We start from the raw sequence: 53,555 nt of genomic DNA, 5'->3' as shown, positions 1-53,555 counted from the left end.
CGGTGGCACAGGGTCAGCCGGCAGGTTCCGAGGCAACCGCGGAAGACGCTGCTTCGGCCCCGGGAACTCAGGCTGCGGTGGATAACGCAGCGTCGGCTACGCCGATGCCCGCGCCGCTGGCGACCGGTGCGGCGCCATCTTCCGCTCCGGCGGTCACGGCAGCAGTCGCGCCGAAGGCCGGTTCGCAGGTCCAGGCGGCGGCGCAAAGCGCGAGCGCGCCAGTGGTCGCCGCGATAGGCGCATCGGCCGCAGCAGATACGGCGGCGCCGGCCGCGGGTGAGGCGATCATCGCGTTGCGGGTGACGCAGGACAGCTGGTTCAGCGTGCGTGGCAAGGACGGCAAGGAAGTGTTCTCCGGCCTCGTGCACGCAGGCGATACGAAGGAAGTAACGGGCGCGGCCCCTTTCAAGGTCACGGTCGGCAACAAGGCGGGTCTCGAGTCGCTTACGCTCGATGGTCAGCCAGTCGATCCGTCCAAATATTCGGCAGCCAAGGGTAACGTGGCGCGCTTCGCGTTGCCTTGATAGATACGGTATGCGTCGCGGCCAACCGGTTCGCGGCGCTTTTTCAATTCAGGCGCTACGTCTTTTTTGTGGCGCATGCGGCGTAAATGGGTTTTTCGATGCAATCCGAAGCTCAATCCCAATCCAGTAGCAAGATCGTTTCAAACGAGCCGGTGTTCGGCGGCCACGCTGCGCGGCGCAAGTCGCACGCAGTCGATGTCCGTTGGGGCGGCCAGCTCGTCACCATCGGCGGCGATGCGCCCGTGCGCGTCCAGTCGATGACCAACACCGACACCGCGGACGCGATCGGCACGGCGATCCAGATCAAGGAACTGGCGCAAGCCGGTTCGGAGCTGGTGCGTATCACGGTCAACACGCCGGAAGCGGCGGCGGCCGTGCCGGCTGTCCGCGAGCAGCTTGACCGCATGGGCGTGTCGGTGCCGCTGGTCGGCGATTTTCATTACAACGGCCATTTGCTGCTGCGCGATTACCCCGCGTGCGCGGAGTCGTTGTCGAAGTACCGGATCAATCCGGGCAATGTCGGCCACGGCGCGAAGCGCGACACGCAGTTCGCGCAGATGATCGAAGCGGCGGTGAAGTACGACAAGCCGGTGCGGATCGGCGTCAACTGGGGCAGCCTCGACCAGGACCTGCTCGCGAAGATGATGGACGAAAACGCCGCGCGTTCCACGCCGTGGGAAGCGCAGAGCGTGATGTACGAAGCGTTGATCCAGTCGGCGATCGGCTCGGCGGAGCGCGCGGTCGAAATCGGCTTGCCGCGCAACAAGATCATTCTGTCCTGCAAGGTCAGCGGCGTGCAGGATCTGATCGCGGTGTACCGTGAACTCGCGCGCCGGTGCGACTTCGCGCTGCATCTGGGTCTGACCGAAGCGGGCATGGGGTCGAAGGGCATTGTGGCGTCGACCGCTGCGTTGTCGGTGTTGCTGCAGCAAGGCATCGGCGACACGATCCGTATCTCGCTCACGCCCGAACCGGGTGGCCCGCGCACGGGTGAAGTGATCGTCGGCCAGGAAATTCTGCAGACCATGGGCCTGCGTTCGTTCACGCCGATGGTGATCGCGTGCCCGGGTTGCGGCCGTACCACCAGCACGCTGTTCCAGGAGCTGGCGTCGCAAATCCAGACCTATCTGCGCACGCAGATGCCGGTGTGGCGCGATCAATATCCTGGCGTCGAAAAGATGCACGTCGCGGTGATGGGCTGCATCGTCAACGGTCCGGGCGAATCGAAACAGGCGAATATCGGCATCAGCTTGCCGGGTTCGGGCGAAAATCCGGCCGCGCCGGTGTTCATCGACGGCGAGAAGGTCAAGACGCTGCGCGGCGAGAACATCGCGCAAGAATTCCAGCAAATCGTGAGTGACTACGTCGAGCGCCGCTATGGCCGCGCCGAAGCACTCAACTAAATACCGCCAATCGAAGACAGATGACTGAACAGAAGAAAAAGCTCGAAAAGTTGTCCGGTGTGAAGGGCATGAATGACATCCTTCCGCAGGACGCCGGGCTGTGGGAATTTTTTGAAGCGACCGTCAAGTCGATGCTGCGCTCGTACGGATACCAGAATATTCGTACGCCGATCATCGAGCATACGCAGTTGTTCAAGCGCGGTATCGGTGAGGTGACCGACATCGTCGAGAAAGAGATGTACAGCTTTACCGACGCATTGAACGGCGAAAATCTGACGATGCGCCCGGAAAACACGGCGGCTGTGGTGCGCGCGACGATCGAGCACAACATGCTGTACGACGGTCCGAAGCGCCTGTGGTACATCGGCCCGATGTTCCGTCACGAGCGTCCGCAGCGCGGCCGCTATCGCCAGTTCCATCAGGTCGGCGTGGAAGCGCTGGGCTTTGCCGGTCCGGACGCCGACGCTGAAATCATCATGATGTGTCAGCGTCTGTGGGACGACCTCGGCTTGATGGGCATCAAGCTCGAGCTCAATTCGCTGGGTCTCGTGGAAGAGCGCGCGGCGCATCGCGTCGAGTTGATCGCGTACCTCGAAAAGCACATGGACGTGCTCGACGAAGAGGCGAAGCGCCGTTTGTACACGAACCCGCTGCGCGTGCTCGACACGAAAAATCCTGCCATGCAGGAAGTCGCGCAGAACGCACCCAAGCTGATCGATTTTCTCGGCGAAGAATCGCGCGCGCACTTCGAAGGCCTGCAGCGCATTCTGAAGGCGAACAACATTCCGTTCACGATCAATCCGCGCCTCGTGCGCGGTCTCGATTATTACAATCTGACCGTGTTCGAATGGGTGACCGACAAGCTCGGCGCGCAAGGCACCGTCGCGGCCGGCGGCCGTTACGATCCGCTGATCGAACAGCTTGGCGGTAAGCCGACGGGCGCATGCGGCTGGGCCATGGGCGTCGAGCGTATCCTCGAGCTGCTGAAAGAAGATCAGCTCGTACCGGAAGACGAAGGCTGCGACGTATACGTAGTCCATCAGGGCGACGCGGCGCGCGAACAGGCCTTTATCATCGCCGAGCGTTTGCGCGACACGGGTCTCGACGTGATCCTGCATTGCAGCGCGGACGGTCAGACGGCGAGCTTCAAGTCGCAAATGAAGCGTGCCGACGCGAGCGGCGCGGCATTCGCGGTGGTCCTCGGCGAAGACGAGATTGCGAACGGCACGGTCGGCGTCAAACCGCTCCGTGATACAAGTTCTAACGGCGGTAAAAACGAGCAACATAACGTGCCCGCCGAAGACTTGACCGAATTTCTAATCAATGCGATGGTTGCAACCGCCGAAGACGGCGACGACTGATCGCGATGTCGTCGAGCCCCTTGGCTCGACACGCACACGTATCAAGAAAGAGGAAATCGCCGGGCGATGAGTTACCACGACGAACAAGAATCGATTGAAAGTCTGAAGGCATGGTGGACGCAGTGGGGCAATGCAACCACGTGGATCGTGCTGGTGGCCTTGGTTGCCGCCGCTAGCTGGAACGGCTGGAATTTCTGGCAACGGCGCCAGGCCGCGGAAGCCGCGGTGCTGTATGACCAGGTGCAACAAGCCGTTGCATCGGGTGACAAGGCGAAGATCACGCGCGTTGCCACCGATATGGAAGACAAGTTCAGCCGCACCGCGTATGCGCAGATGACCGCGCTGGGCGCCGCCAAGGCGCTGTACGCCGCGGGTGACGAAGCTGCCGCGAAGGCCCAGTTGCAATGGACCATCGATCACGCAAAAGACGACGAGTTCAAGCAGATCGCCAAGCTCCGTCTGGCTTCGCTGCTGCTCGACGACAAGGCTTACGACCAGGGCCTCGCACTGCTCGCCGAACCGCAGTCCGATGCGTTCAAGGGCATTGTGGCGGACGGCCGCGGTGATCTGCTCGCCGCCCAAGGCAAGCGTGACGATGCGCGCGCGGCCTACAAGCTTGCCCTCGACTCGCTGTCGAAAAACGATAGCTCGGCTCGCCAGTTGATTCAGTTCAAGCTGGACGCGCTGGGCGGCTAATCGCCGCATGCAGCGCGCCGCATGATACGACCAACCGGTCTCCTTTAACTCATTTCCTGAATGCTTCGTCCACCGATGAATCTGCTGAAACGTTACGCTGTGCCCGTTGCCTGTGCGATGACCGTGCTCACCATGGCGGCTTGCTCATCCACGAAAGACGAGCGCCGCGAGCCCACGCCGCTCACCGAGTTCAAACCCGTGCTCGACGTGCAGCAGGCGTGGAAGACGAGCGTCGGCAAGGCGGGTCGTTACCTGTTCTCGCCGGTCGCGGTCGGCAACGCGGTGTATGCGGCGGGCGCGAACGGCTCGGTTGCGAAGATCGACGCGCAAACCGGCAAGGACATCTGGCGCGTCAAGCTGCATGACGATCTGTCGGCAGGTGTTGGCAGCGACGGCACGCTCACGGCGGTTGGCGGCCTGAAGGGCGATGTCTACGTGCTCGGCGCGGACGGCAAACAATTGTGGACCGCCAAGGCGCCTGGCGAAATCATCTCGCCGCCGCTGGTCGGCAACGGCCTCGTGGTGGTGCGCACGGTCGACGGTCAGATCGTCGCGTTCAATGCGCAAACTGGCGAGCAGAAGTGGAATTATCGCAACCGCGCGGTGCCGCTCAACCTGCGCGTTTCCTCTGGTATGACGTTCGCGGGCGACGCGGCGGTGCTGGCCGGCTTCCCGGGCGGCGCATTCGCTGCGATCAACCTGCAGACCGGCGACAACTACTGGCAGACCCCGGTGTCGTATCCGAAGGGCGTGACGGAAGTGGAGCGCATCAACGACGTGACGGGCCCGCCCACGCTGCTTGGCTCGGAAACCTGCGCGGTGACGTTCCAGGGTCAGATTGGCTGCTTCGACGCGAACTCCGGCCGCGCGGTGTGGGAAAAGGCGTTTTCGAGCACGAGCGGTCTCGCGCAGGATGACCGCGCTGTGGTGGCGGCCGACGACTGGTCGGTGGTGTCGGCGTTCGACGTCAGCAATGGCGCGACGCTGTGGAAGAACGACAAGCTGAAGAATCGCGAACTCAGCGTCCCGTTCATTCTGGGTCATGCCGCCGTGCTGGGTGACTACCAGGGTTTCGTGCACTTCCTGTCGCGCGACGACGGCACGCTCGTGGCCCGTGTGAAGACCGACGGCAGCCCGATTACCGCGGCGCCGGTGCTGGCCGGCGAAACGCTGGTCGTGCTGACGCACGACGGCGACCTGTACGGCTACCGCCCGCGCTAATCGCGCAGGCTATTGCCAGTCAAGCGTCGTCAAGCGTGCAGGCCGGCTTCGCCGGCCGCACGCGTTTTTGTTGTATAGCTGGGCAACTAGAAATACTCCGCCGGACTGGCTGGTCCGGCAAGTCGGATCAGAAACGGCCCATGTGGCCATTGGTGGCTGCTTGCGGCGCCACCTTCGACGGCATCCTGGTCGATACCGCAGAGAATCGTATCGAACCGGCGTGTGAGCCGTTGAGCAAGAAAGACTGAAGCTGGCGGCCCACTGGCGCCGCCCCATACAGCCAAACCCCCGTCCGCCCGGGTGCGCATATTGACAGCACATCCGGGGCTGGCCGAATTCGTGATAATTTTCGTCAAAGGCTGCCGTGTAGCGGCCGCATGGCGTCGCTACGCGGGCCGTCGATTTCGATCCCGCGTTTCACCGTGAACAACATCTGATGAAACCCGTTATTGCCCTGGTTGGGCGCCCCAATGTGGGGAAATCCACGCTATTCAACCGTCTCACGCGCACGCGTGATGCGCTGGTTGCCGACCTGCCCGGTCTCACCCGCGATCGCCATTACGGCGAGGGGCGCGCCGGCGACCGGCCGTATCTGGTCGTCGATACCGGCGGCTTCGAGCCGGTCGCGAAAGACGGCATCCTGCACGAGATGGCGCGTCAAACCCGCCAGGCGGTCGAGGAATCGGACGTCGTCGTGTTCATCGTCGATGGCCGCAACGGTCTCGCGCCGCAGGACAAGACGATTGCCGACTACCTACGCAAGACCGGCCGGCCGATCTTCCTCGTCGTCAACAAGGCGGAGGGGATGAAGTACAGCACGGTGGCCGCCGACTTCTACGAACTCGGTCTCGGCGACCCGCGCGCGATTTCGTCGGCACACGGTGACGGCGTCACCGAAATGATCAATGACGCGCTGGGTGTCGCGTACGCCGGACAGCCGGAAGAGAGCGACGAGGAAAAACAGGCGCACGGCGTGAAGATCGCGATCGTCGGCCGGCCGAACGTCGGCAAGTCGACCTTGATCAACGCGCTGGTGGGCGAAGAGCGCGTGATTGCGTTCGACATGCCGGGCACGACGCGCGATTCGATCTACGTCGACTTCGAGCGTCAGGGCAAGCCCTACACGCTGATCGACACGGCTGGTTTGCGCCGCCGCGGCAAGGTGTTCGAAGCGATCGAGAAGTTCTCGGTGGTGAAAACGCTGCAGTCGATTTCGGACGCGAACGTCGTGATCCTGCTGCTTGACGCACAGCAGGATATTTCCGAACAGGACGCGCACATTGCCGGTTTCGTGGTGGAGCAGGGCCGCGCGCTGGTGGTGGGCGTGAACAAATGGGACGGGCTCGATTCGCATGTGCGCGAGCGCACTAAGGCCGACATCGAGCGCAAACTAAAATTTCTCGACTTCGCCAAATTCCACTTCATTTCCGCCGCGGAAAAAACCGGAATCGGCCCGCTGATGCGCTCGGTCGACGACGCCTACGCCGCCGCCATGGCCAAGCTGCCGACGCCGAAGTTGACGCGCGCGCTGATCGAGGCAGTGGAATTCCAGCAGCCGCGCCGACGCGGTCCGGTGCGCCCGAAACTGCGTTACGCGCACCAGGGCGGACAGAATCCGCCGATCATCGTGATTCACGGCAATGCGCTCGATGCGATCACCGAAACGTACAAACGCTACCTAGAAAACCGCTTCAGGGAAACTTTCAAGCTGACTGGGACTCCATTGCGCATAGAGTTCAGATCGTCGACGAACCCTTACGCGGATAAAGGCTAAATCCAGGCTGAAACCCGCGTGTGTGTTGGGTTTGGCCGCGAGGCCGGCCCGCTCGCGCAAAAATGAAAATCGGCTATAGTGTAGCGGTTGACGGCGGATCTCTTTTTCTTCGTCGTCAATTCAGTCAACCTGCAAAAAAATACGGAGTTTGCTATGAGCAACAAAGGGCAATTGTTACAAGACCCGTTTTTGAACGCACTGCGTAAAGAGCACGTGCCGGTGTCGATCTACTTGGTCAACGGCATCAAGCTTCAAGGGAACATCGAATCGTTCGACCAGTACGTCGTGTTGCTCCGGAATACGGTCACCCAGATGGTCTACAAGCACGCAATTTCTACTGTCGTGCCTGCCCGTCCGGTGAATTTCCACCCGGATTCCGAACAGTCCTAATCCCCGTCCGCGGCCGGCGTAGCGTCGCCCGTTGGCGATTACTCCCGGCCGCCTTATTTTGATACCCTCCAATTTGATCAATGCAGCGCTTGTCGGCATCGACTTCGGTAAGATCGATTTCGAAGCCAGTCTGGAAGAACTCAGCCTGCTCGCGCAAAGCGCGGGCGCGAATCCCTTAGTCACCCTCATGGGGCGCCGGTCCAGTCCCGATGCCAAGATGTTTGTCGGCAGTGGCAAGGCCGAAGAATTGCGTCTTGCCTGTGAGGCGAACGACATCGAACTCGTCATTTTCAATCACGCTCTGGCGCCTGCGCAGCAGCGCAATCTGGAGCAGGCGCTTAACCGCCGCGTGATTGATCGCACAAGCCTCATTCTCGATATTTTTGCGCAACGCGCCCGCAGCCATGAAGGCAAGCTGCAGGTGGAGCTCGCGCAGTTGCAGTATCTATCGACGCGGCTAATCCGCGCATGGACCCACCTTGAGCGCCAGAAGGGCGGTATCGGTTTGCGCGGCCCTGGCGAAACGCAGCTCGAAACCGACCGCCGTTTGATCGGCGAGCGCATCAAGGCGCTCAAGACCCGCCTCGAAAAACTGCGCCGTCAGCACGGCACGCAGCGCCGCGCGCGCAGCCGCAATCAGACGATGTCCGTGTCGCTTGTCGGCTACACCAACGCGGGCAAATCCACGCTCTTCAATGCGCTGACGAAGGCTCAGGCGTACGCCGCCGACCAGCTGTTCGCCACGCTGGATACCACGTCCCGCCGTGTCTATCTCGGCGACGAAGCCGGCCAGGTGGTGGTATCCGACACGGTCGGATTCATTCGCGAATTGCCTCACCAACTGGTGGCGGCTTTCCGCGCCACGCTCGAGGAAACCATCCACGCCGACCTGCTGCTGCATGTGGTCGACGCGTCGAGCGCCGTGCGCCTCGATCAGATCGATCAGGTGAACGAGGTGTTGCACGCAATTGGTGCGGATACGATCCGTCAGGTGCTGGTGTTCAACAAGATCGACGCCGTGCCGGAGTTGGCGGCCCGTGGCGACGCGGTCGAGCGGGATGAGTATGGTAATATTTCGCGCGTCTTTTTGAGCGCGCGCACGGGGCAAGGGCTGGATACATTGCGCGCTGCCATCGCTGAAATCGCTACTGCCGAACCTCTCTCCGATCCGCTGGTCGATCTTTCGGAAGAAGACCGGTCGGCAGCACCACGCGAGGACCGCAAGGTCTCAGAACTCGGGCACTGACCCGCTCCAATTGCACTGACCCGCTGTCTACTCTGGTGAACGAACACAGGTGAACGATTACAACGAGCGGAGTATCTGGCTGCGCATGCGCGCCATGCTTTCACTGAACGATCCGCGCTGGGGCCGGGGCGACGGCAATGGCGAACGCCAACGACCCAACGAACCCAAGCGGCCGCCGGCCAAGGACGGTGAAGGCCCGCCCGATCTCGACGAGATGTGGCGCGATTTCAACCGCCGTTTGAGCCGGGTGTTCGGCCGCAAGGGTGGCGGCACAGGCGGTGGCCGTCCGGACAACGGTCGCGGCGCGCGCATTGGTGTGGGCATCGTGATCGGCGTATTGATCGCGATCTATCTCGGCAGCGGCGTGTTTGTCGTGCAGGATGGCCAGGCCGGCGTCGTGATGCAGTTCGGCAAGTATCGCTACACCGCGGGGCAGGGTGTGCATTGGCGCCTGCCGTATCCGTTCGAAGCGCACGAGCTCGTCAACATCGGCCAGATTCGCCAGGTGGAGATCGGCCGTAACAACGTGGTGCACCTCGCCAACGTGAAGGACGCGTCGATGCTCACGCACGACGCCGATATCGTCGACGTGCGCTTTGCCGTGCAGTACCAGGTGAGCAAGCCGACCGACTATCTCTTCCGCAGCATCGATCCCGATCAGAGCGTGATGCAGGCCGCACAGGCGGCGGTGCGCAGCATCGTCGGTGCGCGCAGCACCAGTGACATCCTCTATCAGGATCGCGAAACAATTCGCCAGCAACTGATGGCGTCGATTCAGCAATCCCTGGATGAATACCAGTCCGGCCTCGCCGTGACCGGTGTGACGATCCAGGGTGTGCAGGTGCCCGACCAGGTGCAGGCCGCTTTCGACGATGCCGCCAAAGTGCGTCAGGACAACGAACGCGCCAAACGCGACGCGCAGGCCTATGCCGCCGAGCTGCTGCCGCGCGCGCAAGCAGATGTGGCGCATCAGGTCGACGAAGCGAAAACGTATAGCGACAAGACGGTGACCCAGGCGCAAGGCGATGCCGAGCGCTTCAAGCAGGTCTACGCGCAGTACTCGAAAGCGCCCGCTGTGATTCGCGAGCGCATGTACCTGGAAACCATGCAGCAGATCTATTCGAATACGACCAAGGTGTTTGTGGACAGCAAGAGCGGCAACAACGTGTTGTATCTGCCGCTCGACAAGCTGGTCGAGCAGACCCGGCAGCACGTTGCCGACGCTGCTGCGGCCGCTTCCGGCGCTGCCGTTACGTCGGGCGCTGCCGTGCCGCAAGCCGCGAGCAGCACCACCGCACCGGCCGCTGCTTCCGCTCCCGCCGCGGTTGCGACGCCTGCCAGCCAGGCCGCCGCCAGCAGCGATGCACTGCGTTCACGCGACTCCTTCCGCAGCCGTATGCGCGAAGACGACGTTCAATAAGGAGCGCACATCATGAACAAGATCATTGCGCTCGTCGTTGCCGTCGTCATCGTGCTGTTTGCCGCATCGTCGATGGTATTCGTGGTCGACCAGCGGCATATGGCTGTGCTGTCCTCGCATGGCGACACCGCGCCCGAATTGCTCGGCCCTGGCCTGCACGTGAAGCTGCCGCCGCCGTTGCAAACGGTCACGCTTGTCGATAACCGGATCCAGTCGCTCGACGCGCCAGATGAAGACCGTTATGTCACGTCGGACAAAACCGACCTGCTGGCCAACCCGGTCATCAAATACCGTGTAACCGATCCGCTGAAGCTGCTCGCCGAAACGCGGGGCGACGTGCAAAGTCTGGCGGACCGCCTGGCGCTGCTGTCGCGTAGCGCGCTCGGCGACGCGTTCAGCAAGGTCACGCTGAACGATGCGCTGGCAAAGCAACAAGCCGTCGCTGATGAAGCGCGCGGCACGATGAGCAAAGCCGCGGCATCGCTGGGCGTTTCGGTGCTCGACGTGCAACTGACGCGCGTCGATTTCCCGGCCGCGATGGCCGACTCCGTCTACAAGCGGATGATCGCCGCACGCCAGCAGGCCGCGGCCGACGAACGTGCGAAGGGCACGGCCGAGGCCGACCAGATCAAGGCGGATGCCGTCAGCCAGCAACAGGCGATTCTCGCGGACGGCTATCGTCAGGCGCAAACCATCAAGGGCGAGGGCGATGCCAAGGCAGCGGAAATCGCGGCCGAGGCATATGGCAGCGACCCGCAGTTCTACCAGTTTTATCAAAGCATGCAGGCGTACAAGAACACCTTCAAACCAGGCGACGTGATCGTGGTCGACCCGAGCAGCGAGTTCTTCCGCTTCATGCGTAGCCCGACCGGCGGCGCCGCCCCGGACGCTCCCGCGGCACCGCGCAAACACTGATAACCGGAACGCCGCGGCATCCGCATCGCGGCCCCTTCATTCGCATGGACATAGCCGGCTCGTTACTGCTCGCGATCGCATTGATGCTGATTATCGAAGGGATGTTTCCCTTCGTTTTTCCGAGCGCCTGGCGCGACACGTTCCGTAAAATAGCGGAACGGCCCCCGCATCAGATTCGCGTCGGCGGGCTGGTCGTGATGGTGCTCGGGTTGATCCTGCTGTTTATCGTGACCTGAAGGCGCTGCATGGCGCCGCCGCTGCGCGCCGTTGCGTTGGTCCGCCATATGCGCGGCATCAGTGGCGGGGCAACAGCGAGCGTTCAGCGGCGCGGGCCAGGAAGCTGGCAAAAGGGGCCACGAAGGGTTACGAAGGGCCGCTAAGGGCCGTTCCTATACCCGCGACAGCCGCCAGAATAGAGCCGTCGCCCGCCATTCACACACACTTACCGGCGCACCCAGCCGCCGTGTTCAACGTCGTAGGACTGTATCGATGTCGACCTGGTTACTTCCCGAGAATATCGCCGACGTGCTGCCGTCGGAAGCCCGCAAGATCGAAGAGTTGCGGCGCCATTTGCTGGACCGTTTCCGCTCGTATGGCTACGAGATGGTGATGCCGCCGCTGCTCGAGTACCTCGAGTCGCTGCTTACCGGCGGCGGGCACGATCTGAATCTGCGCACATTCAAGCTCGTCGATCAGATGTCCGGGCGCACGCTCGGTCTGCGCGCCGACATCACGCCGCAGGTCGCGCGTATCGACGCGCACCTGCTGAATCGTCAGGGCGTGACGCGTCTTTGCTATGCCGGCAATGTGGCGCATACGCGTCCGCGCGGCCTGCACGCCACACGTGAGCAGATCCAGATCGGCGCGGAAATCTACGGTCACGCCGGTCTCGAAGCGGATCTGGAAATCCAGCAGTTGATGCTCGACGCGCTGCGTCTGGCCGGCCTCGCGAAAGTGCGGCTCGATTTGTGTCATGCCGGCGTGCTCGCCGCGCTGATCGAAGCGGAGCCTGCTGCTGCGGAGCTGGGTCAATCGCTCTACGACGCGTTGGCCGGCAAGGATGTGCCGCGCCTCGTCGAGCTGACCGCCAATCTCACCCCGGTTACGCGCGACGCCTTGCGCTCGCTCCCCACGCTCTACGGCGACGCCTCGGTGCTCGACGAAGCCCGTGCACGCTTGCCGAACGCACCGGCTATCGCCCGCGCGCTCGACGACCTCGCATTCCTCGCGAGCCAGGTGGACGGCGCCGAAGTGATGATCGACCTGGCCGATTTGCGCGGCTATGCGTACCACAGCGGTGTGATGTTCTCGGCGTATGTGGACGGCGTACCGAACGCGGTTGCGCGCGGCGGCCGTTATGACCACGTCGGCCAGGCCTACGGCCGTGCGCGCGCGGCAACCGGCTTCTCGCTCGATCTGCGCGAAGTCGCTCGCATTTCGCCCGTTGAGGCCCGCAGCAGCGCGATTCTCGCGCCGTGGCAACATGACGACGCGCTGCGCGTGAGCGTCGCCGCATTGCGCGATGCCGGTGAAGTGGTGATCCAGGCGCTTCCTGGTCACGAGCACGATCTGGACGAATTTGCCTGCGACCGCGTGTTGGTCGAGCGCAACGGCGCGTGGGTCGTCGAACCCCGTTCCTGAGCGCGAATCGATAGACCGCCCGAGGGGCATCCCAAGGGCATTTCAGAAGGCGTCCAAAGCGTCGCCGGACCCGGCGCGGCCACTCGCCGCGCTATTTTCCCTATACCCACCATAACGTGCATACCGTTGAGCGGAAACGGAAAAACTCGGAAGGTTCCGCGAACATAGGTAGAATACGTTTTTAACCAGCTTACGAAACAACATGTCTGCCAGCGCAGTGAATGTGAACCCCGGGCGCAACGTCGTCGTCGTGGGGACCCAGTGGGGTGATGAAGGCAAGGGCAAGATCGTCGACTGGCTGACGGACCACGCTCAAGGCGTCGTTCGCTTCCAGGGCGGTCACAATGCCGGTCACACGCTTATCATCGGCGGCAAGAAAACCATCTTGCGTCTGATTCCGTCGGGCATCATGCATCCCGGCGTCGCGTGCTACATCGGCAATGGCGTCGTGTTGTCGCCGGAAGCGCTGTTCAAGGAAATTGGCGAGCTCGAAGCCGCCGGGGTCGATGTTCAGAATCGCCTCTTCATTTCCGAAGCCACCACCCTGATCCTGCCGTACCACATTGCCATCGACCAGGGCCGCGAAGCGCGCCGCGGCGCGAGCAAGATCGGCACCACCGGCCGCGGCATCGGCCCGGCCTACGAAGACAAGGTGGCGCGCCGCGGTTTGCGCGTGCAGGACCTGTTCGAGCCGGAGAGCTTCGCCGAACGTCTGCGTGAAAATCTCGATTATCACAACTTCGTGCTGACGCAATACCTGGGCGTCGCCGCGGTCGACTTCCAGCAAACGCTCGACACGATGCTGAGCTATGCCGACCGTCTGAAGCCGATGGTGACCGACGTGTCGCGTCGTCTGTACGACGAAAATGCCGCAGGCAACAACCTGCTGTTCGAAGGTGCGCAAGGCACGCTGCTCGACATCGACCACGGCACCTATCCGTACGTCACGTCGAGCAACTGCGTGGCCGGTGCGGCCACCGCGGGCGCAGGTGTCGGTCCGCAAAAGCTGAACTACATTCTCGGCATCACCAAGGCGTATTGCACGCGTGTCGGTTCGGGCCCTTTCCCGAGCGAACTGTACGACGCGGATAACGCCGCGCGTCAGGAACCGATCGGCCTGGAACTCGCCAAGGTCGGCAAGGAATTCGGCTCGGTCACCGGCCGTCCGCGCCGCACCGGCTGGCTTGACGCCGCCGCGCTGCGCCGCTCGATCCAGATCAACGGCGTGTCGGGTCTGTGCATGACCAAGCTCGACGTGCTCGACGGCCTCGACGAAGTGAAGCTGTGCGTCGGCTACACGGTCGACGGCAAGAACGTCGACCTGCTGCCGCGTGGCGCGTCGGAAGTCGCGCGTTGCGTGCCGGTGTACGAAACCTTCGCGGGCTGGAAGGAAAGCACCGTCGGCATCACGGAATGGGACAAGTTGCCGGCCACCGCGCGTGCGTATCTGACGCGTGTGCAGGAAGTCGCGGGCATTCCGATCGACATGGTGTCGACCGGTCCGGATCGCGACGAAACGATTCTGCTTCGTCATCCGTTCAAGGTTTAAGCCATGGTGCAAGGTGTACCCATGATTGCGATGAAAGATCCGCGCAACGACGACAAGAACCTGTGGGTCGGCTGGGACGAATATCACCGGCTGATTGAACTGCTGGCGTTGCAGGTGCACGAATCGGGCTGGAAGTTCGACAAGATTCTGTGCCTCGCGCGCGGTGGTTTGCGCGTCGGCGACCAGCTCTCGCGTATTTACGATCTGCCGCTGGCGATTCTCGCCACAAGTTCGTATCGTGAGGCGGCAGGCACGGAGCAGGGCGAGCTCGACATCGCGCAATACATCACGATGACGCGCGGCGAGTTGCACGGCAACGTGCTGCTGGTCGACGATCTGGTCGATTCGGGCGTGACGCTGGCACGCGTGCAGCAGCATCTGAAAGAACGCTATCCGGCGATCACCGCGGTGCGCTCGGCGGTACTCTGGTACAAGGGCTGCTCGAAAGTGAAGCCTGATTACCATGTGCAGTATTTGCCTACCAATCCGTGGATTCACCAGCCGTTCGAGGAGTGGGACACGGTTCGTCCGCATAACCTCGGCGCGTGGATCAAGCGCGGCATGCAGCAGGACCAGGAGTCGTCGGGCACGTGATGCACGCTACGACGTCTTGTGTATCGCGTCGTATCCCGTGCAGTGCCTGCAAAACGGAGCCCGATTGGGCTCCGTTTTTTTATGGCGCGTTATATGTCCGCCGTATGTGCTCTGCGAACGGCGCCTTGCAAAACGCCCATGCTGTGCCGACGAAACGCCTGACGCAGCAGACGCGCCCAAATCGCAGTGCTACACTGCGCGGACCATCCACGTGGTGTATCCACAACAAGCCGGGCGGCGCTAGGCGGGCAGTTTAGAATAGCGGTCGTTTTTTCCGCTCAGGGAACGGATTTCCTCGCGTCTATGACAGATAACAATCACGTGCACAAACAGCCTCTGCCTTCCCTCGCGATTGCTGCGATCGGAGTGGTGTTCGGCGATATCGGCACGAGCCCGCTGTACTCGCTGAAAGAGGCGTTCAGCCCGTCACATGGTATTCCGCTGACCGATCAATCGATTCTGGGCGTGATCTCGCTGCTGTTCTGGGCGATCGTGATCGTGGTCAGCATCAAGTACGTCTTGTTCGTGATGCGCGCCGACAACAACGGCGAAGGCGGTGTTCTCGCGCTGATGGCGCTGGCGCTGCGCTCTGTCGACCAGAAGGCGAAAGCGGCCGGCTTGCTGATGATGCTCGGCATCTTCGGCGCCTGCATGTTCTATGGCGACGCGGTGATTACGCCCGCTATTTCGGTGATCTCGGCGGTCGAGGGTCTGGAGATCGCGGCGCCCAATATGTCTCATCTGGTATTGCCGCTCACCATGGTGATTCTCGTGCTGCTGTTCTGGATTCAGCGGCACGGCACGGCCACCGTCGGCCGCCTGTTCGGTCCGATCATGGTGCTGTGGTTCCTGGTGCTCGCCGCGCTGGGTCTGTGGCACATCATTCAGTCGCCGAACGTGATCAGCGCACTGAACCCGTATTACGCCTACACCTTTATGGCAGCGCATGTGTTGCAGGCCTACGTGGTGCTCGGCTCGGTCGTGCTGGTGCTGACCGGCGCCGAAGCGCTCTACGCCGACATGGGTCACTTCGGCGCCAAACCGATCCGGATGGCGTGGTACTGCCTCGTGATGCCCTCGCTGGTGCTCAACTACTTCGGCCAGGGCGCGCTGCTGATGCATGACCCGAAGGCGATCGAAAACCCGTTCTTCCTGCTCGCGCCGGATTGGGCGTTGCTGCCGCTCGTGGTGCTGTCGACGGTGGCGACCGTGATTGCGTCACAGGCAGTGATTTCCGGTGCCTATTCGCTGACGAGCCAGGCGATCCAGCTCGGCTACGTGCCGCGCATGAAGATCCTGCACACGTCGGACCTGGCGATCGGTCAGATCTATGTGCCGGTGGTGAACTGGATGCTGCTGTTCATCATTCTGTGCATCGTGATCGCGTTCAAGAGTTCGGATAATCTCGCCGCCGCCTACGGTATCGCGGTGACGGCCACCATGGTGATCACTACGGTCCTTGCCTGCGTCGTGATGGTCAAGGTGTGGAAGTGGAACAAGCTTCTCGTGGCGATGATCATCGGCGTATTCATGGTGGTCGACTTAGGCTTTTTCGGCGCCAATCTGCTGAAGGTCGAAGAGGGCGGCTGGTTGCCGCTCGGCATCGGCGCGTTGCTGTTCTTCCTGCTGATGACGTGGTTCAAGGGCAGGATGATCGTCAAGGAGCGCACGGCCGCTGACGGCATTCCGCTCATGCCGTTCCTGCAGGGCTTGCTCGCGCATCCGCCGCATCGCGTGTCGGGTACGGCGATCTATCTGACGGGCAGCGATTCGCTCGTGCCGGTGAGCTTGCTGCACAACCTTAAGCACAACAAGGTGCTGCACGAGCGCACCATTTTCCTGACCTTCGTGACGCTCGATATTCCGTATGTAAATGACGCGGATCGCGTGACGGTCAGGGATCTCAATGGTGGCCTGTACCTCGTCAAGGCGGCGTACGGTTTCAACGAAACGCCTGACGTGAAGGCGGTGCTGCTCGAGGTCGGCCGCACGCACGACATGACCTTCGAGATGATGGACACGTCCTTCTTCCTGGCTCGCGAAACGGTTGTGCCGACGCAGTTGCCGGGCATGTCGGTGTGGCGCGAACGTGTGTTCGCATGGATGCACCAGAACGCCGCCAAGCCGACCGACTTCTTCAGCATTCCCGCCAACCGGGTGGTGGAGTTGGGGACAAAGATCGAGATCTGACGCGATGGATCGAGGTTCGGACGCGCCTTGCATGCGAAGGCGCGGCAAGCGATAAGAGATAAAAAACCCCCACGCAATTGCGTGGGTTTTTTTTGCCGCTCAGTCTCGTGAACGTCAGTGCGTGAGCGAATCACGCGCTGACGAACCCGCTTACTTCTGCTTGAGCTTGGCGAATGCCGCGGCCATTGCGCCGCCTGCTTCCGGCTCACGCGAGCGCTGTTGCTGCGCGCCGCGGCCACCGCCGCCACCCGAGCGGCCGGAACCGCCACGATCCTGTTGGGCGCCCCCACCGCTGCGCTGCGCGGCCGCCGCGCCGAACTCGTCGTCCAGACGCATGGTCAGCGCGATACGCTGGCGCTTCACGTCGACTTCCAGCACCTTCACCTTGACGATCTGGCCGGCCTTGACTACTTCGTGCGGGTCCTTGATGAACTTCGTCGACATGGCCGACACGTGCACCAGACCGTCCTGATGCACGCCGATGTCGACGAACGCACCGAAGGCCGCCACGTTCGTCACGACGCCTTCGAGCACCATGCCCGGCGTCAGATCGCTGACCTTCTCGACGCCTTCGCGGAAGGTCGCGGTCTTGAACTCGGGGCGCGGGTCGCGGCCCGGCTTTTCGAGTTCCAGCAGAATGTCGCGCACGGTCGGCAGGCCGAAACGCTCGTCGACGAATTCGGCCGGCGAGAGGCCACGCAGCGCGTCGCGATTGCCGAGCACTTCGCCGACGTGCTTGCTGATCTTCGCGAGCATGCGTTCCACGACGGGATACGCTTCCGGGTGAACCGACGAGCGGTCGAGCGGGTTCTCGCCGTTGTTGATGCGCAGGAAACCGGCGGCCTGTTCGAAGGTCTTGTCGCCCAGACGCGGCACCTTGCGCAGATGTTCGCGCGACGGGAACGGGCCGTTTGCATCGCGATAGTCGACGATGTTGCGTGCCAGCGTCGCGTTCAAACCCGACACGCGCGCGAGCAACGCGACCGACGCCGTATTGGCATCCACGCCGACCGCGTTCACGCAATCCTCGACCACCGCGTCGAGCGAGCGGGCCAGTTCGCGCTGATTCACGTCATGCTGGTACTGGCCGACGCCGATTGCCTTCGGCTCGATCTTCACCAATTCCGCGAGCGGATCCTGCAGACGGCGCGCAATCGACACGGCGCCGCGCAGCGACACGTCCATGTCCGGAAATTCCTTCGCCGCGAGTTCGGAGGCCGAATACACCGACGCGCCGGCTTCCGAGACGACGATCTTCTGCAGCTTGAACTCCGGATGACGCGCGATCAGTTCGCTCGCAAGCTTGTCCGTTTCCCGCGACGCCGTGCCGTTGCCGATACTGATCAACTCAGCCTGCGTCTGTGCGCAGATGCGCGCCAGTTTCGCAATCGAGCCATCCCAGTCGCGACGCGGCTCGTGGGGATAAATCACGTCGGTGGCGAGCACCTTGCCGGTCCGATCGACCACCGCAACTTTCACGCCGGTGCGCATGCCCGGATCGAGCCCGATCACGGCCTTCGGTCCTGCGGGTGCTGCCAGCAGCAAGTCCTTCAGGTTGCGCGCGAACACGCGAATCGCTTCATGTTCGGCTTCGTCGCGCAGATTGGTCAGCAGTTCGTTTTCGATATGCGGCTGCACCTTCACGCGCCAGCACCAGCGGCACACGTCGGCGAGCCACTTGTCGCCCGGGCGGTTCTGATTGGCGATGCCGAAGTGGCGGGCGATCAACGCTTCGCCCGGGTGCGGCACCTGCGCGTCGAGTTCTTCGCCGAGACCCAGTTTGACCATCAGCACGCCTGCATTGCGGCCGCGGAACAAAGCCAGCGCGCGATGCGACGGCACGGTCCGGATGGTTTCCGCATAATCGTAGTAATCGCGGAATTTTTCTTCTTCCGCGTTTTCCTTGCCCTCGACCACTTTCGACGACACCACGCCCTGGTTGAACAGGTAATCGCGCAGCTTGCCGAGCAGATCCGCGGTTTCGCCGAACTGTTCGGAGAGAATGTCGCGCGCGCCGTCGAGCGCGGCCTTGATGTCGGCGACGCCTTTCTCGGCGTCCACGTAGGTGGCGGCTTCGGTTTGCGGGTCGAGCAGGGGATTGGCCAGCAGCGCGTCGGCGAGCGGCTGCAGACCGGCTTCGCGGGCGATCTGCGCGCGCGTGCGGCGCTTCGGCTTGTAGGGGAGATACAGGTCTTCCAGCACCTGCTTGCTGTCGGCGCCTTCTATCGCGGCGCGCAGTTCGTCGGTGAGCTTGCCCTGTTCGTCGATGCTCGCAATGATCGTGGCGCGCCGGTCTTCCAGCTCGCGCAGGTACAGCAGGCGCTCCTCGAGATTACGCAGTTGCGTGTCGTCGAGATTGTCGGTCACTTCCTTCCGGTAGCGGGCGATGAACGGAACAGTCGCTCCTTCGTCGAGAAGTTGCACCGCGGCCGCGACCTGGCGCGGCTGGACGGACAGTTCGGCGGCGATGCGCTGTACGATCTTGAGTGCTACGGTTTCCGTCATAAGGTCTTGGTGTTCCTGCTGCTCAATCAAAGGTCGCGCGGTAGCGGCACATGCCAAGTACATGCCAGACGCGCGCCGGGCCCACGTCGGGCACGCCGGTGCACGCTGGGCGTGCGCGCTGCGACCAGGTTGCTGGAGCGGGGCATTTTGCCATAAATGCAAAAGGGCTCAACCGCAGGGTGATAGAATTTCGGGCATGTTCCGTTGACCAATTACGACGTTGCCAACCTCCTTGTCCCTCAACCGCCTGGACTCCCGCTTGGTCTCTCGCTTGTCACAATTACCGCTTTTTCTGACGCCGCGTTTGTCGCGCTCGCCGCTTACATCGCTCATGTCGGCGTTGCGGTCGCTGTTCAGGTCTGCGCTTCCGTCCAATGGGATGTTTTTCGCTTCGTGCGCGTCGTGCGTCATGGCAGCTTCGCTGGCGGTGTCCGCGCCGGCCGTAGCGCAATCCGCAGCGCCGCTTGTGGCCGCCAGCAGTCTGGCGCCGGCAGCCGCTTCGGGCACAACGAGCACCCTGAACGCCACGGGCGCGGACAATGCCGATAACGCGGCATCGTCTGACAGCGCATTCGAAGCGCGGCAGAAAGTTCTCGATCAGCGCACTGAGGAAAACAACTACCGTTACGCGGTCGCCGAACACGATTGCTACAGTAAGTTCTTTGTCAACCACTGTCTGAACAAGGCGCGCGACAGCATGCGTTCGGTGCAGGCCGATATTCGCAAGGAACAGCTCGCGCTAGACGGCGAACAGCGTGTCCAGCGCGCCCGCCAGCGTGACGAGCAGGCAGCGCTCAAACGCGCCCAGGACGAAGCCAGCGCGCCGCAGCGTGCCGCTGACGACGCGCGTAACGCTCAAGCCTACGAAGACAAGCAGCGCCAACACCAGCTCGACCAGGCGCAGCGCGCGGCCGAGGCGCCGCAACGCAGCGCCAACGCGCAAGCCTATCAGCAGAAGCAACAACAGCACGCGCTGGATCAGGCGCAGCGCGGCATCAGTCCGTCGCAAGCCGCAGCCAACAGCCAGGCATACGATCAGAAGCAGGGCGACTTCCAGCGCAAGCTCGACCAGGCGCGTCAGCAGGGCGCGCAAAAGGCGCAGGAGCGGGTGGAGAAGCAGCAGACCTTCGAGAAGAAGCAGGCCGACGCGGCGCAACACAAGGCCGACGTCGAGGCTCGTCAGAAGCAGGCGGCCGAGAAAGCCGAGCAGAAACGTCAGGACCAGTTGAAAGAGCAACAGCAACTTGAAGAACAGCGAAAGCAGCAACAGGAACAACAGTAGGTGTGCTGTAGCGGGTTCTGGTAGGGTAGTAGCCAGGCAGTAGTCGCCGTAACGCGTTTTAAGCCGGACAGCAACCTCAGGCATCGGGCTGCACACGCAGCCCGTGCCGCTTACGAGCGGAGGCGAGCATGCGCGATCAACATCACGTCATCACCGCGGACACATTGCGCGACCGTATTCTGCAACTGGAATCGGAGCATAGTGGGCTCGATCGCTTGATCGACCGAATGTCGGAAGAGCCCGGCATCGACGACTTCGAGTTGCAGCGCCTGAAAAAGCGCAAACTCAAAGTCAAGGACACCATCATCTTGCTGCAATTGCAGCTCGAACCGGACGCACGCGCCTGAGTTCGCGCCCTGGCAGGTGCCGGGTCGCGCCGCGCGCGCCGGACTTTGCAGGAAACGCTTGCCTTGAATTCACCGCTTGAAACTTCACCACGCGCCACGGCGGGCGAGGACGCTCCGGCCGGCGCTCCGGTGGCCGGCACACCGGCGCCGCGTCCTTCCGCGTCCGCGCTCTCCGCGTCGTTGAATCCACGCCGCGTCGCCGAACTGGACGATATCTTCGCCGACAACGGCCTGCTCGCCCGTCAGATTGACGGCTATCGTTCGCGCGCGTCGCAGATCGAGATGTCGCGCGCCGTCGCGGCGGCCATGGAAGCGTCGGGCCGCGCGATGCCCGAGCCCGCAATGTTCGAGGCGCAAAAGCGTCCGGCGCGGCGTCTGCAATCGCCAGGCGCGGAGGCTGCAACTGTTGCCCCCGAAAACGACGAATCGAACGGTCTCGACGGCAGCGAAAACACGCTGATCGTGGAAGCGGGCACCGGCACCGGCAAGACCTATGCGTATCTCGTGCCGGCCATGTTGTGGGGCGGCAAGGTGATCGTCTCCACCGGCACCAAGCATTTGCAGGATCAGCTCTTTCAGCGCGACATTCCGACCGTGCGCGACGCGCTCGCTGTGCCGGTATCGGTGGCGATGCTCAAGGGCCGCGCGAACTACCTGTGCCATTACTACCTGCAGCGCACAGCGGACAACGGCCGTCTGCCGTCGCGCCAGGAAACCTCGTATCTGCAGGACATCATTCGCTTTGCCAAGATCACGCGCACCGGCGACAAGGCCGAACTCGCGAGCGTGCCGGAAACGGCGGCAGTGTGGTCGATGGTCACGTCCACGCGTGAGAACTGTCTTGGCCAGGAGTGCCCGCATTACAAGGAGTGCTTCGTGATGCAGGCGCGCCGCGAGGCGCAGCAGGCCGACATCGTGGTGGTCAATCACCATCTGTTTTTCGCCGACATCATGTTGCGCGATACCGGCATGGCTGAATTGCTGCCTACGGCGAACACCGTCATCTTCGACGAAGCGCATCAACTGCCGGAAACCGCGACGCTGTTTTTCGGCGAGACGCTTTCCACCACGCAATTTCTCGAGCTCGCGCGCGATTCCGTGGCGGAGGGCCTGGGTCATGCGCGTGAATCGGTCGACTGGGTGAAGCTCGGCTCGACACTCGAACGCGCGGCGCGTGACGTGCGGCTCGCTTTCAAGGAAGACTCGGTGCGCTTGTCGATCGGTCAGTTGCCCGACGATCATCCTCTATTCCCCGCGCTCGAAACGCTGGAAGCCGAGCTCGACGCACTGACGTCCGCGTTGTCCAGTCAGGCCGAGCGAGCCGAATCGATCGGGGCGTGTTTGCGCCGCGCACGTGAGTTGCAAGGCGTGCTCGCGGGCTGGACCACGCCGCCCACTGAGACCGAACGCGCAGCCGCTGACGCCGCCGCGGCGGACGCCAAGGCCGAACGTGCCGATCCGAACGAAAAGGTGCGCTGGATCGAAGTGTTCGCGCATACGGTGCAGTTGCACGAAACGCCGCTGTCGGTCGCGCCAATCTTCGCGAAGCAGCGCGCCGGTGTGCCGCGCGCGTGGATCTTCACTTCGGCGACGTTGTCGGTGCGCGGCGACTTCACGCACTACGCGGCGCAGATGGGTCTGAACGCAAAACGCTCGATGACGCTGCCGAGCCCCTTCGACTATCCGACGCAAGGGCTTCTGTACGTGCCGCGCAATTTGCCGCAGCCTTCGTCGCCGATGTTCACCGACGCCGTGTTCGACGCTGCATTGCCCGCGATCGAAGCATCGGGCGGCGGCGTATTCATGTTGTGCACGACGTTGCGCGCGGTGGACCGCATCTCGGCCAAACTGCGCGACACCATTGAGGCACGCGGCTGGGACTATCCATTGCTCGTGCAGGGTGACGCGAGCCGCACCGAGTTGCTCGATCGCTTCCGTACGTACGGCAATGCGATTCTGGTGGGCAGCCAGAGCTTCTGGGAGGGCGTGGATGTGCGTGGCGATGCGCTCTCGCTGGTCGTGATCGACAAGCTGCCGTTTGCGCCGCCTGATGACCCAGTGCTGTCGGCGCGTCTCGATGCGCTGACGAAGAAGGGTTTGAGCCCGTTCGCCGTCCATCAGTTGCCGCAGGCTGTGATTACCCTCAAGCAGGGCGCAGGCCGTCTGATTCGCGCCGAGACCGATCGCGGCGTGCTGATGATCTGCGACACGCGCCTCGTCGACAAACCGTATGGGCGCCGTATATGGCAGAGCCTGCCGCCGTTCAAACGCACACGTGAGATCGAAGTCGTGCGCGAATTCTTCGAAGAGAACGCAACGCCGGCTGAATAGCAGGCGATTAAGTGAATGCCGTTGTAAAAACCGGCGCTTAAATGACAAAACGCCACGGATTTGAATCCGTGGCGTTTTGCTTTACTGTCCAGGAAATCGAGGTGATTTCCTGGAGCAGTTTTCGCCCAGAGGCGAACCCTATGCGACAGCTTACTGGCTTGCGCCCGAAGCCGGAGCAGCAGCCGAAGCAGCAGCGCCTGCGTCCGAAGCAGCGGCCGTAGCCGAAGCAGCAGCATCGCTCGCAGCAGCAGCCGCACCCGAAGCAGCAGCAGCCGAATCCGAAGCTGCAGCAGCCGGTGCCGAAGCGGCAGCAGCGTCGCTAGCAGCCGGTGCAGCGGCTTGATCGTTGCTCTTGTTGCATGCAGCCAGTGCCACAGCTGCCAACAGGGATGCTACGAGGAGGGATTTCTTCATGATCACGTCCTTTTATGGTTAAAGGTAAGCAACAGCGCAAAATAATACCGGTAATGTGCTCCAACACCGACCTGGGCCGCTGGTGGAGACGCTCTTTTGACGAGCTAGAATCTTCCCTACGGCTTGGGCGGAAATTATATGCACTTTCGTACTGACAATCCATAAATCCGGGGTCAATACGTTGTCTTTCTCATACAAAATTTCACAGTACGGTATAACAGGCGGGCAGAGTTACGCAAGCTCGCCCACTTGTATCCAGCCCGCACAATACCACTCGTGAAGCAGTGCTGTCACCGACGAATCGTCTGAGAGTGTTACAAAGCGTTTCGCACTCAAACACCGATGGTCAGCGAGGTCAAACAACCACTTTTTGGCCCCATTAAACGGCGTTTCCTCTCCATTTACGAAGAAAAAACGGCGGTTGTACAACAAATTAGTCTTGCGGTCCAGTCGAATGCCAGACTTGGATGCCTGACTGATGAAACGGGCTTCATTGAGCGGTCGTTGCGGCGGATCAAACACGACGCTCGGCTTCGGTTCGCTGAGGTACGTGCCAAGGAACGACGCAATGTCCTGCTCACTCCACTTGACGCCAGCAAGGATCGAACCAACCCGCTCAATCAATGCGGCGGGCAGCTCTGCCGGACGGTCGACAGCGGGTTGTTGAGGATCGCGATAAAGCGCATCGGGCCGCGCGGCAGAGTCGCCGCGTTCGGCCAGATGATAGAGGAACTGCGCGGTCAACTCGCCCGCTGAGGGGGCGCGAAAACCGATTGAGCAGGTCATGCATTCGCCTTCGGCGACACCGTCATGCGCGATATGCGGCGGCAGGTACAGCATGTCACCTGGCTCCAGCAGCCATTCCTCTTCCGCCTCGAAATGCTGTAAAACTTTCAACGGCAAACCCGGTTGGAGTGTCAGATCTTTCTGCGCACTGATTCGCCACCGCCGCTTGCCCTTTACTTGCAAAAGAAACACATCGTAGGAATCGAAGTGGGGGCCGACGCCACCGCCATCGCTCGCATACGAAATCATCAGGTCGTCCAGACGCGCGTCCGGCACGAAGCGGAAGCGGTCGAGCAAGGCACGCGTGCGATCGTCGTAAAGGTCCACGCCTTGCACGAGCAGCGTCCAGGCGCGCTGCTTGACCGACGGCAGTTCATCCGGCGCGAACGGGCCGTGCTCCAGTTGCCATTTGTTGCGAAAGTGCGTGATCAGACGCGCTTCGACTTCGTCCTGATCGGCCAGCTCGAAAAACTCCTCGCGCGACAGCGGCGCCTCTACGTTCGGGATCGCCTGGCGGATCAGCAGTGGCTTCTTTTGCCAGTACCGGCGCATGAATTGGGACGGTGTCAGATTGCCGAGCAAGGGCGTGGGCGTGTCGGGCGAGGGCGGGAGAATAGGGCGAGCCGGCGTTGAAGCCGGTGAGGAATTCCGTGCCGACGCTGCGTCGGCCGGGTGGTCAGTGGGCCGCTTGGGCATCGTATAATGTGAGTTGTATTCTGGAGAATCGAATGAAAATCGCAAAGAACACCGTCGTGTCGGTCGCTTACAAGCTATCGGATGCGCAGGGCAATCTGATTGAAGAAAGCGACGAGCCGATGGTCTATCTGCACGGCGGCTATGATGGCACGTTCCCCAAGATCGAGGAAGAGCTCGACGGCCACGAGGCCGGCTTCGAGACTCAGATCCAGCTCGAGCCGCAAGACGCGTTCGGCGAGTACGATCCCGATCTCGTGAAGATCGAGCCGCGCGATCGCTTCCCGGAACCGCTCGAAGTCGGCATGCAATTCGAAGGCACGCCGGAGGAAGGCGATGATGACCTCGATTCGCTCGTCTACGTGGTGACCGACGTGGCGGAAGACAAAGTCGTGCTCGACGGCAACCATCCGCTCGCCGGCATGGCGCTGCGTTTCGCGCTGACCGTCAAGGACGTGCGTCCGGCTACGGAAGACGAAATCCAGCACGAACACGCACATGGCGCCGACGGCCTCGAAGTCCTCGATGACGATGACGACGAAGCCGAAGACGACAAATCAGGGCCCACGCTGCACTGAGCTTGCGGGCGTGCCGGGAGCGCCTGATGGCGCACCCGGTGCATGTGGCAAAACGGTCGAGGCGGGCGGGCCGGACATGGCAGGCCCATACTCGCCGTTGCCGTCATCCGTCGGTCTGTGTTGCTGTTGGTCGGGTTGCTGCTGCCCGGGTGTCTGCAACAGCGGCGGCAACTCGGAAGCGGGGCCTAAGGCCGGTACGGCCGGCATCGAAGCGGCTGGCTCTTCGCGCTGCGGCACCGGTGCCGCTGTCGGCATTGGCATTTGCCTCGGCACGTCGCGCACGCTCACGCGGAACGGCGGTTTCTTGCCGAGATCCGCTTCAATCTGAATCCACTGGTTAAGACGATCATGCGGCGCAAGCTCGACACGTGTGAGGTTCGTCACCAGCATTCCCTTGTCATTGCGTAGCGGCTGATCGATCACGAAGCCGGCGCTCGCGCGTTCGTCGTCGCAATGAATCACCAGCACCGGTCCGCGGAAAATCTGCGCGAGTTTGACGAGGCTGCGTTTGAATTCCAGAAAACCGTCGCGGCGCGTGTTACGCGCAAAGCGCAGCCACGCGAAACGGTCGGGCCGTTCGTAGCGCTCCGGATCGGGGTCGCCCTGAATGAACACGACAATCGCGCGCGCGTCGCGGCGTTTCGCGTATTCGCCGGCATGTTCGAGCCAGAATGCATTGGCAATCACGCGATCTTCGAACTCGCCATTGCGGCCGCCCGCAGTCAGATAATGATTGTTCGGGCTCGGCGCGTTCAGACCGACAAACACGGTATCGCCGACTTGCCAGCGCACGTTCTCCCGGAACGGGCGAAAGCGCGACACTTCGCTCTCGCGCGTCAATGCGATCGGGTTCTGACCCATCGACGTGGAGTCGATGAACAGGGTTTGGCGGAGCTGATCGAGCCGCTCGACCGGGTCGAAGCCGCCGGCCTCAGCCGTGCCGCAGTCGGCCCAGTCGTGCTGGCCTGGAATGAAGAAGAGGGCGGGCCGCGACGTTTCGAGCAGCGCGTGGCGCCGTTCGTATAGCGCATCGCGGCAGGCTTCTTTCGCGCCCTTCAGATTGCCGTCGTAGACGACGAACGATACGTCGCGGTCACGGCCGATTGCATCGATCAGACGTTGCGTGGGCGCTTCGTCGGCGGGGCTTTGCATCGTGCTGGCGATGACCGCGAAGGCAAAGCGCGGTGCTTCGGCGTGCGCGAGCGGGGCAGTCACCACGAGCACCATAAGCGACGCTAGCGACACGAGGCCGCCCGTGACCGTGAGGGCGTTGGTCAGCGCCGCGCAAAGTTTGCGCGGGCGCTGCGAGGGCCTGTGTGCGTCAATGATCTGCATCCGGCGCGGCGGCCAGGTCGTGCAGTTCGTACAGCAGATCGAGCGCTTCGCGTGGCCGCAGATCGTTCGGATCGATTGCGCGCAGACGTTCGACAAGTGCCTGCATGGCCGGCGACGCCGCCGCTGCTGCTTGCTTGCGACCGGGTTCGTCGTCGGCGTCTTCAAGCAGCATGGGCATGGGCGCGGCGAACAGATCGAGTTGCGGAGCGGGTTGCGCCGCCGATTGCTGTTCGAGATGCGCAAGATGCTTGCGGGCCGCGCGAATCACCGCGTTCGGCACACCGGCCAGTTGCGCGACCTGCAAACCATAGCTCTGATTCGCCGGCCCTTCGCTGACCGCATGCAGGAACACGATGCCGTGCCCATGCTCGACTGCCGACAGGTGCACATTGGCCGCGTGTGGAAACTCGGCGGGCAACTGCGTCAATTCGAAGTAGTGGGTGGCGAATAGCGTATGACAGCCGTTGTGCGAGAGCAGGTGCCTCGCGATGGCCCACGCCAGCGCGAGGCCGTCGAACGTCGACGTGCCGCGCCCGATCTCGTCCATCAGCACGAGACTTTGCGGCGTTGCGTCGTTCAGGATCGCCGCCGCTTCCGTCATCTCTACCATGAAGGTCGAGCGGCCGCCGGCCAGATCGTCCGCTGCCCCGATTCGCGTGAAGATGCGATCGATCGGACCGAATGCCGCGCGGCGTGCGGGCACATAGCTGCCGACGTATGCCAGCAACGCGATCAGCGCGGTCTGCCGCATGAAGGTCGATTTACCGCCCATGTTCGGGCCGGTGATCAGCAACAGTTTGCGCTCGGGTGTGAGCGTGCAGTCGTTAGCGATGAATTGCTCGACCTGCGCCTCGACAACCGGATGCCGGCCCTGTTCGATTTCGATGCCGGTATCCGGTGAAAACGTCGGCGCGACCCAATCGAGTGCGCGGGCGCGTTCGGCGAACGCAGCCAGCAGATCGAGTTCGGCGAGTGCCGCCGCGACGCGCTGGCAGTCCGGGATAAAAGGCAGCAGCGCTTGCAGTAACGCGTCGTAAAGCGAGCGTTCGCGGGCCAGCGCGCGTTCCTGCGCGGACAGCGCCTTGTCTTCGAACGTCTTCAGCTCCGGCGTGATGTAACGCTCGGCGTTTTTCAGCGTCTGACGGCGGCGGTAGTCGTCCGGCACCTTATCAGTCTGGCCGCGCGTGACTTCGATATAGAAGCCATGCACCTTGTTGTACTCGACACGCAGATTGCCGATGCCGGTGCGTGCGCGTTCGCGCGTTTCGAGGTCGATCAGGAACTGCCCGCAGTTCTCCGAAATATCTCGCAACTCGTCGAGTTCCGCATCGTAGCCGCGGGCGATCACGCCGCCGTCGCGCACCATCGCGGCTGGCTCCTGCGCGACCGCGCGCTTGAGCAGTTCGACGCAGGCTTGCGGCGGTTCCAGCGACGCGTCGATACGCGCAAGCGAATCCGCATTGGACGAAACGGCCGCGAGTTGCGTGCGCAACTCCGGCAAGGCGATGAACGTATCGCGCAGGCTCGACAGATCGCGGGGCCGCGCCGACAGCAGCGCGAGACGCCCGGTGATCCGCTCGATGTCGGAGATTTGCCGCAACGCGCCGCGCAGCGTGTCGACGCCTGCGCCCAGCGGTGCGTCGAGCAATGCGCCGATGGCCTGCTGACGTGCTTGCGCCACAGCAGCTTCGCGCGGGGGATGATGCAGCCAGTGACGCAACAGGCGGCTACCCATCGTCGTGCAGCAGGTGTCGAGCAGTGAACACAGCGTGGGCGATTCGGTGCCGCGCAGCGTTTCCGTGAGTTCAAGATTGCGGCGCGTGGCGGGGTCGAGCCCGATATATTCGGACTCGTACTCGACCTTCAGGCTGCGCACGTGACGCAATTGCTGGCCTTGCGTGGCCGCGGCATACAGCAGCAGCGCGCCGGCCGCGCCGCATGCCGCTGTCAGCGAGTGCGCGCCGAAGCCGTCGAGGCCGGCCACTTCCAGTTGATCGCACAGACGCTGCGTGCCCGAGGCGATATCGAAGTGCCAGACCGGCACGCGGGTGAGGGCGCCGGCGTTGACCGGCGGCGTCCAGCTCGCGGAGTCGGCGGGCGCGTCGGCCACCAGAATTTCCGCGGGACGAATCCGTTCGAGCGCGGCGGCCACCTGGTCGGGCGCCACTTCGGCGAGGCGCAGTGCGCCGCTCGCCAGATTCAACCACGCGAGCCCGACGCTCGTTGCGACGCCGCGACGGTTATGCGCGACACACAGCGCCATCAGGTAGACGTCGCTCTTGTCGGACAGCAGGGCTGCATCAGTCAAGGTGCCCGGCGTGACCACGCGCATCACTTTGCGCTCGACGGGCCCTTTCGACGTGGCCGGGTCGCCGATCTGTTCGCAAATCGCGACGGATTCGCCGAGCTTCACCAGCTTGGCCAGATACTGTTCGACCGCGTGATGCGGCACGCCTGCCATCTTGATCGGATTGCCCGCCGACGCGCCGCGCTGCGTAAGTGTTAAATCGAGCAGACGCGCGGCCTTTTCCGCGTCTTCGAAAAAGAGCTCGTAGAAGTCGCCCATCCGGTAGAACACCAGCGTGCCCGGATGATCCGCCTTGATGCGGAGATACTGCTGCATCATCGGCGTGTGTTGTGCGACGTCATTGGCCGCTGCGGTTTGAATGCCCATCCTCGGTGTCTTTTTGCGTTAGCTGTTCAGGGCGTGAGTTTAACCCGCCAGCGCGGCGAGCGGACCCTGGCCGGATGGCCAATCCACAAAGCAGCTTACGTGTCGCAATGCGGATTCTCACGCCACCCGGGCGATTCTGATTCTCGCCATGCCATCATTCTTCAACGAGCGCCCGCATATCCACCGTGCGCTCATTCACAGCGCTGCGCCGCTTTGCGAGCCACATCATGAACGTGATGAAGCTGCCGAACACCACAATGATCCATTGCGCGGGCATCTTCGCGGTGAGCAGTATCGCGTAGGCCCCGAGCATCAGCAGCACGGCCAGATTCTGGTTGAAATTCTGCACCGCGATCGAATGCCCCGCGGAGAGCAAGGTCGCGCCACGATGCTGGAGGATCGCGTTCATCGGCACGATAAAAAAGCCGGAGAGCGCGCCGAGCAGGATCATCAGCGGATAGGCGAGCAGGATGTAGATCGGCAGCACGTATGAGCCGATACGGATGCCGGCGCCCGCCGGAAACAGGTCCCGGTTGTAGAACGCCACAGCGATCGCGACCGCGCCGGTGAGGATGCCGATCGGCAGCACGCGCAGCGAATTGCGCAATGGAATCAGCGCCGCCGCGGCCGCCGCGCCGACGGCGATGCCGAGCCCCGTCACGCCTTGCATCACCGCCGCCTTCGACAGCGACAGGCCAAGGTTCACGTTCGCCCACTTGAGCACCAGCAATTGCAGCGTGACCGCGCCACCCCACATCAGCGTCGTGACCCACAGCGCGATCTGCGCGAGCTTGTCGGCCCACAACACGTTGAAGCAATGATAGAAGTCGCCGACCAGTTCCTTCGGCTCGTTCAAACGGTTCGGATAACGCGCGCCGGTGTCGGGAATGAAGATGTTGACCGCCGCCGCGATGGCATACGTGACCATCACCGCGAACATCGCTAGATCGGCGGAAGAGCGGATCAGCGGCAGATGCGCATGCGCGACGAACCGGTCGGCGAGGGTGCTGATCAATGCGCCGCCGACCATCGTGCCGACAATGGTCGACAGGACGGTGGCCGATTCGAGCCACGCGTTCGCCTTGACGAGTTTGTCCGCGGGCAGGAGCTCGGTGAGAATGCCGTACTTGGCCGGCGAATACGCGGCCGCGCCAAAGCCGACCACGCCGTACGCAATCATCGGATGGACGCCGGCGATCATCATCAGGCAACCGCTCGCCTTGAGCGCGTTGGAGACGAACATGACGTGCCGCTTTTGCAACGCGTCGGCGAACGCGCCGACGAAGGGGGCGAGCAACACGTAGGAGATAGTGAAGAACATCTGCAGCAGCGGCGTGACCCAGGCGGCCGAACGGATCACCGATAGCAGGGCGATGGCGGCGATCAGCAGGGCATTGTCCGCGAGCGACGAAATGAACTGCGCCGCGATGATTGTGTAGAAGCCTTTTTTCATGAAGCGGATCGGAAGCTGCGCGGAAATCTGACGCGAAGCAGGGCGCTGCAAGAAGCGCGCAAAACGCAGCCGGCGATCGTGCGTGCCGGCGCGGCCTTCCGCTTTGTAGCACGAACGCCCGCCGGGTGCAGGCGGGCCAACGAAAAAGCGGCCGAAGCCGCTTTAGGTATTACCGATGCTGTATTACCGATGCCGGCACCGAGCCGGCCAGTCCAGACCTGAGACCTGAACCTTAAGCCGATTGCTGGCGCGTGCGGCTGTAGCGCGACAGGATCGGGATCATCTGCGCGTAGACCTTCGGATTGCCCGCGACGATTTCGCCGACGTGCAGGAAGTCCGAGTCGCCCGTGTAATTGCCGACCAGACCGCCGGCTTCCGTGATCAGCAGGCTGCCTGCGGCGACGTCCCACGGATTCAGGCCTTGCTCGAAGAAGCCGTCCATACGGCCCGCGGCAACATTCGCCAGATCGAGCGCGGCGGCGCCCGGGCGGCGCAGGCCGGCACAGGCTTCGGTCATTTCAGCGAACTGGCGGCCGTACGCTTCGAGGCCGTCCTTTTCGCGGAACGGGAAGCCGGTGCCGATCAGGCCGTCAGCCAGGCGGTCGCGCTTGGCGACGCGGATGCGGCGGTCGTTCAGGAACGCGCCGCGGCCGCGCGAGGCGGTGAACAGGTCGTTGCGGGTCGGATCGTAGACCACCGACTGCGTCACGATGCCCTTGTGCGCAAGTGCGATCGACACGCAGTAGTACGGGAAGCCGTGGATGAAATTGGTGGTGCCGTCGAGCGGATCGATGATCCACTGATATTCGGAGTCGTTGTCCGACTTGCCGGATTCTTCGGCGAGGATGGCGTGATCGGGGTAGGCTGTCTTGAGCGTATCGATGATCGCTGCTTCAGACGCTTTGTCGACCTCCGTGACGAAATCGTTGTGCTGTTTCTTGCTGACCTGGAGCAGATCGAGGTCGAGCGACGCGCGGTTGATGATCTGGGCTGCGCGGCGCGCGGCCTTCACAGCAATATTGAGCATGGGATGCATGAGACTGGATCCTTGTGCCGGGGCAGCACGGCTGCTTACCGGTAAATGAGCGCGGGATGAGCGCTAATTGAGCGCCATCAAAGGGCGCGGAAACAGCACGGAACGCACGTCCGGTAAAGGACCGGGTGCGCATTCCGCCGACGGAGACGAATTGGATAAGAACGAGGCGCCGGACCTTTCACAGGAGAAAACCTGGCGCGAATATTGGTATTTTACCTGAGTCGGGGCGCCGCGGCAGCGCTTGCTGCCCCGGCATGGCGTGCGACGGGCCAGTTGCGCGGCTTTAGCGCGGCGGACACGCGCAATTCGGAGCCGATGCACTGTTGGCGCTACCATACGCGTTCTTTAGCTTGCCGAGTTTCATCGTGGACCACACCCACCATTCTTCCGATCCCGCCGTGGCGGACCTGCGCGGCGGTTTTACGTCGACGCGCTTTGTGCTCGTCGAGCCCAGCCATCCCGGCAACGTCGGCGCCGCGGCGCGCGCGCTGAAAACCATGGGTTTCTCGCGCCTCGTGCTGGTGTCGCCACGTGTGCCGCACGTGCAAAGCGATCCGGAAGCCATCGCCATGGCGAGCGGCGCTGACGACGTGCTGGCGTCCGCGCACGTCGTACCGACGCTTGCCGATGCGTTGAGCGGCGTGCATTGGTCGATTGCACTGACCGCCCGGCTGCGCGAATACGGGCCGCCGCAATGGACGCCGCGTGCCGCGGCGGGCGCCGCGCGCGAGCAGGCAATACATGGCGAGATCGCGCTGGTGTTCGGCAACGAGCGCACGGGCCTGTCGAACGAGGATGTCGAGCGCTGCAGCGCGCTCGCGCATATTCCGGCCAATCCCGCCTACAGTTCGCTCAATCTTGCGCAGGCCGTGCAGGTGTTGGCGTATGAATTGCGCACGGCGTATCTGTCCGCGGGCGAGGCAACGGCTGCAGCATCCGCGGTGGCTCAAGCGGTCGCCGGGCAGGGCGAGCCGGTCGGCACGCGGGCGGCAAGCGACGAAATCGAAAGCATGTACGCGCATCTGGAAAGCGCGCTGGTCGCGCTCGAGTTTCTCGATCCGGCCAATCCGAAGAAATTGATGTCCCGCTTGCGGCGCCTGTTCGCGCGTTCCGGTCTGGAGCGCGAGGAAGTGAATATCGTGCGCGGCATCGCCAAGCATATTCTGCTGAAGACCAAACCGCCGGGCGACGACGCGTCCTAAGGGCTGCGTGCCCATCAATCTACGACCTTGCCGGCAGCGTGGGCTTCCGGCAGGTTTCGCGCAATCGCCCTACAATCGCTCGAACCGTTCTAAGCAAAGCTGCCGATCTGCTATGCGGCAAGCATCCGCCGTGCGTGGTGTTTCACGCAGGCGGTCTTTTTCCCCACAACCTAGTCCCTGCCATGTTCACGAGACTCCGCGAAGACATCGCCACGATCCGCGAGCGCGATCCCGCCGCCCGCAGCGCCTGGGAAGTCATCACGTGTTATCCGGGTCTGCACGCGCTCGTGCTGCACCGGCTCGCGCACGCATGCTGGCAGGCTAAACGCCGCTGGCTCGCGCGTTTCATCTCGCAGATGGCGCGTTTCATGACCGGCATCGAAATCCATCCGGGCGCTACGCTGGGCCGCCGTGTGTTCATCGATCACGGCATGGGCGTCGTGATTGGCGAGACGGCGCAAGTCGGCGACGACTGCACGATCTATCAGGGCGTGACGCTTGGCGGCACGTCGCTCACGCGGGGGGCGAAACGGCATCCCACGCTTGAACGCGGGGTGATCGTCGGTGCCGGGGCGAAGGTGCTTGGCGGTTTTACGATCGGCGCGGACGCGAAGATCGGCTCGAATGCAGTGGTCACGAAGCCTGTGCCGGCGCGTGGCACGGCGGTGGGTAATCCGGCGCGGATCATTGTCCCGGCAGCCGCCGCCGTGGTAACCACGGCGAGCGCATCGGCAAATGGCGCAGCGCGTGAGTCGAAGGCAGTGTCGGAAAAGAGCGCCTTCTGCGCCTACGGCATCACGCCGAATGCGGACGATCCGGTATCGCTGGCGATTCACGGTCTGATCGACCACGCTGCCACGCAATCGAAGCGTATCGACGAAATCGTCGACGCGCTGGAGCGGCTGGGAACCAGTCTGGAAGGCTTGCAAGGCGCCGACGCGGCGCTGCTCGATCTGCGGCGCCTGTCGGCCGCGATTGCAGGAAAGGTGGAAGGCGCGGTGGCGGAGCGCTAGTCAGTTCAGCGGCAACGCCCGAATCCCTTCCGCATCGATCCGCAGATAACCGCCACGGCGCTCGCCGTGATCGAGATCCCAATCCGGCAACACCCAGCGCGTGCCGCCCGGCTCGCGATGCCGCGCCGGACGATGCGTATGCCCATGAATGATCGTGGCCGTTTTCGACGACTTGAATAACGCAGCGACGGCTTTCGGCGTCACGTCATACTTTGGCGAAACCGGACGCGAACGGCCTTGCTCGCTTTTCGAGCGCATGTTTTCCGCAAGCGCCTGACGCCAGCGAAACGGCCACGCGAGAAACAGCATCTGCGCGAAACGGATGCGCGCAAAGCGCCGGAAAAATTGATAGCCGCGATCCGCGGTGCAGAGGCCGTCACCGTGCGCGAGCACGATCCGCGTGCCGAACGCGGTGATCACGAACGGATCGGGCAACCAGATCGCGCCGGCCGCTTTCATGAAGCGCTTGCCGAGCAGAAAATCGCGATTGCCGTGCATGATGTAGAGCGCGATACCGCGTTCCGACAGCGTATGCAGCAACGCCGCCATCCGCGCGACGAACGGCTCGACGAGCATGTCGTCGCCGATCCAGTACTCGAACAGATCGCCGAGAATGAAAACCGAATCCGCCTGCTCGGCCGTGACGCGGACGAAGTGTTCGAACGCGGCGACCGTGTGCGGAATCGCCTCGCTCAGATGAATATCGGAGAGGAGAAAAAACGGGCGTGCGGCGTGCGGGCGTTTGCCCTCGCCAGGCACGCCCGCGGCGACGCTTCGCAGCGGTGTTTCTTGCAGCATTGAAGGTGCCTGATGTCAGTTCAAACGCGTTGGCCCTTATCGGACGCTTAGTCGACGATCACTGCTTTTTCGATCACGACGTCGTCGGCCGGCACGTCCTGATGGAAGCCCTTCGAACCCGTCTTGACCTTCTTGATCTTCTCGACGATGTCCATGCCGTCGACCACCTTGCCGAACACCGCATAGCCCCAGCCCTGCGGCGTCGGCGACGAGTGGTTCAGGAAGTCGTTGTCGTTCACGTTGATGAAGAATTGCGCGGTTGCCGAGTGCGGGTCGTTCGTGCGAGCCATCGCGATCGAGCCGTTGACATTCTTCAGGCCGTTGTTCGCTTCGTTGGTGATCGGCTCAGCCGTCGGCTTCTGCTTCATGCCGGGTTCGAAACCGCCGCCCTGAATCATGAAGCCGTCGATCACGCGGTGGAACACCGTGTTGTCGTAGTGACCGGCCTTCACGTAGTTGAGGAAGTTCTCAACCGACTTCGGCGCCTTTTCAGCGTCCAGTTCGAGTTTGATGACGCCGTGGTTTGTATGCAGTTCAACCATGATGGAATCCTTTGATGAACGGGGTGGGTAAAAGGCGCGGCCGTTCGTCATGAAGTGAGATGACGACGGGCCGCGCCGGGGGCGTAGATTGGGTTGATTTCCTGTGCAGCGTGCCTGGTGCTGCTTCCTGCTCTATTGCTTACTTGCCGACCACCGTGGCCGATTCGATCACGATCGGTTTTTGCGGCACGTCGCTCATCGGGCCGCGTGTGGTGGTGGCCGTGCCTTCGATCTTCTTCACGACGTCCATGCCGCTCGTGACCTTGCCGAACACCGCGTAGCCGTTGCCGTCCGGATTCGGATAGTCGAGGCCGGCGTTATCCACCGTGTTGATGAAGAACTGCGCCGTGGCCGAATTCGGATCGCTGGTGCGCGCCATGGCGAGCGTGCCGGCGGCGTTCTTCAGACCGTTGCGGCTTTCGAGCGGAATCGGCGCGCGCGTGGGCTTCTCAGCGAAGCTCTGCGTATAACCGCCGCCCTGAATCATGAAGCCGCGAATCACGCGATGGAAAATCGTGCCGCTGTACTGGCCGGACTTCACGTAGTCGAGGAAGTTGGCGACCGTTTTCGGCGCCTTCTCAGGATACAACTCGACGCGGATGTCGCCTTCCGTGGTCTTGAAGAGGACGGACGGGTGCGCGGCCTGCGAACCGGACTGGGCAAAGGCGGGGGCGTTTGCGATCAGGGCGGCGCTGCCGAGCGCCAACATCAACCATTTCATGAAGATCCTCAGGGTTGGAAAAAACGTGTTGCCGAAAACGGTGACGGTGTTACTGCGACGGCGCCATGTAGGGCGGCATGGCGAGCGAGCCATTTGCGCCGCCGTACTGGAAGCTCGGTGTTTGTGTCATGTCCGCGGTGGGGCGCGCGGCGCTGGCCTCGGCAGGCGCCGCGGCTTTTTTCGCCGGCGCGCTGCCCTTGGGCGGCGAAACGATCTTCTGGATGTCGGCGAGGCGCTGCGTGGTCGTGGCGCTTGCTTTGCCGAGGCCCTGGGCGCGACGGTAGGCTTCGTTCGCCATGCGCAGATACAGATCGCCGAGATTCTCGTACGCGAGACCGTAGCCAGGATTCACCTTGGTCGCGGTTTCGAGCGCGGCGCGTGCCTCGGCATAACGGCCGTGCTTCGCATAGAGCGCGGCCAGGTTGTTATACGGTTCGGGCAGTTCCGGATACAGCTGCGTGAGTTCGGTGAACGCGGTGATGGCTTCGTCGTCGCGATTCAGGTGGGCGAGCACGGTGGCGCGCTTGAACCTGGCTTGCGCGTCGTGCGGATTCGAGGCGATGCGCGCGTCGAGCTGGGTGAGCGAGGCTTCCCAGTTCTTCTGCGCAATCGACGCGTCGATTTCCGGCGTGTTGTCACGCACGGCGGGGCCCTGCGGCATGGTCGCGGCGCCTTTCTGCGCGTACGCGGCAGCACCCGGCAAGACCGTGAGGGCGACGGCGCAGAATGCCGTCGCGGCGAGGGTCGCAGCGCTGCGCGCGCGGCCGCTGGAAGGTTTCATAGGCTCGGGTCTGGATGTTATACTCCGACCCATTCTAACAAAAGGTCTGCGCGTTCCGTCGAACCGCAAACTGTCTTTTCGCCACTCGTGGTCGTCTCCGCCTTGAACGCAGCCTGACCGCCGCACCAGGTGCACCGGTTTGCTGCTGTGCGTGTTGCAGTACACAGAACGCACCCGCCGTCTTCTCGCGGGGCGCCTCATGCACGAAACAGCACGAAACACATTGCGGATTTCTTTCGGCCCACGCACCGTTCTCTATGGAATCACTGCGCATCTACAACACGCTCGCGCGTGACAAGCAAACTTTCGTGCCGCTGCAGGATGGCGTCGTGCGGATGTACGTCTGCGGGATGACCGTGTACGACTATTGTCACGTCGGTCATGCACGGGTGATGGTCGTGTTCGACATCGTGCAGCGGTGGTTGCGCACGCTCGGCTACGACGTCACCTACGTGCGCAACATCACGGATATCGACGACAAGATCATCCGGCGCGCAGTGGAGAACGGCGAAACGATCAAATCGTTGACCGATCGCTTCATCAAAGCCTTGCATGAAGATGCGGATGCGCTCGGTATCGAGCGGCCCGATCTGGAACCACGCGCCACCGATTTCATCCCGCAGATGCTCGGCATGATCGAGAAGCTCGAGGTGAACGGTTACGCCTATCAGGCGGCCGACGGCGACGTGAACTATGCGGTGCGCAAGTTCGCGGGCTACGGCAAGCTGTCGGGCAAGTCGCTCGAAGATCTGCGCGCCGGCGAACGCGTCGCCGCGAACGAGTCGAAGCAGGACCCGCTCGACTTCGTGCTGTGGAAACAGGCGAAGCCGGACGAACCGGCCGACACTGGCTGGGAGTCGAAGTACGGGCGCGGCCGCCCCGGCTGGCATATCGAATGCTCGGCAATGGGCTGCACGTTGCTCGGCGAGCATTTCGACATTCACGGCGGCGGTCAGGACCTGCAGTTTCCGCACCACGAGAACGAGATTGCGCAAAGCGAAGCTGCGACCGGACAAACCTTCGTCAATTACTGGATGCACAACGGCTACGTACAGATCGACAATGAGAAGATGTCGAAGTCGTTGAACAACTTCTTTACGATTCGCGAAGTATTGGCGCAGTACGATGCCGAGGTCGTGCGTTTTTTCATCGCGCGCGCACACTATCGCTCGCCGTTGAATTACAGCGACGTGCATATCGACGACGCCCGCAGTGCGCTGACGCGTTTGTACACCGCGCTGAAAGACGTCACGCCGGACGGTGCGGAACTCGACTGGAACGAAGCGCATGCGCAGCGTTTCCAGGCAGCAATGAACGACGACTTCAACACGCCGGTTGCAGTGTCGGTGTTGTTCGAGTTGGCAACTGAAGTGAACCGCACGCGCGATCCCGCGCTGGCCCGTCAATTGCGCTCGCTGAGCGCTGTGATCGGCTTGCTCGGCCGGGAGCCGCGTGCATACCTGCAGCGGGCTGCGGGCGCCGCCGCGGAAGGCGCGCTCGACGCCGCCGCGATCGAAGCGAAGATCGCCGCGCGCGTGGCCGCCAAGCAGGCGAAAGACTATGCAGCAGCAGACCGGATCCGGGCAGAATTGCTCGAGGCCGGCGTTGCACTTGAAGACAAACCCGGCGGGTTGACCGAGTGGCGGCGCGTGTGAACGCACCTCGTACTTCCCTCTGATCGACTCGCCAGGCAGGAGGCAGGATGGCAACGGCCACGAAGACGCCGGCTAAACGAGCCACGTCTCAAACAAACGCGGCAACCGCGGTAAAGTCGACACGAACGTCGGCTCGCGCGGGCGGCAGCGCGGTAAAGAATGCATCATCGAAAGCCGCCGGGGTGGCGGCGAAGGCAGGCGCGCGTGCCGCGGCGGGTGCAGCAGCAACGGCAACGACCGGGGCGGCGAAGAAGACCACCGTCAAGCGCGCGCTGAACGGCTCGTCGGCGCACGCGCCTGTTTCGACGCGTGCCAAAACCTCGCGTGCAAAAAGCAATGGCGCGTTGCCTGCCGAACTCGCAGGCGACGTGCGAGAATTCGCGCGAGATACTCACGAAGGCGAAGTCGTTCGCAAGACGCGCGCGTCATCGAGTGCGGGCGGGGAAGCCGCGGATGTTGCTGAACTCGCGGTGCCGGCGCAGATCGGCGGCCTCACGCCTGAAGTCACCCGTCCGGCGTATTGGGACAAGGCGTGCGCGGACCTCGTCAAGCGCGACCGTATCCTGAAGAAACTGATCCCGAAGTTCGGCCCGGTGCATCTGCTAAGCCGTGGCGATCCGTTCGTCACGCTCGCGCGTTCGGTGGTCGGGCAGCAGATTTCGGTAGCGTCCGCGCAGGCGGTCTGGGCGAAAGTCGAGGCGGCGTGTCCGAAGCTCGTGCCGCAGCAGTTCATCAAGCTCGGTCAGGACAAGCTGACCGCGTGCGGGTTGTCCAGGCGCAAGGCCGAATACGTCCTCGATCTCGCGCAGCACTTCGTGTCGGGCGCGTTGCACGTCGGCAAGTGGACCTCGATGGACGACGAGGCGGTGATCGCCGAACTCACGCAGATCCGCGGCATTGGCCGCTGGACCGCGGAAATGTTCCTGATCTTCAATCTGTCGCGCCCGGACGTGCTGCCGCTTGACGATCTCGGCCTGATCCGCGCGATCAGCGTCAATTACTTCAGCGGCGAACCGGTTACGCGCAGTGAAGCGCGTGAGGTCGCGGCAAACTGGGAGCCGTGGCGCACTGTCGCCACCTGGTATATGTGGCGTAGTCTCGATCCGTTGCCGGTCGACTACTAAAGCAAAAGAAGCGATGCCGTTTGAAAAGCTATCAATTGTTAAAAATCGATAGTTGAGAAATGGTTTTGACATCGGCGAGCGCGGTTAGAATACGCGCTGCCGGTAAGTCCAAGGATTACAACCAATGAAGACCACCTTTCTGGATTTCGAACAGCCGATCGCTGAACTCGAAGCGAAGATCGAAGAATTGCGCTTCGTGCAGGACGATTCGGCCGTCGATATTTCGGAAGAGATCGAGCGGCTGTCCAAGAAGAGTCAACAGCTCACCAAAGATCTGTACGCGAACCTCACCCCGTGGCAGGTTTCGCAAATCGCCCGTCACCCCCAACGCCCGTACACGTTCGATTACGTGAACGAGCTGTTCACCGATTTCCACGAGCTGCACGGCGACCGCAACTATGCGGACGACCTGTCGATCGTCGGCGGCCTCGCGCGTTTCAACGGCCAGGCGTGCATGGTGATCGGCCATCAGAAGGGTCGTGATACGAAGGAGCGCGCGCTGCGCAACTTCGGCATGCCGCGTCCGGAAGGCTATCGCAAGGCCGAACGCCTGATGCGTCTCGCCGAGAAGTTCGGCTTGCCGATCTTCACGTTCATCGACACGCCGGGCGCCTATCCGGGCATCGGCGCGGAAGAGCGCGGCCAGTCGGAAGCGATCGGTCGCAATCTGTACGTGATGGCTGAACTCAAGACGCCGCTGATCGCCACGATCATCGGTGAAGGCGGTTCGGGCGGCGCGCTTGCGATTGCCGTCGGCGACAGCGTGCTGATGCTGCAGTTCTCGACCTATTCGGTGATTTCGCCGGAAGGGTGCGCGTCGATCCTGTGGAAGAGCGCAGCGAAAGCGCCGGAAGCCGCGGAAGCGCTCGGCCTGACCGCGCATCGTCTCAAGGCGCTCGGCCTGATCGACAAGATCGTCAACGAGCCGCTCGGTGGCGCGCATCGCGATCCGAAGGGCATGGCCGCGATGCTGCGCCGTGCACTCGCCGACTCGCTGCGCCAGTTCCAGGGCATGAGCATCAACGACCTGCGTCAACGCCGTTTCGAACGGTTGATGTCGTACGGCAAGTTCAAGGAAACGACGCCGGGTGCGTAAGCCCGCGCGCGTTCTCTTTCGTCCTTCAGCGCGTAACGCGCTAGCGACGTGACTCCCACCGCCGAATCGCCCGCCGACCGCCTCGTTCTCGAGGCGGTCGGCGTTGCGCTGTCCGCGTTGCCTGCGAATGCGCGCATTGCGGTGGCGTTCAGCGGTGGCGTCGATTCGAGTGTGCTGCTGGATGCGGTGGTGCGTGTCGCGGGGGCGTCGCGTTGTGTCGCGCTGCATGTGCATCATGGACTCAGCGCGCATGCCGACGAGTGGCTCGCGCATTGCGAAGCATTTGCGCAGGAACGTGGCGTTGAATTCGCGGCACAGCGTGTCGAGGTGCCGCGTGACGCGGGTGTGAGTGTCGAGGCCGCGGCGCGCGATGCGCGTTACCGTGCGCTGGACGCAATGTGCGCAGCACGCGCCGTTCCCACGCTATGGCTCGCGCAACATGCGGATGACCAGGCGGAGACGGTGCTATTGCAATTGCTGCGCGGCGCGGGCCTCGCGGGACTTGCGGCGATGGCGCCCGAGTACTTGCCGGCAGGCGCCTCCTCGGTGCGCGTGAGGCCTTTGCTGCATCTGCTGCGAGCGCAACTCGAGCAGTATGCGAGCGCCCGGAATCTGCGCTGGATCGACGACGAATCGAACGCGGACACCCGTTACGCGCGCAACGCATTGCGTCACGAGGTGACACCGGCGCTGGCCGTCCACTTTCCTGGTTTTCGCGACGCACTCGCGCGCACCGCCGCGCATGCGGCATCGGCGCAGCGTCTGCTCGACGATCTCGCGCGCATCGATCTGGACGAAGCCGTGCGCGATGATGGCCGCGCGCTATCGCATGATGTGCTGCTCGCCCTCGACGACGATCGCGCGCTCAACCTGCTGCGCTACTGGATGCGCACACTGGGTCTGGCTGCTGCATCGACCGCGCGTCTGACCGACGTTTTGCGGCAGTTGCGCGAAGTCGGGGAAGCCGGCGAGGGCCATAGCCTGCGTATCGATCATGCAGGGCAAGCGTTGCGCAGTTATCGCGGCTTGATCTACTGGGAAGCGGGCGATAGCAGTGAGCCCGCCGATGAAACCGCGCTCGCTGAGCGCGCAGTGAGCGAACTCGCATGGCAGGGTGAAGCGATCTGGCGTTTGCCGCAATGGCGGGGCACCTTTGTGTTTGTCGCAGTCGCTGTCGCCGCCGCTTCTGATGTCGATTCCGCTGCCGATGGCGATGCCTCCGGCATTGTCGATGGAGCGTCAGACGATCACGATACGCTTCCCGTCAGCGTTCTGCGCCGGGCATTGCTAAGCGCGCGTTCGCGCAGTGGCGGCGAACGGATGCGTACGAGCGCTGCACCAGGCAGCCCGAGCCGCACGCTGAAGAACCTGTTCCAGGAGCGCGGCATTCCGGCATGGAAGCGTGACGTGCCGCTGCTTTACGTAGGCGGCGACCTGCTGTTCGTGCCCTTGCTCGGCCTGAACCGCACAGCGTTGCCCGAGCAGGTCGATGCGGCCGAGCCGCGTGTCAGGATCATCTGGCGCGACGACCTGCTGATCGCCTGACCGACCAGTCGGACAGGCGGGTTATCTATCCGGTGAATCTCCGGAATAGGGCGCAAAACCGCGCCGGATACGCCTTTTCAGCCGGTAATATGGATCATTCGACGGCCATTTCGGCTTGTCTTTTTGCGCTCGATCGGGTAATTTAACTTGTTTGCCCGACCCGATTTCGCCGTCGCTTTTGCGGTTTCCGTGCGTGATCCGTCGTTTCCGGTAAGCCACTAGCGATCATTCCCGGGCAAATCCGCGCGTGTTACACGCGCGCTGCATCTACGCCGCCACACACTTTGCCGTCGTTCACAAGACGTTGCGCTCCTGTGCTTTTGTGCGGTCGTCTCCAGCGCGCCAGCGCGTTTTCTCCTCCAGTTCAGAACGACAATGGCACTCATCGTACATAAATACGGCGGCACCTCGATGGGCTCGGTCGAGCGCATCAAGAACGTCGCCAAGCGCGTCGCGAAATGGCATAAGGCCGGCCACAAGATGGTCGTCGTGCCGTCGGCAATGTCCGGCGAAACCAACCGCTTGCTCGGTCTCGCGAAAGAAATCACGAGCCAGCCGAGCCCGCGCGAACTCGACATGATTGCCGCTACCGGCGAGCAGGTCAGCTCGGGACTGCTGGCCATCGCGCTGCAGGAAGCCGGCGTCGACGCGGTCAGCTATGCCGGCTGGCAAGTGCCGGTCAAAACGGATAGCGCGTTCACGAAAGCGCGCATCAGCGAAATCGACGGCGAGCGCGTGCTGCGCGATCTCGAAGCGGGCAAAGTAGTGGTGATCACCGGCTTCCAGGGTATCGACCCTGACGGCCACATCACCACGCTCGGCCGCGGCGGTTCGGATACGTCGGCTGTTGCAGTCGCTGCCGCATTGAAGGCCGACGAGTGCCTGATTTACACGGACGTCGACGGCGTCTACACGACCGACCCGCGCGTGGTGGAAGAAGCACGCCGCCTCGATCGCGTGACGTTTGAAGAAATGCTGGAAATGGCAAGCCTGGGTTCCAAGGTGCTGCAGATCCGCTCGGTGGAATTCGCCGGCAAATATCAGGTGAAGACGCGTGTGCTGTCGAGCCTGACCGATCCGCTGATCCCGCTCGACACTGAAATGAAGTCGGGCACCCTGATTACTTTTGAAGAAGACGAGACCATGGAAAAAGCAGTCATCTCAGGCATCGCGTTTCAGCGCGACGAAGCTCGTATCGCCGTGATGGGTGTGCCCGACAAGCCGGGCATCGCGTATCAGATTCTCGGCCCGGTGGCGGACGCGAATATCGACGTCGACATGATCATCCAGAACCAGAGCGTCGAAGGCAAAACGGCCTTTACGTTCACGGTCGGCCGCGGCGATTATCAGCGCGCCATGGACATCCTCACCGGCCAGGTGAAGGGCCATGTGCAGGCTGAGCAGGTGCTGGGCGATCCGAAGGTGTCGAAGGTATCGGTGGTCGGCGTCGGCATGCGTTCGCACGTGGGTATCGCGAGCACGATGTTCCGCACGTTGTCGGAAGAGGGCATCAACATCCAGATGATCTCGACCTCCGAAATCAAGATTTCGGTGCTGATCGACGAGAAGTACATGGAGCTCGCCGTGCGCGCGCTGCATAAGGCGTTCGAACTGGATCAAGCGTAATTTGCTGTGCGGGGTGGGGTGTACAAGAGCACCTCATCTCTGAATGTGTGCGGTACGCCCGGCTAATGTGACGCAAGTTAATGTCAATTAATTGCGTCGTCAGTGACAAAGCTGGCACAAAAAATGTGCGGCAGACATTGACCTTCGCGGTTCGGCCCGCTATTATCTTGGCTTCGTTGCGCTGACTCCCTGCGCAACCGAAAGTTTGGGAGACGTGGCCGAGAGGTCGAAGGCACTCCCCTGCTAAGGGAGCATCTGGGCCAAAACCTGGATCGAGGGTTCGAATCCCTCCGTCTCCGCCAAAAGCGGTGACAAGGCCCCGTAAGTTCAACGACTTACGGGGCTTTTTCTTTTTCAGCCCATCAGCTAGCCCATCACGGATTTCCTGGTAAGTCCGTCTCCCATGGCAGACCCATCCCTGTTCTGGTCGGGAAAATTAGAGCAGCAATCGTGCGATACCCCTCGGTCGATCAAGGAAAGGCGAGCTGTTGCATCGGTGATGTGACGCAACAGCGTGATTCGTCAGCGCGCGGCGAGCGGGGTGTCGCCCGCACCTTCCCAACCACCGCCAAGCGCCTTGTACAGACGTATTGCGTTCAGCGATACGTCCGCATCGCTGCGTATCCATTCGAGCTTTGCCGCGAGCAGGGTTCGCTGCGCTGCGAGCGCATCGAGCCGGGTGTCGGCGCCGGCCTGGTAGCGCGACGTCGAGAGCTGCAAGGCATGGTCGCTTTGCGCAACGTTCGCCGCGAGACTCGTGCGCCGCTGCTGCTCCGTCGAGAGCGCGGAGAGCGTGTTGTCGATCTCGTTCCAGGCGCCAAGCACCGTACGCTGATACGCGAGCGCGGCCTCCTGCTGCTGTGCCTCACGCAGCTTCAGTTGGGCACGCAGTCGTCCGCCTTCGAAGACCGGCAGGCTGAGCGTCGGGCCGATCGCGAAGGCGGGTGATCTACCCGTTCCACGATCCAGCGCATCGTGAAGGCGCTGGCTGACGAGGAGCTCGTGCGCACCGGGCGCGCTGATGGCGTGCGGCTCGGGCCGGCGTTCCTGCGGCTTGTCGGCAAACCGCATACCGACGTGGTAGCCGTGGCGGCCCCGCACCTGCAGTCGCTGAGCGACGATATTGGTGAAACGGTGGCGCTCGGCCGGATCAGCGGCCGCGAGCTGGCGTTCATTCACGTGGTGGTAGCCGAGCAGGAACTGCGTGTGGTGCCGCGTGTCGGGGCGAACCTGCCGCTCGCGACCACGGCGGGCGGGAGGGCGTTACTGGCGCTCGGTGCGGACGAGGAGGCGTTGATGCTGCTTCAACTGCCAGACGCCAAGGGGACGGACAGCGGCGAACTACTGAAGGAACTGAAGCGTGTGAGGCGCATCGGCTATGCGGTCGACGACAACGAAACGACGCCCGGTGTTGTGTCCCTTGCTGTCGGCGTTGATACCATCCTCGGGCGCTTTGCGGTATCCGTTCCGGCTCCGGCAGTCCGTGTCGCGGCAGCCGGACGACCACGAATCGTGGAGAGGTTGCTGGCGTGCCGGGATGTCTTGCTGGGTGAGATAGGGCGCAATCGCCCCGATGAATGAAATGAGGTGGAAATGACGGATATGAACACAGTCTTTGCGGCCGCACCCCAACGAGGTGCGGGAGCACAAGCCTGGCGTGACACACTACCGGGCCTTGCCGGTCCTTACTGGGTCAAGGTGGCCAATTCGCCGGTGCAACTGGTACATGTGAGCTATAACGACTATCTTGGCCGGTGGCAGGTTGAATCGTTCGGCGACAGCATTGCACTTAACCTGGATCCTGTATTCAAGTGAGCCCTGTGGCACGGGCCGTTGTCTGGCCCCGACGATGCCGACCGCAGGGTTGAGCGCGCCGTGATCGGCGAAGCGCGAAGGCAAGGAGTGCCGCCAGACGGACGACCAGTTCACCGGCATGATCGTCAGTTCGGCCAGGTATGCCATCCCTATGACGCCAACGAAACCGGCGATCACGAGTTCTAGCGGGCGGAATCCGCGCTTTTCGAGTTGCAGGAGGGCATAGGTCGCGATGATCGTGATCACCATCCCGTCGAACAGCGTTATGTGCAGAAGCAGAGATATGCCGATGGCGCCACCGAGTACCTCGGCGAGATCCGTGGCCATGGCGGCCGCTTCGCAGAACAACCACAGGGCAATGGCGTAGCGGCGCGGCAGCGCATCGCGACAGATCTCGGCAAGATTGCGTCCTGTGGCGATTCCGAGCCTGGCTGACATGGACTGGAACAGCATTGCAACGATACTGGCAAGGAGGACGACCCACAGGAGGGTGTCGCCGTATCGTGCGCCTGCCTGCAGGTTGGTGATGATGTTGCCTGGGTCCAGGTAGGCCACGGAGGCGATGACGGCAGGCCCCGAGGCGGCGAGGAGGGTGCGCAGACCTCGCCCCCCGCTGCCCGTGAGGGTGTGCTGCCCGTTCAGGCACGCCTGGGTAAGGTCTGGATCGGCGACGGTCGTTCTGTTCATGGGGTCATGCGTGATGGTCGTGTGTCGGTGCGCAGCGGCCCACGGACTGCGGGCTGGCTCTAGCGCCTGGCGGGGCGCATGGCCCCGGGTGGCTAGAAAGTGGTCGCCATTCCGATTCGCGCCAGGATCTGTGAACCGGTGCTGGAGGGTGCGAGCAATCCGTTGATCCACGCCGTTGCCGGACCGTTGCCGCCGATCGCGCGCTGGTAGATGCCCTCCGCGTAAAGGGTTGTCCGCTTCGACAGCCAGTACATCACCGATGCTGTGACTTCATGGGCCTTGTTGCTGGAGAGTTTGGCGTTTCCCTTCATGTATTGGTAATTCCCACCGAGTGACCATTCCGGGGTGATACGCCAGTTTGCCCCGAGCTGTATCGCATTGATCTCCGCACCCGTGAGGGTGTTTCGGGTATTGGTGTAGAGGACATTGGCGAGGACTTTGCCGATGTCGTACTTGGTGCCGACTCCCCAGTTGCGAATCCCCTCATGGCCGTTATCCATTTGCGGGTATTTGACGTCGGTGTAGGCCGCGGCGATGCCGAACCCGCCACGCTTATACTCCAGCGCTGCACTGACCGTGTTATCGGTCGATACGGCGCCGGCTACGTTGCCGAAGCCGTACATCAGGCCAAATGAAAATCCGCCATAGTCGATAGACCGGTACCTGACGGAGTTGGACACGCGCGACGATCCGCCGACGCGATCGAAATCCCATGATCCGGTCGCGTTGCTGGGGATCTTCAGCGCCTGAAACGGGCCGTCGCGAAAATTGTAGAAACCGCCTGTATAGAGCGACGCGTCGTACTCGAGCAATTGGTCCTTCATGAAGTCATACTGGGTACCGAACGTCAATCGTCCGAGCGTGCCGCTGTCGAGGCCAACGTAGGCTGTCCTGTTGAAGAGCCCGTCTGCGTCAGGAATGGTCGAGCCGTTGGCGAGTGAAAACTGGTTCACGAGTTCGAACACGGCTTTGGTTCCACCACCAAGATCTTCCTGCCCGAGGAAGCCCAGCATGTTGGGATAATAGTTGCCGTCGTCGAAGAAGAACTTGTTCTTTCCGCCTGAATTGTTCACGTACGTGATGCCGGCATCCATCATGCCGAAGATGGTCATGCTGCCCTGTGCCGATGCCTGGTCGCATGCGAGCAGCGCGGTGCAGATGAGTAGCGTTCGCTTGAACATGTTTGTCTCCTGGATATCGCTTGTTTTTGTTTGATCGGTGCTGGCCAGGGGCTTCGTCCCCTGGCCTTGATTCAATGCGCGGCAAATTCGGCGCGATCCGTTGCATGCACGGTGTTGAGGCGTCCCATCATCAGCATCACCAGTGCTGCACCGAGCACAGGAGCCGCGATCACGATGAAGGTCTGGGCGACCGGGAACCCGGCGGCGACGAGAGCTCCGACCACGACCGGACCGGATGCGCCACCGAAACGTCCGGCCGCGAGTCCCCAGCCCACACCGGTCGAGCGGATCGCGGTCGGATAGGCGATCGTCGCGATCGCGATCAGACCCGAGGTGGCGCCGCCCACGAACAGGCCGGTCAGACCCGAGCACAGCGCGACCGAAGCAGTGTGCGGCGCGCAGATGCCGGTCAAGGCCAGCGCGATCGCGCCGACGGTGTAGATCAGTGCAAGGAAGCGATAGGTGCCGAGCCGTTCCATCACAGCGCCGGCTATCGCAACGCCTATGGTTCCGCCCACGTTGTTCCAGCCAATCACCGTCGCTGCGTCTGCCACCGGCATGGCAGCGCTGCGCAGCAGCGTGCTGGTCCAGGCCAGGGTCGCGATCAAGGCGAGGAAGTTGAGGAAGAAGGCGAGCCAGAGCAATGCGGTGAACGGCGCGCGGCCGTCCATGAAGAGATGTTTGACCGGCAGCCCCTTTTCCTGATGCTCGTGCGTGGCGTAACGCACCGCGTCTCCGAACGAACGCGACGGAGCGAGCCGCCTGATGATGCGCTCGATGCGCTGCTGCGGCGCGTTGGACAGGATCAGCAGCCGCACCGATTCGGGAACGAAGAGCAGCACCAGGATCGCGGCGACGATGGGCACGATGCCGCTCAGGTAGAACATCGACTTCCAGCCGTACTGAGGAATCACGACGCTTGCCGCGAAGCCGGCAATGACGCCGCCGGCCGGCATCGCGGCCCAGAGCAGCGAAGCTACCCGTCCGCGGTAGCGCTGCGACACGTATTCGGTTGCGAGGCTCACGAGGCATGGCGCCGCGCCACCGAGTCCGATGCCGGTCACGACGCGCAATGTGAGCAGCGCCGCGAAGCCGGGTGCGGCAACGGTGCCGAGCGAGGCCAGCCCGAACAGCCAGGCACACGCAACCAGTACGGTCTTGCGGCCGATCCGATCTGCGAGCGGACCGAGCAGCAGCGCGCCCATCATGAAGCCGAATTCGGAGCCGGCGAAGAGCGGGCCGAGCTGGGCCGGCGTGAGTTTCAGATCGACGGCCATGAGGGGCGCGCTCAGACCCATGACCTGGACGTTGGCGCCGTCCATCAGGGCGATCAGGAAGCAGATGGCGAAGATGCTGGCCTGGAACAGGCCGAAGGGCCGCTCGTCAATGAGATCGTCTACCAGTACGGTATTCATGTTTGTCTCCTATGTGTCTGGGTCGGCTATCGGTGCCGCTTTTTTCTGCTGTGCGAATGGCGCGCCGAGGGACGTCATTCGTACGGTGTCGGGCTGCCGCGGGCGCGACAAACCCTCCGCTACGCCAGGAGCGATCCAGGCGCCGCGGATACGTCAACTTCAAGGAACGACGGATATGGCTTAAGAACGCAACGCGTCAGCTCGCCGGGCGCGCGGCGAAATGCGGAAACAGGCGCAGTGCGTTATTGCGCGCGATCGCCTCGTGCTCGTCTGCATCGATGCCTTCGAGGCGGCGGAAGCTGTCAATATTCCGTGCCACGTTGGCGGCCGGCTGGAACGGGAAATCCGTGCCGACGAGGATCTGCGAGATCGGCGCGAGCGTGCGCAGCACGTCGAAACCCGGCTGATTCGCGGACATCGCGAGGTCGTAATACAGACCCTTGAATTCGGCAATCACTTCTTCCGATGCCTTGGGCTGCGGTTTCATCACGGGCATGGGTGACAGCAGTGCGATCCGGTGTGCGATCGCAGGCAGGACGCCGCCCGCGTGCGGCAGGATCAGCTTGATGTCGGGGCAGCGCTTGAAGGTGTTCGAGAACACCAGGTCGATCACCGTACGTGCCGTGTCGCACGGGAATTCGAAGAGCGGCGCAGGTCGTCCCAGGCCGACCGCCGAGAAGCAGGCCGGCGCGGTCGGATGCAGGAAGATGGTGGCCTTTCGTTCGTTGAGCCGGTCGAAGATCGGCGCGAGCGACGGGTCGCCGAGATATTTGCCGTCGCTATTGGTTTCGATGACGATGCCGTCGAGATCGAGCTCGTCGAAGGCGTAGTCGATCTCGGCCAGCGATTCGGCGACGTACGGCAGCGGCAAGGTCATGAAGCCGCCAAAGCTGCCGGGATGATCGCGCCGCAACTGCGCGATATCTTCGTTGATGGTGCGCGCGAGACGCACGCGCGCTTCCCGCGTGGGCAGGAAACTGACGCTCGGCGAGGACACCGACAGCATCATGGTATCGATGCCGTTTTCCGCCATCACTGCGGTGGCTTTTTCCGGCGTCCATTCGGGAACCGGATAACCGCCGTCGAGCGTGGCGAGGCCGGCTGCGTCGAGCGCCTTGCGGTAGGCGGGCGGCAGGCAGTGGGCGTGTACGTCGATCAGGCCGCAGGTGCAACGGTAGGGTGTGTTCATGATGCGATGACCGTAATGTGGATGAGGGTGCGCTCAGGCGCGTTCGAGCTGGATTGGCGAGGGCAACCAGTCGTAGCCACCGCCGTTGCGCCGCAGATGGCCGCGTCCCGGGAAAGGAAAGTGATACGACAGCACCTGGTATTCACTCTTCTCGATCCAGTCGAGGACCTTCACGCGGGTCGCCGCGGCGGCTGAACTGTCGTAGTCGAACAGGAATGCCCAGTCGGGGCGTTGCAGCAGCAGCACCTGGTGATGGCACAGATCGCCCCAGCAAACGAGCGTCTGGCCTTCGCTGGAAATTTCATAGATCGTATGGCCGGGGCTGTGGCCCGGCGTGGCATGCGCGCGGATGCCCGGCACGATTTCCTGGCCATCCTCAATGAAGCTGATTACATCGCGGTAGGGCGCGAGGTTCTTGTGCGCGCCGTAGAAGTGATCCTTCATGTGGTCGGACATCGACGGTCGGATATTGTCGAGATTGGTCCAGTAGTCGACGTCGGCACGGCTCACCACGATGCGCGCGTTCGGAAACAGCTTGCGGTCGTCGTCATCGACGAGTCCCCAGCAATGGTCCGGGTGCGTATGGGTGAGCGCCACTATGTCGATTGCCTCGGGTTCGATGCCGGCGGCGCGCATGTTGGCGATCACCTGGCCGGTCAGCGGTCCGAAGGTCTTGACGCCGAGATCGGCATTGATGCCGACGCCGGTGTCGAACAGGATCAGTTGTTCGCCGGTGTTGACGAGCAGGACGTTCTGATCGAGCGCAATCGATTCGGTGGGCAGGAAGGCACGGATCAGCAGATCGTCGAGTTCCTCGACGTCGGCCTCCGGAAACGTGGTGCGTGGCGGCCCGAGATGCAGGAGACCATCGGTGACGACCGTGCATTCGAAGGCGCCGTGATCGAAGCGGGTCCATCCCGCCTGCAGCGCGTGCGCCCGTGCGTCGGTTGCGTGAATACTCATGTTTATCTCCTTGCTTGATTTTTGTATCGGGCGAACGCTTGATGGCGCTCGCCCGCTGGCGATTCGCTGATCAGATCGGGAAGTGCGGTGCATCGGATGCCACCGTTATCCAGCGCAGCTCGGTGAACTCCGCGATCCCGGCCTTGCCGCCAAAGCGGCCGTAACCACTGCGGCCGGTGCCGCCAAACGGCATCTGCGGTTCGTCGCTGACGGTCGCGCCGTTGATGTGGCAGATACCCGAGCGGATGCGCTTCGTGACTGAGAACGCGCGCTCGATGTTCTGGCTGAAGACGGCGGCGGACAGGCCGAATTCCGTGTCGTTGGCTAGCGTCACCGCGTGGTCGTCGTGGTCGGCGTGCAGCACGCAGACGATCGGGCCGAAGGTCTCTTCACGGTAGATATGCATGTCCGCGGTGACGCCGTCGAGCACCGTTGCCGGCATAAACACGCCTTCGGCCTTGCCGCCCGCCACCAGGGCGGCACCCTTGCTCAGTGCATCGTCGATCAGTTCGTTGATGCGCGCGCCGGCCGCGGCGCTGGCCAGTGCGCCGAGCGGCGCGTCGCTCACGCGCGGATCACCGACGGCGATGCTATTGGCCTTGTCGCCAAGGCGTCGCACAAACGCGGCGGCGATGCCGGGCGTAACGACAATCCGCTCGGTCGACATGCAGATCTGCCCTTGATTGAAGAACGCACCGAATGCCGCGGCTTGAACGGCGCGTTCCAGGTCGGCATCGTCGAGCACGATCAGCGGGGACTTCCCGCCCAGTTCGAGCAGGACCGGCTTGAGCACACGCGCGGCCTGCTCGGCGATCAACTGGCCGACGCGGGTGGAACCCGTGAAGTTGATGCGCCGCACGGCCGGATGCTCGATCAGCGCGCCGACCACTTCACGTGCTGCGGCGGGTGCATGGGTGATCAGGTTGACCACGCCATTGCCGAGGCCGGCCTCGACCAGCACCTCGGCGATTTTCGCGTGGGTTGCCGGGCACAGTTCTGAGGCCTTCAGTACCACCGTGTTGCTGCAGGCGAGCGGCATCGCGATGGCTCGCGTGCCGAGCACGATCGGTGCGTTCCACGGCGCGATGCCGAGCACCACGCCGGCGGGCTGGCTCACCGCGAACGACAGGCGGCCTTCATCGGAGGGAATGACTTCGCCGCTGATCTGGGTAGTCATGCTCGCGGCTTCACGCAGGATCGCGGCCGCGGCGAACACGTTGTGCTCGGCCCAGACGCGCGTCGCGCCGGTTTCCGCCTGCATGATCTCGACGAATTGGCCTTCCTGCTGTTCCATCAGGTCTGCGGCACGCAAGAGCCTGGCGCGACGCTCGGACGGGCCGGTCTGGGACCATTGGGCAAAGGCGGCTTCTGCCGCATCCGCGGCAAGCCGGGCGCCTTCTGCGCAGGCTGCGGATGCTTCCGTGACGGCCTGATTCGATTGCGGGTTGATGCGCGCGAATGTGGCGCCGGACGCGGCCGGCTGCGCACGTCCCCCAATGAGCAACTGGACAGATCTCAAGTTAAATGTCTCCATTGGAAATACACTGTGGCGCCGAATGTACGGGAACGGCAGCGAGATCTCTTGCCTGACAGTGCAATTTCGCCAGGGAGATTTGCTGCCGGGCCAACACTGCACTTTCAGGCAAGACGTAAGCGTTGTTCTGCGAATAGAGTTGGGCCATCCGGTGCCGCAGAGTTGGTGCCAGGGAGACAACTCGAGATACGGTCAAGTCTGGTGTATGAGCGGTTGATGACCGGCGACGTCAGGCGGCGAGTTTCTGCTGACCGGGTTGATCGTCTTGCACCGGTTCTCCGTCCTTGAAGGCAATGCCTTCCAGCAACAG

47 protein-coding genes and 1 tRNA gene are annotated in these 53,555 nt (G+C 62.8%); 29 read left to right on the top strand and 19 right to left on the bottom strand.

Annotated elements, in window-relative coordinates; genetic code table 11:
• From FSO04_RS29580 to FSO04_RS29510, 15 genes are all read left to right on the top strand, one after another.
• The coding region (locus tag FSO04_RS29580; protein WP_154565143.1) for a RodZ domain-containing protein at positions 1-524 on the top strand (524 nt) is incomplete at its 5' end.
• 86 nt (positions 525-610) lie between these two features.
• The gene (gene ispG / locus FSO04_RS29575) at positions 611-1,927 is read left to right on the top strand and encodes a flavodoxin-dependent (E)-4-hydroxy-3-methylbut-2-enyl-diphosphate synthase (protein ID WP_054038222.1); all 1,317 of its coding nucleotides are present in this window, start codon (positions 611-613) and stop codon (positions 1,925-1,927) included.
• A 20-nt stretch (positions 1,928-1,947) separates the two neighbouring features.
• Positions 1,948-3,288: a histidine--tRNA ligase gene (gene hisS / locus FSO04_RS29570; protein WP_093633527.1), complete on the top strand. Its 1,341-nt coding sequence runs from the start codon at positions 1,948-1,950 to the stop codon at positions 3,286-3,288.
• A 66-nt stretch (positions 3,289-3,354) separates the two neighbouring features.
• On the top strand, positions 3,355-3,984 hold the full coding sequence (locus FSO04_RS29565; protein ID WP_154565141.1) for a YfgM family protein: 630 nt from the start codon (positions 3,355-3,357) through the stop codon (positions 3,982-3,984).
• 75 nt (positions 3,985-4,059) lie between these two features.
• Positions 4,060-5,205 (top strand): outer membrane protein assembly factor BamB, encoded by a 1,146-nt coding sequence (bamB, locus tag FSO04_RS29560; RefSeq protein WP_054038228.1) that lies wholly within the window; start codon positions 4,060-4,062, stop codon positions 5,203-5,205.
• Positions 5,206-5,641: 436 nt separating this feature from the next.
• On the top strand, positions 5,642-6,979 hold the full coding sequence (gene der / locus FSO04_RS29555; protein WP_093633525.1) for a ribosome biogenesis GTPase Der: 1,338 nt from the start codon (positions 5,642-5,644) through the stop codon (positions 6,977-6,979).
• 153 nt (positions 6,980-7,132) lie between these two features.
• Positions 7,133-7,369 (top strand): RNA chaperone Hfq, encoded by a 237-nt coding sequence (hfq, locus tag FSO04_RS29550; RefSeq protein ID WP_006051315.1) that lies wholly within the window; start codon positions 7,133-7,135, stop codon positions 7,367-7,369.
• Positions 7,370-7,400: 31 nt separating this feature from the next.
• Positions 7,401-8,615: a GTPase HflX gene (hflX, locus tag FSO04_RS29545; RefSeq protein ID WP_154565139.1), complete on the top strand. Its 1,215-nt coding sequence runs from the start codon at positions 7,401-7,403 to the stop codon at positions 8,613-8,615.
• Positions 8,616-8,664: 49 nt separating this feature from the next.
• Positions 8,665-10,035 carry an FtsH protease activity modulator HflK gene (hflK, locus tag FSO04_RS29540; protein ID WP_168435890.1) on the top strand — a complete coding sequence of 457 codons (1,371 nt, stop codon included), beginning with the start codon at positions 8,665-8,667 and terminating at the stop codon, positions 10,033-10,035.
• 12 nt (positions 10,036-10,047) lie between these two features.
• Positions 10,048-10,950: a protease modulator HflC gene (gene hflC / locus FSO04_RS29535; RefSeq protein WP_154565137.1), complete on the top strand. Its 903-nt coding sequence runs from the start codon at positions 10,048-10,050 to the stop codon at positions 10,948-10,950.
• 44 nt (positions 10,951-10,994) lie between these two features.
• A complete protein-coding gene (locus FSO04_RS29530) occupies positions 10,995-11,186 on the top strand; it encodes a DUF2065 domain-containing protein (protein ID WP_054041860.1) in 192 nt (63 codons plus the stop codon).
• A 253-nt stretch (positions 11,187-11,439) separates the two neighbouring features.
• Positions 11,440-12,591, top strand: coding sequence for an ATP phosphoribosyltransferase regulatory subunit (locus FSO04_RS29525; RefSeq protein WP_154565135.1), 1,152 nt, complete (start codon positions 11,440-11,442; stop codon positions 12,589-12,591).
• A 202-nt stretch (positions 12,592-12,793) separates the two neighbouring features.
• Positions 12,794-14,140, top strand: a complete 1,347-nt coding sequence (locus FSO04_RS29520) for an adenylosuccinate synthase (protein ID WP_054041858.1) — start codon at positions 12,794-12,796, stop codon at positions 14,138-14,140.
• A gap of 3 nt (positions 14,141-14,143) precedes the next feature.
• On the top strand, positions 14,144-14,734 hold the full coding sequence (locus tag FSO04_RS29515) for a phosphoribosyltransferase (RefSeq protein ID WP_054041857.1): 591 nt from the start codon (positions 14,144-14,146) through the stop codon (positions 14,732-14,734).
• Positions 14,735-15,037: 303 nt separating this feature from the next.
• Positions 15,038-16,924 (top strand): potassium transporter Kup, encoded by a 1,887-nt coding sequence (locus FSO04_RS29510; RefSeq protein ID WP_154565133.1) that lies wholly within the window; start codon positions 15,038-15,040, stop codon positions 16,922-16,924.
• A 150-nt stretch (positions 16,925-17,074) separates the two neighbouring features.
• Here the strand turns inward: FSO04_RS29510 and FSO04_RS29505 are convergent, their stop codons facing one another.
• A complete protein-coding gene (locus tag FSO04_RS29505; RefSeq protein WP_154565131.1) occupies positions 17,075-19,429 on the bottom strand; it encodes a Tex family protein in 2,355 nt (784 codons plus the stop codon).
• Between the two features lie 168 nt (positions 19,430-19,597).
• A complete protein-coding gene (locus FSO04_RS46490; protein WP_166618268.1) occupies positions 19,598-19,840 on the bottom strand; it encodes a hypothetical protein in 243 nt (80 codons plus the stop codon).
• On the opposite strand from FSO04_RS46490, the gene FSO04_RS29500 reads away from it, so the two are divergent.
• The 3 genes from FSO04_RS29500 (at position 19,809) to FSO04_RS29490 (ending at position 23,389) form a co-directional block, all read left to right on the top strand.
• Complete coding sequence (locus tag FSO04_RS29500) at positions 19,809-20,711, top strand: hypothetical protein (RefSeq protein ID WP_154565129.1); 903 nt, start codon at positions 19,809-19,811, stop codon at positions 20,709-20,711. The two genes, FSO04_RS46490 and FSO04_RS29500, sit on opposite strands and share 32 nt — an antisense overlap.
• Positions 20,712-20,839: 128 nt before the next feature.
• Positions 20,840-21,058: a DUF465 domain-containing protein gene (locus FSO04_RS29495; RefSeq protein WP_093633515.1), complete on the top strand. Its 219-nt coding sequence runs from the start codon at positions 20,840-20,842 to the stop codon at positions 21,056-21,058.
• A gap of 63 nt (positions 21,059-21,121) precedes the next feature.
• The gene (locus FSO04_RS29490; protein ID WP_154565127.1) at positions 21,122-23,389 is read left to right on the top strand and encodes a DNA repair helicase YoaA; all 2,268 of its coding nucleotides are present in this window, start codon (positions 21,122-21,124) and stop codon (positions 23,387-23,389) included.
• A gap of 150 nt (positions 23,390-23,539) precedes the next feature.
• Here FSO04_RS29490 and FSO04_RS29485 read toward each other — a convergent pair whose 3' ends face one another.
• Complete coding sequence (locus FSO04_RS29485; protein WP_054041874.1) at positions 23,540-23,803, bottom strand: hypothetical protein; 264 nt, start codon at positions 23,801-23,803, stop codon at positions 23,540-23,542.
• A 231-nt stretch (positions 23,804-24,034) separates the two neighbouring features.
• The gene (locus FSO04_RS29480; protein ID WP_154565125.1) at positions 24,035-25,285 is read right to left on the bottom strand and encodes a cupin domain-containing protein; all 1,251 of its coding nucleotides are present in this window, start codon (positions 25,283-25,285) and stop codon (positions 24,035-24,037) included.
• A gap of 32 nt (positions 25,286-25,317) precedes the next feature.
• On the opposite strand from FSO04_RS29480, the gene FSO04_RS29475 reads away from it, so the two are divergent.
• The gene (locus FSO04_RS29475; RefSeq protein ID WP_154565123.1) at positions 25,318-25,860 is read left to right on the top strand and encodes an FKBP-type peptidyl-prolyl cis-trans isomerase; all 543 of its coding nucleotides are present in this window, start codon (positions 25,318-25,320) and stop codon (positions 25,858-25,860) included.
• On the opposite strand, the gene FSO04_RS29470 is transcribed toward FSO04_RS29475, so the two are convergent.
• The 4 genes from FSO04_RS29470 to FSO04_RS29455 form a co-directional block, all read right to left on the bottom strand.
• Entirely contained in the window at positions 25,840-27,195 is a 1,356-nt protein-coding gene (locus FSO04_RS29470) for a hypothetical protein (RefSeq protein ID WP_154565121.1), read from the bottom strand. The genes FSO04_RS29475 and FSO04_RS29470 overlap by 21 nt on opposite strands.
• A complete protein-coding gene (gene mutS / locus FSO04_RS29465; RefSeq protein ID WP_154565119.1) occupies positions 27,182-29,869 on the bottom strand; it encodes a DNA mismatch repair protein MutS in 2,688 nt (895 codons plus the stop codon). Before mutS ends, FSO04_RS29470 begins: the two co-directional genes overlap by 14 nt.
• A 154-nt stretch (positions 29,870-30,023) precedes the next feature.
• Positions 30,024-31,322, bottom strand: coding sequence for a lysophospholipid transporter LplT (gene lplT / locus FSO04_RS29460; protein WP_154565117.1), 1,299 nt, complete (start codon positions 31,320-31,322; stop codon positions 30,024-30,026).
• Positions 31,323-31,554: 232 nt separating this feature from the next.
• Positions 31,555-32,358 (bottom strand): inositol monophosphatase family protein, encoded by an 804-nt coding sequence (locus FSO04_RS29455; RefSeq protein WP_154565115.1) that lies wholly within the window; start codon positions 32,356-32,358, stop codon positions 31,555-31,557.
• 67 nt (positions 32,359-32,425) lie between these two features.
• On the opposite strand from FSO04_RS29455, the gene FSO04_RS29450 reads away from it, so the two are divergent.
• The 3 genes from FSO04_RS29450 to cysE all read left to right on the top strand — a co-directional run bounded on the left by FSO04_RS29450 (position 32,426) and on the right by cysE (position 34,573).
• Positions 32,426-32,578 carry a hypothetical protein gene (locus tag FSO04_RS29450; RefSeq protein ID WP_154565113.1) on the top strand — a complete coding sequence of 51 codons (153 nt, stop codon included), beginning with the start codon at positions 32,426-32,428 and terminating at the stop codon, positions 32,576-32,578.
• A 145-nt stretch (positions 32,579-32,723) separates the two neighbouring features.
• Positions 32,724-33,560 carry an RNA methyltransferase gene (locus FSO04_RS29445; RefSeq protein ID WP_168435889.1) on the top strand — a complete coding sequence of 279 codons (837 nt, stop codon included), beginning with the start codon at positions 32,724-32,726 and terminating at the stop codon, positions 33,558-33,560.
• Positions 33,561-33,742: 182 nt separating this feature from the next.
• A complete protein-coding gene (gene cysE / locus FSO04_RS29440; protein WP_154565111.1) occupies positions 33,743-34,573 on the top strand; it encodes a serine O-acetyltransferase in 831 nt (276 codons plus the stop codon).
• On the opposite strand, the gene FSO04_RS29435 is transcribed toward cysE, so the two are convergent.
• The 4 genes from FSO04_RS29435 to FSO04_RS29420 all read right to left on the bottom strand — a co-directional run bounded on the left by FSO04_RS29435 (position 34,574) and on the right by FSO04_RS29420 (position 37,415).
• Positions 34,574-35,371: a UDP-2,3-diacylglucosamine diphosphatase gene (locus FSO04_RS29435; RefSeq protein WP_154565109.1), complete on the bottom strand. Its 798-nt coding sequence runs from the start codon at positions 35,369-35,371 to the stop codon at positions 34,574-34,576.
• 47 nt (positions 35,372-35,418) lie between these two features.
• On the bottom strand, positions 35,419-35,913 hold the full coding sequence (locus FSO04_RS29430) for a peptidylprolyl isomerase (RefSeq protein WP_054041841.1): 495 nt from the start codon (positions 35,911-35,913) through the stop codon (positions 35,419-35,421).
• A 139-nt stretch (positions 35,914-36,052) separates the two neighbouring features.
• On the bottom strand, positions 36,053-36,634 hold the full coding sequence (locus FSO04_RS29425) for a peptidylprolyl isomerase (RefSeq protein ID WP_097389655.1): 582 nt from the start codon (positions 36,632-36,634) through the stop codon (positions 36,053-36,055).
• Positions 36,635-36,683: 49 nt separating this feature from the next.
• The gene (locus tag FSO04_RS29420; protein ID WP_154565107.1) at positions 36,684-37,415 is read right to left on the bottom strand and encodes a tetratricopeptide repeat protein; all 732 of its coding nucleotides are present in this window, start codon (positions 37,413-37,415) and stop codon (positions 36,684-36,686) included.
• A 257-nt stretch (positions 37,416-37,672) separates the two neighbouring features.
• On the opposite strand from FSO04_RS29420, the gene cysS reads away from it, so the two are divergent.
• The 6 genes from cysS to FSO04_RS29390 all read left to right on the top strand — a co-directional run bounded on the left by cysS (position 37,673) and on the right by FSO04_RS29390 (position 44,763).
• Complete coding sequence (gene cysS, locus FSO04_RS29415) at positions 37,673-39,070, top strand: cysteine--tRNA ligase (protein WP_154565105.1); 1,398 nt, start codon at positions 37,673-37,675, stop codon at positions 39,068-39,070.
• A gap of 47 nt (positions 39,071-39,117) precedes the next feature.
• Positions 39,118-40,194, top strand: coding sequence for a DNA-3-methyladenine glycosylase family protein (locus tag FSO04_RS29410; protein WP_154565103.1), 1,077 nt, complete (start codon positions 39,118-39,120; stop codon positions 40,192-40,194).
• Positions 40,195-40,318: 124 nt separating this feature from the next.
• Positions 40,319-41,290: an acetyl-CoA carboxylase carboxyltransferase subunit alpha gene (locus FSO04_RS29405; RefSeq protein ID WP_007181378.1), complete on the top strand. Its 972-nt coding sequence runs from the start codon at positions 40,319-40,321 to the stop codon at positions 41,288-41,290.
• Between the two features lie 48 nt (positions 41,291-41,338).
• Positions 41,339-42,835: a tRNA lysidine(34) synthetase TilS gene (gene tilS / locus FSO04_RS29400; RefSeq protein ID WP_168435888.1), complete on the top strand. Its 1,497-nt coding sequence runs from the start codon at positions 41,339-41,341 to the stop codon at positions 42,833-42,835.
• A 375-nt stretch (positions 42,836-43,210) separates the two neighbouring features.
• Positions 43,211-44,461, top strand: a complete 1,251-nt coding sequence (locus FSO04_RS29395) for an aspartate kinase (protein ID WP_154565101.1) — start codon at positions 43,211-43,213, stop codon at positions 44,459-44,461.
• Between the two features lie 208 nt (positions 44,462-44,669).
• Positions 44,670-44,763 (top strand) — tRNA-Ser (locus tag FSO04_RS29390).
• A gap of 220 nt (positions 44,764-44,983) precedes the next feature.
• On the opposite strand, the gene FSO04_RS29385 is transcribed toward FSO04_RS29390, so the two are convergent.
• On the bottom strand, positions 44,984-45,532 hold the full coding sequence (locus tag FSO04_RS29385; RefSeq protein ID WP_154565099.1) for a TolC family protein: 549 nt from the start codon (positions 45,530-45,532) through the stop codon (positions 44,984-44,986).
• 15 nt (positions 45,533-45,547) lie between these two features.
• Between FSO04_RS29385 and FSO04_RS29380 the strand changes: the two genes are divergently transcribed.
• Positions 45,548-46,042, top strand: coding sequence for an IclR family transcriptional regulator domain-containing protein (locus FSO04_RS29380; RefSeq protein WP_166618270.1), 495 nt, complete (start codon positions 45,548-45,550; stop codon positions 46,040-46,042).
• 84 nt (positions 46,043-46,126) lie between these two features.
• Here the strand turns inward: FSO04_RS29380 and FSO04_RS29375 are convergent, their stop codons facing one another.
• The 6 genes from FSO04_RS29375 to FSO04_RS29350 form a co-directional block, all read right to left on the bottom strand.
• Positions 46,127-46,963, bottom strand: a complete 837-nt coding sequence (locus tag FSO04_RS29375; protein ID WP_154565095.1) for an Nramp family divalent metal transporter — start codon at positions 46,961-46,963, stop codon at positions 46,127-46,129.
• A 92-nt stretch (positions 46,964-47,055) separates the two neighbouring features.
• Entirely contained in the window at positions 47,056-48,219 is a 1,164-nt protein-coding gene (locus FSO04_RS29370) for a porin (protein ID WP_233465021.1), read from the bottom strand.
• On the bottom strand, positions 48,216-49,559 hold the full coding sequence (locus FSO04_RS29365) for an MFS transporter (RefSeq protein WP_154565093.1): 1,344 nt from the start codon (positions 49,557-49,559) through the stop codon (positions 48,216-48,218). Before FSO04_RS29365 ends, FSO04_RS29370 begins: the two co-directional genes overlap by 4 nt.
• 196 nt (positions 49,560-49,755) lie before the next feature.
• Positions 49,756-50,748: an amidohydrolase family protein gene (locus FSO04_RS29360; protein WP_154565091.1), complete on the bottom strand. Its 993-nt coding sequence runs from the start codon at positions 50,746-50,748 to the stop codon at positions 49,756-49,758.
• A 33-nt stretch (positions 50,749-50,781) separates the two neighbouring features.
• Positions 50,782-51,711 (bottom strand): MBL fold metallo-hydrolase, encoded by a 930-nt coding sequence (locus FSO04_RS29355; RefSeq protein WP_154565089.1) that lies wholly within the window; start codon positions 51,709-51,711, stop codon positions 50,782-50,784.
• A gap of 70 nt (positions 51,712-51,781) precedes the next feature.
• On the bottom strand, positions 51,782-53,230 hold the full coding sequence (locus FSO04_RS29350) for an aldehyde dehydrogenase (protein WP_166618269.1): 1,449 nt from the start codon (positions 53,228-53,230) through the stop codon (positions 51,782-51,784).
• Positions 53,231-53,555: the final 325 nt, after the last annotated feature.

The sequence above is a fragment of the Paraburkholderia madseniana genome, assembly GCF_009690905.1.
Classification (GTDB): domain Bacteria; phylum Pseudomonadota; class Gammaproteobacteria; order Burkholderiales; family Burkholderiaceae; genus Paraburkholderia; species Paraburkholderia madseniana.
This window is presented reverse-complemented; position numbering and strand designations above follow the sequence as displayed.

Coding starts and splice junctions, on each gene's coding strand:
- FSO04_RS29395 (WP_154565101.1), top strand. CDS start 43,211: ATGGCACTCATCGTACATAAATACGGCGGCACCTCGATGGGCTCGGTC.
- FSO04_RS29410 (WP_154565103.1), top strand. CDS start 39,118: ATGGCAACGGCCACGAAGACGCCGGCTAAACGAGCCACGTCTCAAACA.
- FSO04_RS46490 (WP_166618268.1), bottom strand. CDS start 19,840: ATGACGCACGACGCGCACGAAGCGAAAAACATCCCATTGGACGGAAGC.
- hflC (WP_154565137.1), top strand. CDS start 10,048: ATGAACAAGATCATTGCGCTCGTCGTTGCCGTCGTCATCGTGCTGTTT.
- mutS (WP_154565119.1), bottom strand. CDS start 29,869: ATGGGCATTCAAACCGCAGCGGCCAATGACGTCGCACAACACACGCCG.
- FSO04_RS29480 (WP_154565125.1), bottom strand. CDS start 25,285: ATGCCCAAGCGGCCCACTGACCACCCGGCCGACGCAGCGTCGGCACGG.
- FSO04_RS29405 (WP_007181378.1), top strand. CDS start 40,319: ATGAAGACCACCTTTCTGGATTTCGAACAGCCGATCGCTGAACTCGAA.
- FSO04_RS29360 (WP_154565091.1), bottom strand. CDS start 50,748: ATGAACACACCCTACCGTTGCACCTGCGGCCTGATCGACGTACACGCC.
- FSO04_RS29425 (WP_097389655.1), bottom strand. CDS start 36,634: ATGAAATGGTTGATGTTGGCGCTCGGCAGCGCCGCCCTGATCGCAAAC.
- lplT (WP_154565117.1), bottom strand. CDS start 31,322: ATGAAAAAAGGCTTCTACACAATCATCGCGGCGCAGTTCATTTCGTCG.
- FSO04_RS29500 (WP_154565129.1), top strand. CDS start 19,809: ATGTTTTTCGCTTCGTGCGCGTCGTGCGTCATGGCAGCTTCGCTGGCG.
- FSO04_RS29475 (WP_154565123.1), top strand. CDS start 25,318: ATGAAAATCGCAAAGAACACCGTCGTGTCGGTCGCTTACAAGCTATCG.
- ispG (WP_054038222.1), top strand. CDS start 611: ATGGGTTTTTCGATGCAATCCGAAGCTCAATCCCAATCCAGTAGCAAG.
- cysE (WP_154565111.1), top strand. CDS start 33,743: ATGTTCACGAGACTCCGCGAAGACATCGCCACGATCCGCGAGCGCGAT.
- cysS (WP_154565105.1), top strand. CDS start 37,673: ATGGAATCACTGCGCATCTACAACACGCTCGCGCGTGACAAGCAAACT.
- bamB (WP_054038228.1), top strand. CDS start 4,060: ATGAATCTGCTGAAACGTTACGCTGTGCCCGTTGCCTGTGCGATGACC.
- FSO04_RS29470 (WP_154565121.1), bottom strand. CDS start 27,195: ATGCAGATCATTGACGCACACAGGCCCTCGCAGCGCCCGCGCAAACTT.
- FSO04_RS29510 (WP_154565133.1), top strand. CDS start 15,038: ATGACAGATAACAATCACGTGCACAAACAGCCTCTGCCTTCCCTCGCG.
- FSO04_RS29515 (WP_054041857.1), top strand. CDS start 14,144: ATGGTGCAAGGTGTACCCATGATTGCGATGAAAGATCCGCGCAACGAC.
- FSO04_RS29435 (WP_154565109.1), bottom strand. CDS start 35,371: ATGCTGCAAGAAACACCGCTGCGAAGCGTCGCCGCGGGCGTGCCTGGC.
- FSO04_RS29355 (WP_154565089.1), bottom strand. CDS start 51,711: ATGAGTATTCACGCAACCGACGCACGGGCGCACGCGCTGCAGGCGGGA.
- FSO04_RS29520 (WP_054041858.1), top strand. CDS start 12,794: ATGTCTGCCAGCGCAGTGAATGTGAACCCCGGGCGCAACGTCGTCGTC.
- FSO04_RS29365 (WP_154565093.1), bottom strand. CDS start 49,559: ATGAATACCGTACTGGTAGACGATCTCATTGACGAGCGGCCCTTCGGC.
- FSO04_RS29375 (WP_154565095.1), bottom strand. CDS start 46,963: ATGAACAGAACGACCGTCGCCGATCCAGACCTTACCCAGGCGTGCCTG.
- FSO04_RS29455 (WP_154565115.1), bottom strand. CDS start 32,358: ATGCATCCCATGCTCAATATTGCTGTGAAGGCCGCGCGCCGCGCAGCC.
- FSO04_RS29505 (WP_154565131.1), bottom strand. CDS start 19,429: ATGACGGAAACCGTAGCACTCAAGATCGTACAGCGCATCGCCGCCGAA.
- FSO04_RS29525 (WP_154565135.1), top strand. CDS start 11,440: ATGTCGACCTGGTTACTTCCCGAGAATATCGCCGACGTGCTGCCGTCG.
- FSO04_RS29420 (WP_154565107.1), bottom strand. CDS start 37,415: ATGAAACCTTCCAGCGGCCGCGCGCGCAGCGCTGCGACCCTCGCCGCG.
- der (WP_093633525.1), top strand. CDS start 5,642: ATGAAACCCGTTATTGCCCTGGTTGGGCGCCCCAATGTGGGGAAATCC.
- hisS (WP_093633527.1), top strand. CDS start 1,948: ATGACTGAACAGAAGAAAAAGCTCGAAAAGTTGTCCGGTGTGAAGGGC.
- hfq (WP_006051315.1), top strand. CDS start 7,133: ATGAGCAACAAAGGGCAATTGTTACAAGACCCGTTTTTGAACGCACTG.
- FSO04_RS29565 (WP_154565141.1), top strand. CDS start 3,355: ATGAGTTACCACGACGAACAAGAATCGATTGAAAGTCTGAAGGCATGG.
- FSO04_RS29385 (WP_154565099.1), bottom strand. CDS start 45,532: ATGCGGTTTGCCGACAAGCCGCAGGAACGCCGGCCCGAGCCGCACGCC.
- FSO04_RS29430 (WP_054041841.1), bottom strand. CDS start 35,913: ATGGTTGAACTGCATACAAACCACGGCGTCATCAAACTCGAACTGGAC.
- FSO04_RS29485 (WP_054041874.1), bottom strand. CDS start 23,803: ATGAAGAAATCCCTCCTCGTAGCATCCCTGTTGGCAGCTGTGGCACTG.
- FSO04_RS29530 (WP_054041860.1), top strand. CDS start 10,995: ATGGACATAGCCGGCTCGTTACTGCTCGCGATCGCATTGATGCTGATT.
- FSO04_RS29495 (WP_093633515.1), top strand. CDS start 20,840: ATGCGCGATCAACATCACGTCATCACCGCGGACACATTGCGCGACCGT.